Below are 57671 nucleotides of genomic sequence, written 5' to 3'. Positions count from 1 at the left end.
CCCGATCATATCGTAAAATGCACGGGATACGCCACCAGCGCCGACGGCGCGGCCATCGTGTGGCAACATCCCGACAGGCCGGGCATATCCATCATGAATGGGCATACCTCACATATTTCTTGAAAGGAGATCAGGCATTCATTTTTGAAAGAACGTGATGCCCGCAAAAGAACTCACCCCAGATCCTGAAAATATCGTTTTTGGGAGATGCTTTCGCCAGAAATATTGAAAAAACGTCTCGTTTTCAGAAAACGACCCTGTTAGAGATTGTTTCAAATCAAGTTTTGATAAAAATTACGAAAAATTTTGGTGCCGACGTTTTTCATAAATTCGGTATCTTCTGAAGTTTTTCAGGAAAATAATCACCAAAAATCTTTATAATTTCAGGATGTTATTGATCCTGTCTTTTTAAACATCATATTAGGGATCGTTTGAAAATAAACCTTTGATAAACAATGGAAAAATATTTTTTGTTACCTTTCAATCGAAAAGGCGACGGCTTTCGAAGCTTTTTGAAAAAAGCTTCACCAAAAACTTTTATTATTTCATGATTTTATCAGATTTATTCTTTCAAACATCCTCATTAGCAATGCTTGATCCCGGACGCCCCTGATTTACGTTGATACGCCACATGACATGACGATATGGCGGCATAAAACATTCCTAAAATATACAACAAATATTCCTATCGACATATTTTTGACCTGCTCCCATCAATTATTTCCGAAATTTCGTTCAGGTATGACATCAGAAACCCAGAACATATGCGCACGACAGGGATCGGCTTCGCCCCGCACCAATAACGAGTTCAATATTCACCAAGGATATAGAACCTGCATCCGGTAAATTTAATAAATACATATTATTATAAATATTTTTCGAAAAAAGAATTTTATATCAATCTTTAAAAACAAACCTCGCCCCATCCCCATGATGGAACGATGCCTGACAAAGGCAGGGCACAAACATATACGATAGGGCCGGCAATCACACGCACATCCCAAAGATACCATGCCGGACTGATGCACAGGCAGGCAAAGAAGACGTGACATATTGAAACGAAGTGATAAATACCCCCTGAATAAAGTTATTTCAGGGATAAAAATTCAGAATGCTTAAAAATACTTCACTGCTGCTCGCATGCATGGCAGCTGTTTTTTCTCTTCAGGGATGTGAAAGCTTCAAGGTGAAATTCAACCCGCAAGATGCGGCATGGACGAACAAAACCGGTGACACGACACTGGTCCTGCATGGTTACATGCTGGATGCGCACCATAAGGAAATAAGCTGCGATGCATTGGCCAGAAATGCAGTCCTGGCACCAGATACACCATATTATCGCGAATGGATCAGGGTCATTGATTCCCCCTGGCGGTTTAAGTCCAGCGTTGACAAACACTCACAGGAATTCGGCAGGATAGCACCTTATCAGCAAGGATGTGTGTTCACCTTTCCCGACCTGCCTGCGGGTAAATGGCTTATTTTCATGGCCATGCAGCATCATATCGCGTCCTCACCATTGTTCATCAACAATCATTATGCCGGAAGCACAAATATTTCCGATATATACAGCACGTGGGCTGCAATTGAGCTTAAACCAGAAGATGGCATTATCAAGAAAAACGTCGTCCTGAACAAAAACCCGAAGATAAAGGACGTGCCACAGAGTACGGGCCTGAACATGCCGGAATCACACCTGACGGACTGGACGGCAGAGGAACAATCGTCGCTGCATTTTTCAATTATCCCAAGCATTCATGCAAAGGATTACAAGAAAAAATAACGCCCCCTGCACAGGGCCTGCCGTGCCATCATATCGTGGGAGGGAAAATCCCTGCCCCACGACATCCGCCCCATGCCACCCGTCGCGTGCCCACCCATCGCGGCCCCTCGGCTGTTTTCACGCTTTCGTGCAATCACGTTACGGGGTCGCGCACACTTCCACCCCACGATATGCTGTCACCAGGTATTCATCCCCCCATCAGGCACAAAGGGCATTTCATGTTTTCATGCACCGGATACGCCGCCACCGCCGCCGATGCGCGCCTTGGCCCCATCACGCTGGACCGCCGCGATCCCGGCCCCGATGATGTACAGATCGACATCCTGTATTGCGGCGTCTGTCATTCCGACCTGCACCAGGCACGTGACGAATGGCACAACACCATCTTTCCCTGCGTCCCCGGACACGAAATCGTGGGACGCGTGGCACGGGTGGGGGCATCGGTCACACGCTTTCACACCGGTGACCTCGTGGGGGTGGGCTGCATGGTCGATTCCTGCCGTGACTGCAAAAGCTGTCGTGACGGGTTCGAACAATATTGCGAACAGGGCTTTGTCCCCACATATAATGGCGAAGACCGGCAGGGACGCGGCATCACCTTTGGCGGGTATTCACGCGCCATTGTGGTGGACCAGGCCTTCGTCCTGAAAGTCCCTGAAAAACTTGATCCCGCGGCCGTCGCCCCCCTGCTGTGCGCGGGGATCACGACCTATTCCCCGCTGCGCCACTGGAAGGTGGGGCCGGGACAGCGGGTTGGCATCGTCGGGTTGGGCGGACTGGGTCATATGGGGGTGAAATTCGCCCGTGCCTTTGGCGCGGAAGTGGTCCTGTTCACCACTTCCGCCGACAAGGTTGCCGATGGCCTGCGCCTTGGCGCGCATGAAGTCGTGCTGTCAAAGGACCCCGACGCCATGGCCCGCGAACATGGGCGGTTTGATTTCATCCTTGATGCCGTCGCCGCCAATCATGACATCAATGCCTATCTTGAACTGCTCAGGCGTGACGGCACGCTGGTGCAGGTTGGCGCGCCGGAAACGCCGTTACCGGTTTCGGTGTTCAGCCTGCTGATGAAGCGGCGCAGTTTCAGTGGGTCGCTGATTGGTGGCATTCCCGAAACGCAGGAAATGCTGGATTTCTGTGGTGAACACAACATCACCGCCGAAATTGAGATGATCCGCATGGACCAGATCGAGGATGCCTATACCCGTATGTTACGTTCCGACGTGAAATACCGTTTTGTCATTGATATGGCCAGCATGCCGGCAACCGCCTGATCCCTGATGCAATATCGGGGGCATCAGAATGGTGCCCCCACCATGGCCCGATAAAAAACCTCCCCGACCGAACCTTTGGCCGCCCCATATGTTGGATAGGGGCACGCAAGTTCCGCAACGGGCGTCATGCGGTTGCCATAACCGCGTCGATGTCGCGCAGATGGATGCTCGCTCCCCTTTATCAAGGGAGGCACACCATGGCTTACAAAACGATAAACCCCTATATCAACGAACTAGTCGCAACTTTTGCCGCCCTGCGCACCGACGAGCTTGAACATGCTGTCACGCACGCACAGGTCACCTATACCCCATGGGCACGCACCGATTTCGCCGAACGAGGCAACATCTTTCAACATGCAGCGCAACAGTTGCGCGCACAGGCCGACCATTCCGCCGGATTGAAATTTTTATTCATACTACATTGAATAATCAAAGTCCTTGGCAGGTATTTTTCAAAAACTTTTATTATTTAATGGATCAATGCCCATCCCTTTCCAGACAACCTGTTACCGTCGTCAAGTGATATGAAATCATAGAAGGTGTAATGGTGACATTTGTGAAAAATTAAACACTCATTGAACTTCATTATATTTTATTAATATTCTCCGGGAATTACGCCTATATTTTGATGTCATCAAAAATATAATATATTTTCCCAAAAAGCCTATTTGAAATCGTCAGGCGCAATAACATCCTGAAATTATAAAGGTTTTTGGTAAAGATTTTTCCAAAAAGCTTCAGAAGACGCCGCCTTTTTGAAAAAAGGCGGCACCCAAAAACTTTTCTTATTTTTTCAAACACTCTCTTATATGATGGACCCACGCCCAACGGATTGTTCCCTTGCCCTGTGCATGGACAATGCCCAATATGGTCGTTCCCCCTTTCGGGGCCTCCCACCGGGAAAGAGGCATACATGGCACGCTGGTCCTATCCCCATCCCCGCCCCAGCGAAATCACGCCACACGCGGCATGGATGAACCGCCGTCATTTCATGGCTGCTGCCTCGCTGGCCGCCGTTGCCGCGCCGTTCAGCCATACAGGCCCCGCCATGGCGGCGGCCCTGCGGACACAGCCCGGCCCGTTTCAGGCCACCGACAGGCCAACGTCGCTGGAAGACATCACGCATTACAATAATTTCTATGAATTCGGGATGGGAAAGGCCGATCCTTCCGCTTATGGTGCCGGCTTCCAGCCACGCCCATGGACCCTGTCGGTCGAAGGACTGGTGGCGCATCCCCGCATATGGGACATCGACCAGTTAATGGCCACGATGACGCTGGAAGAGCGGTTATACCGCATGCGCTGCGTGGAGGCATGGTCCATGGTCATCCCATGGGACGGCTTTGCGCTGGCGACGTTGCTCAAACAGGCAGAACCATTGGGCAGCGCCCGCTATGTCGCGTTTGAGTCCGTCGTCCGCCCCCAACAGATGCCCGGACAGCGCGCCGTCCTTGATACCCTGCCATGGCCGTATGTGGAGGGATTGCGGCTGGATGAGGCGATGCATCCCCTCACCTTCCTTGCGGTGGGGCTGTATGGGCAGACATTGCCCAACCAGAACGGCGCGCCGGTGCGATTGGTGGTGCCCTGGAAATACGGGTTCAAGGGGATCAAGTCGATCACGCGCATCCGGCTGGTGGAACAGATGCCCCCCACGACATGGAACCGCATGGACCCCACGGAATACGGGTTCTTTGCCAACGTCAATCCCGACGTTGACCACCCCAGATGGAGTCAGGCGACAGAACGCGTCATCGGCGCCAGTGGCTTTTTTGGGGGCGGCCGGAAAAAAACATTGATGTTCAATGGATATGGCGAACAGGTCGCCGGATTGTATGGACAGATGAACCTGCGGGCACAGTTCTGACATGCCCTATATCAGCGGCCCGCCACGCCATCGGACCGTCATGCCATGGCGGTTTGAAACATGGGTTATCACGCTGCTTGGCCTGATGCCGGCGGCCCTGTATTTCTGGTACGGCGCGCATGACCAGTTGGGGGCGGACCCGGTCAACGTCTTTGAACGCTGGCTGGGGCTGTGGGCCGTACGTTTCCTGCTGGTGACACTGTGCATCCCCCCCCTGCGCGAGGTCAGCGGATACAGCCTGCTGCGCTATCGCCGGACGTTCGGGCTGCTGGTTTTCTGGTATGCGTGCATGCATGTGGCGGTCTATGTCGCACTGGACCAGCAATTCGACATGGCCGTGCTGTGGCGCGACATCACGCACCGTCCCTTCCTGATGATCGGGGCAGGCGCGTTCACATTGCTGGTGCCGCTGGCGCTGACATCAAATACATGGTCAATACGCACATTGGGCCGCCGGTGGCGGGGGCTGCATCGCCTGACCTATGGCGTGGCGATCCTTGCAGCTGTGCATTTCCTGATGGCGTTCAAGACCTATACCCCCACCAGTGTCGGTTATGCCGCCGCACTGGGTCTACTGGTGCTGTGGCGCGGCAGGCAGGTTACACGCATGCGCACGGCATCCGGCCGGGGCAATATGACACAACCATAGAAATGTTTTCCCCATATTCATTTTTACGAATACGATGAATGTTCAGGATTCCTGAAATATCTTCCTCTATGAAATTTCCATAAATTTTCAAACATCCTGTGGTTTATTTGTTTTTTACCCAAACCCCATAATAAAACGGGACCCGTTGCGGGTCCCGTCTTTTCAGGTGGCGTTCATGTCTTGTCGTGGCTGTGCAGACCGCCCTTCCTGCCGGCGTCGGCCGCACGCTGCGGGTCATTGGCAAAGTTGCCCGAACTCTGCTGTCCACCCTTATGGCCGGCCTCTGCCGCGCGTCTGGGGGCGCTGGCAAGATGTCCCGGACTGTGCCGCCCTCCTTTATGGCCCGCCCCCGATACCTGTTTGGGATCATTGGCGAAATTACCGGGCATGTCTGGCGTACCACCCCCGCCGTGACGGTCCGCCGGGGCCATGGTGTACATGCCGACATTGGGGCTGTGATATATGTGATGGGTCATGGTCATCTCCTCCTGAGAGTACAGCGACACACGGGAATCCCTGTTTCCCCCATTGCGTGCGCAAACCCGCATGGGGAAGCAATCCCCGAAGGACCGCTGTGGACGACTCAACGATGTTCCATGATAGCGGTTCCTGGGTTCAAAAAATAATCATGTAATAAAAATTATCATTATAAGTTCAAAAATAAATAAATTCCGTATGAATTACAGTGAATATTTTCAATAAAATTCATATTTCATATAAATATTTCTATCATTATGTTCGACGCAGTATCGGCAATATTTTGACATGGAAAACATCCCGCAACACCGTGAAAGATTTTTTGAAAAACCCTTTGTAATATAGTAAAATATCTGGATAATTTTTCCTGAGAGATTGCTTGAAAACAGGCCCTTGATAAACAATAGAAAAAGATTTTTGGCGTTGCCTTTCGATCGGAAAAGGCGACGTCTTTCGAAGATTTTTGAAAAAATCTTCACCAAAAACTTTTATTATTTCACGATCTTATCGGACTTACTTTTTCAAACAGTCTCTAGACAACCTTCCGAAGGCATCGCAGACAAGTTTTTCATTATTACGTCTCAACAGGCTGTCCGCACATTCCTTCTTTTCAAGGATTGGCGCGCCGCTGCGACGCAAAACCTTGGTGCGACCTCCGGCACTTTACTTTCGATTCCGAAACATTGTGCCTGCATCAGCAATCATTCATAAAATCTTCATGCCACCCGACTGCACGAAACCGCCATCATGGGTGGGCGGGACGCCATGGTATGTGTATAGACGGCGCATGCAGCACGTAACCCCGACCACCCGCCCCACTTCATTCCCGCTTTCACGGCAGGAAGCCGCATTGATCGGTGTCACCGTGATCTGGGGCACGACGTTCCTGATCGTGCATCTGGCGATGCGGTCGTGCGGCCCGCTGTTCTTTGTCGCACTCCGCTTCCTTGCCGCCGGGGGGGCAAGCCTGCTGGTTTTCCATAAATGCATGCGTGCCCTCACCATGCGTGAACTGGGCGCGGGGATTGCAATCGGCATCAGCATCTTCCTGGGTTACAGCCTGCAGACCTATGGCCTGCAAAGCATCACCAGCAGCCAGTCCGCATTCATCACCGCAATGTACGTGCCCATGGTGCCGGTGCTGCAATGGGTCGTGCTGCATCGCATGCCGCATCTGATGAACTGGGTCGGCATTGCCCTTGCCTTTGGCGGGCTTCTCCTGCTGGCGGGACCGGATGCCGGTGGCGGGGCCTTCAGCCGGGGCGAGGCGGCAACCCTGCTGGGAACCGTGGCAATCGCAAGCGAGATCATCCTTATCAGCCGGTTTGCAGCCCAGGTGGACAGCAGGCGTGTCACGGTGGTGCAGCTTCTGGTGGCGGGGATACTGGCCTTTGCCACAATGCCCCTGGGGGGTGAGGCAATCCCCGGCTTTTCATGGGTCTGGCTGGTCTGTAGCGGGGGACTGGGTATTGCCAGCGCCCTGATCCAGTTGACGATGAACTGGGCACAGAAGGCCATTTCACCCACACGCGCCACCGTCATCTATGCGGGGGAGCCTGTCTGGGCCGGTATCATTGGGCGTATCGCGGGTGAACGCCTGCCCCCTCTTGCCCTGCTGGGCGCATTGTTCATCATCGCCGGGGTGATCGTGGGCGAACTGCGGCCACGTGGCAGCAAGGCAGTAAACGACGGATAGGCATCCCTGGGATAAAGAACGGCGAAGAGACCCGGGAAAAGCATCCGCGGACATATCTTTCGGCACCATTGGGGAAATGTTGCCATGAACCTTCCATTGATAACCTTCAGTGGCGTTCGTAGGCCGCTTATTCCCCGATATCGGCCAGCATGACATACGCCGCCGTGCTGGCAGTAAGCTTGATCCCCGTGCAGGCCCTGACCGCCGCCGCATCCCCCGCATCAAGTGCGCGCCCATCGACCGCCACCGCCCCCGACACCACCAGAAGATACAGCGCCCGCCCCGGCACGGTCGCATAAACCGCGCTGTCACCCGCACGCACTGTGGCATCCAGCAGCCGCGCACTTGCCCGGATGGTCAACGGGGCGCCATCGGTAATATCGGATTCCGCCTCCGGGTCATCTTCGGGAAAGCCGGAGGCGAGGATACGAAAACCACCATCTTCGCGCATGGGGCAGGCGGTGCGCACGTCCACAACCGGGCTGCCACCTTCATCATCAGGCAGGAACCAGAACTGGATGAACCCGCCACCGCCCGCACCCGCCCGCCATGCAGGGCCATTGACCCCGTCACCGGCGCCAAGTGCCTGCACGCTGCCCGGTGGCAGGGTGGAGGATACGAAACCGGGGCCGGAAAAATACAGCTCCTGCGCACCTGTCCATGTCAGGATCTCGGTATTTTCCTCTGCCCCCAGCGCAAAGGTCGCGCCCGGCGCCATGGTTGCGACATTAACCACGCGCAACCGCCCCCAATGCACCCGCCCCGCATCCCCGCAGGTACGAAAGGCAAAGTGACAGCGTAATGTCACCCCGGCATCATGCAGGCATCCGGCCATCCCGGCCTTGCGCACCTCGATCATCATCATTTCCCCGTGCTGGTGGCCTGTGTCGCATGGCCGTGCCTGACTGGTGGCAAGGGAAAGGCCGTCTCCCACCCGCCACCCAGCGCACGGTAAAGTCGTGCAACCGATGTGGAAACACGCGTCGTCGCCTGCACCAGTTCGCTTTGCGTCGCCAGCAGGGCATTTTGCATCGTCAGCACATTCAGGAAGTCCGACGCCCCCTGCACATACTGCGCCTGCGCCGTATCAACCGCGATCTGGTTTTCCGCCACGGCCTCGGCCAACCGGTCACGCTGGCCCTGGGCTGCGGAAAAATCGGCCATCGCATCGTCAACTTCCTGCCATGCCTTCAGGATGGTCCGCTGCAACATGATGGCCGCTTCCTTCTGCTGCGCCCTGCGCAGGCGCAACTGCCCCGTCAGGCGGCCGCCCTCGAATATAGGGAAGGTCGCGGTCGGGCCAAAACCATATTGCCGCGACGCCCACGACCCCAGCCCACTGAATTGCAACGCCTGTACATCAAGGCTGCCTGACAGGGTGACACGGGGGAAAAAATCCGCCACGGCCACGCCGATATTGGCGGTGGCGGCATGCAGCCGTTCTTCGGCCATGCGGATGTCCGGCCTGCGATCGACCAGTTCCGAAGGCAGGCCCACCGGCACCGAATCAGGCACCGGCGGAATGGCGGCCGGCGCGCCCAACAGTGCCGTCAGTGCGCCCGGTTCGCGCGCGACAAGGAAACTGAGCGCATTCAGCAGATGGATTTCCTGGCTTTTCAACACCGGCAGGTGTGATTCGAACGTGTGAAGCTGTCCCGTGGAATCGGCCACATCCAGCCGCGTCGCTGCACCCTGGGCATAACGCTGCGTCGTCAGGTCCACACTATGTTTCGCGATGTCGATATTATGTTCGACAATCGCGATCCGCGCCTGCACCCCGCGCAATTCGATATAATCCTGCGCCGTTTCCGCCATCAGCGACACCAGCACATCGCGGCGCATATCCTCGGTCGCATGCATGGCGGCGGTCGCGGCCTCCACCTGTCGGCGGACATGGCCCCAGAAATCCACTTCCCACGATGCATTCATGCCATATTGCGGCAGGTTGAACGACGGATTGCCCACACGGCCGGGCAAGGCGGTGGGGCCAAACCCCTGCGTCCCACTGGCAATAGTGCCCGCGCCCTGCTGTTCCATCACACCCAGCAGGCCAAGCACGCCATTCGTGCTGGCACGTTCGCGGGCATAGGATGCGTTGGCCTGCGCATGGGGGAACTGTGCCGCGCTGGCGATCCTGCGTTCGGCCATGCTCTGCGCAAAGCGGTAGGCGGCGGCACGCAGGTCAAGATTGGCCCGCACGACCTCCGCCTCCAGCGCATTCAGGGTGGGATCATGAAAGATCGACCACCACCGCGCATCCATGCCGGTCTCGGCCACCGCGCTTTGCGCGGGGGGCATGCTCTGGTGCCAGTCGTGGGGGGCGATGTTGCGTGGCTTGTGATAATCCGGCCCCACCGCGCATCCCGCAAGCGCCAGCAGCGCAATGCCACCCGACAGGCGCGCACGCACCCTACAAAGACGGGTCATGAGATTCACTGCCATATGTACCGCTCGTCATGCGCATGTATCCCATCGGGGGCGGAGGCTGTGTTGATCCGTGCTTCCACCGACATGCCGACACGGACCATCGCCGCAAGTGGCTGCCCGGGATCAAAGACCAGCTTGACCGGGATACGTTGTACCACCTTGGTAAAATTGCCGGTGGCGTTATCGGGCTGGATCGGGGCGAAGGCGACGCCCGTGGCGGGGGCAAGACTGTCGACATGCGCGTGGAGCGGGCGTCCGGGGAAGGTATCGACCCAGATGGTCGCCGCCTGTCCGGTACGCACATGCGTCAACTGTGTTTCCTGGAAATTGGCCAGAACATAGGCCGCCTGCGTTGGCACCACCGCCAGCAGCCCAGTGCCCGGATGGACATAGGCCCCCACACGCACGCCACGTTCGCCCACCACCCCCTCCACCGGGGCAGGAATGGTGCAGTACGACAGGTTCAGCGTGGCCTGATGCAGCGCCCCATTCGCCCGCAGCAGATTACCCTGCGCGCGCTGCACCTGCGCCTGCAGGACGGACACCTGCCCCACCGCTGCGTCCACCGCCGCCTGATCGCGCGCCACGGTGGCCTCTGACTCACTCTGTCGCGCGTCGGACGACTGGCGCTGTTCCACCGTGCCCGCACCGCCCACCGACAGGTTGCGGTACCGCGCCGCGTTCTGGCGCGCGAATACCAACGCCGCCTGGTCGGCCATGACCGCCGCCCGCGCACCCGCGATGACCGCCTGCTGCCGGCCAAGTTCGGCGTCCAGGTTCGCGACCTCTCCCTGTGCCGCCGCGACATTGCCGCGTGCGACCTCCAGCGCCGCGCGGTAATCGTCATCCTCGATATGGGCCAGTTCCTCGCCAGGGCGGACATGTTCGTTATCCTGCGCCACCACGCGGTCGATACGGCCTGCAACCTTGGGCGCTACGGTCGTGAAATCGGCGGTGACATAGGCATCGTTGGTATATTCATCCACACCGTTGCCATTGACGAGGCGCGTGCCGACATATGCCCCACACGCCAGCACAATGGCCGTCGCAACGGAAATGAGAAGGGGTTTCGTATAGATCATGGCCTGTTCCTGTCATGCCTATCCGGCATGTTGCGATGGAGATGGGGCACGGGGGGGATAGACACGGCGCGGCAGGAGCAGGTTCATCACCGCATAGCCAAGACACGCCCAGACCAGCAGGAAATAGATATCCACCAACGCCAGCACGAGCGCCTGTTCATGGACATAGGTATGGAACACCTGCAATATGTTCGCCGCCACATGCCCGCCATCTGGCGACGTGGCCGAAAGCTGCCCCGCAATCGGGTCGCCCTGCCCCGACAGGGCAGTCGCATGGGCGCCATGATGGTCAAGCAGCATGGTGGAGTGGTACTGTTCACGCCGCCGCGACAATGCGGAAAACAGGGCGAAGGCCACCGCGTTCGCCAGCCCCTTGAGCAGGTTGACCATGCCGGAGATGAACGGCCCGTCCGCAGGCCCCAGCGCCATTGTCGAAAGCATCAGCGTGGGAATGACGGTCATCGGCTGTCCAAAGACCTGAAGGATCTGGATGGGATAGAAATTGTCACGCACCCAGTCCACCGTCAGCCACGTGCCCAGCCAGCTTGCCAGCGCAAGGCACAGCATCCCCCCCGAAAGGATATAGCGGCAGTCCACCTTGCGACTGTTGCAGATCGCGGCAATCAGCGGCAGCATCAGCAGTTGCGGCAGGGCAACCACCAGTGAAATCGGCGCAGCCTGCACCGGACGGTAGCCACGCACCGCCTCCAGATACGTGACCGGCACATCCGTCATCAACGCACAGATCGCAAGGATACCGATCAGCGACAGAAGGGATGCCTGGATATTGCGGCTCTGCCAGTACTGGATCTTGAAATAGGGGCTGGGGTGAAAGGCCTCGTTCACCACAAAGACGACAAAGGCCGCCCCACCCCAGAAAGCAAGGTCCGTAATCACGGGGGAGCGGAACCAGTCCAGCCGGTCCCCCTGGTACAGCACGGTCACAAGCGCGCAGATCGCGGGCAACCCCATCAGCAGGCCGAGCCAGTTGAATTTCTCAAACCGTTCAAGGTGCATGGGATCGCGCGGCAGGCCATAAGCCATCATCACGATCGCCACCGCCGCCATGGGCACGATTTCCCAGTACAGCCACCGCCAACCCATATCCTCGAACCAGAATGCCTCTAGCGGGACACCAAGGTTGGGGCCGAAGGTGGCGCTCATGGCATATCCGGCGATACCAAAGACCCGGATCTGTGGCGGCAGATATTTCAACATGACCGTCATCAGCACCGGCGGCAGGCATCCCCCCGCCAGCCCCTGTGCCGCGCGCAGGATGCACAACGACGTCACATCGGGCATGAACGGTGCGGGGATGGACAGCAGCGCCATCGTCGCGGTCATGAATATGGAAAAGCGATAGATGGAAAACGACATGTAAAACCAGGGCGTAAACGCCATGGCCGCAATATTGAACGCCTCGTAGATGGAGATTACCCACGTGCCTTCATCGTGGCCGATATGCATCGCACCACGGATGTCCGACAGCCCGATTTCGGTTACATGTTCATTAAAACCCGCGACATGCACCGCAAGCAGCATGCCAAGACAGCCCACAACCGTACGCATGCCAAACGGCGGGATATAGGACGGCAGGGGTGGGGCGGCATGCACGACAGGCGTGCCATTGCCCGGCACGGTATCCCCCGATGCGGTATCCCCCGGCATGACAGGTGCGCCAGGCAGGGACACGGCGGGCATGGGCAGCACGGACATCGGCCCATGGCCCGCGCCCTTGGGAAATTGTCCGGCTGGTCCTGCGGATAATTCTTCGGGCGATCCCGTGACGGTGGTGGATGGCATGAAGACCTCGCATTGATCGCGGGGTCAATCTATGGGCGGGACTTGGATAAATAAATTGCAATTGCCTCACTCGTTGAGTGCGTCTGGTGCATCTGACACGGGGTGTCCATTTTTCATTTTCAGGCATAATTCGCGCACCGTGCGCCGCAACCACCGATGCAGCGCATCCTTGTCATTGCGCGGGTGCCACGCCTGCAACCCCGTCAGCGGCGGCGTATGGAACGGCAGTTCGAATGCCCGCAGGCCGATTTCACGGTGGGGCAGGGTCTCGATCACGATATCAGGCATCAGCATGATCAGGTCATAACCACGCAATGTCTCAATCATCGTGAAAAATGTTGGTACAATCAGCACAATCCGACGCGTAAGCCCACGCGCCGCCAGCATCTCGTCGATTGCGCCGCTATAGCGTTCCTGACGCGAAATGCTGATCTGGTCGAACTGCACAAAGCGTTCAAGCGTCACGGGCTGTTGGAAAATCGGATGGGCCTTGCGCGCGAAACCACGAAAACCGGTTGTAAACAGGCTTTGTGTACGGATTTCCGGCTTGAATGGCAGGGGCGCGCCGATAAACAGGTCGGCATGGCGTTCACGCAGGCTGAGGCTGACATCATCATGGCGGTCATGGGAAATGAAACGCAAGGTGACGCCGGGACACTCATTACGTAATCGTTCCAGAAGGGCCGCCCCCAGCGCACCAAGAAACAGATCATCGGCCTGTATGGTAAAAACCGGGCTGATGCGCGACAGGTCCAGATGCGCGTCATTGCGAAACAGGCCGGTCGCCTGCGCCACGACGGCATGCACCTGCTGTTGCAGTTCCAGCGCGCGTGGCGTGGGTGTCATGCGACGCCCGGCCTGCACGAAAATCGGGTCGTCAAACGCCACGCGAATGCGTGACAGGGTGCGGCTCATGGCTGGGGGGCTGAGGTTCATGCGCCGCGCGGCAGCGGCGACGCTGCCTTCCTCAAGCAGCACATCCAGCGCCACAAGCAGGTTCAGGTCACGATGGTGCATGCAATCCCTTCCGCAAAACCGCGGGCCACCCCATCATGGCGGGCGCGACAGCCCGGCGCGCGACGGCCCCTACATCACCGCACGATGCCGCCGCGCGTTAAGCAGGGTCAAGACCAGCACCACCAGCGCCCCCCCACCCACCGTGAACATCAGCGCAGGCGCAAGCCCCGTGCCAAGGAAAGAGGCGATGCCCGTCTGCAACAGCGCATTGCTTGCCGCGATCAGGTTTCCGCATTGATAGGCAAGGCCGGGAAACGTCGCACGCACCGATGGCGGGGACAGTTCGCTGAGGTAGGCGGGCACAACGCCCCACGCGCCCTGGATGCAGAACTGTATGCATACCGCCCCCACCGTCAGCCATGCCACCGATTGCGGCAGCGTCCACAGCGCCAGCAGTGGCAACGTCAGCGCAGCAGCCAGCGCGATGCTGTACTGTCGCCCGATACGTTGCGACAGGATGCCAAAGAACATCCCACCCGCGATGGCGGCAATATTGTACAGCACAACAATCAGCGTAATGGAGGGGTGGGGCAATCCGCGTTCCAGCCCAAGGAAGATTTTGGGATACAGATCCTGTGAACCATGGCTCATGAAATTGAAGGCCGCCATCAGCGTCACGGCAAACACGCACAGCGCGAAATGCCTCCGGATGACAGGCCACAGGCCCTCAGCCTGCGTCGCATCCGCATGGCCCGCGCGCTGCCGTGCCAGCCATTGCGGGCTTTCGGGCACACGCGCCCAGATATACAGCGCGGAAAACAACGCCCCACCGCCCAGCACGAACAGCCCCCGCCACCCCATGACCGGCAGCAAAAGAAACGCAAGCGAGGCCAGCAGATAGCCCGCCGGATAGCCCGCCTGCAGGATGCCCGACGCCATGCCCCGCCATGAGGCCGGGACGCTTTCCATAATCAGAGAAGTACCAACCCCCCATTCCCCACCCAGGGCGATCCCGAAAAGTGCACGCAGGCACAGAAACGTCGCAAGCGTCGGGGCAAAGGCCGACATGACCTCGATCAGGGAATAGACCATGATCGTGGTGATCATCACGGGCTTGCGCCCATACCGATCCGCCGCGCGCCCGCATATGAACGCCCCGATGGGCCGGGTCAGCAGTGTCAGCGTCGGGGCAAGCAGCACACTTTCGAGCGAAACATGAAAGCTGCGTGCAACATCATCAAGTGTGAAAAGGACAATGAAGAAATCACACGCATCAAGCATCCATGCCAAAAGCGAGGCAGCCACCACATGACGGGCCGTGGCGATTCCCCCATCACCCAAGCCCCCCGTGATGGCCGGGCCGTCCATATTATTCTTCGTATCCATACCCTGTACCATCACCTTGTACCATCCATATTTTCTGACCGGGACTGTGCCATGCCCTGAGGGGGGCAACCATGCGTCGGGGTCTTCACGAAGGGGCGACCGCCTGAACGATTGCGTGACCGGCAAACGATACAGTCACGGGATGGAAACCGGCAATTCCACAATAGATATTTTTTCAAAAAAACTTTTTATATTAAAGATTTTTTGAAAATATTCCTAAACCTTCCTTCATGACCGTAAAGCTGTCGCCTGAAAGGTCAGGTCCAGTCATTTTCTGAAAATAAATATTCCCGGTAAATATTTTTCCCAAAAACTTTCGAAAAATACTGAATATTTTCCATGTTTTTTGTCGATTTATTATCGCAGGCAGCCTGCTAAAGGTTGGCAATGACCTTCAGCCCAACCAGCATGGCGTTGGGAATGACCGAGGTTTCGCCAGGACGCATCATATATTCAAACTCCGGCGTCACCACCAGACCGGGCGTGACGGGAATGCCGTAATATGCCTCCAACACAGCGGAATGGGTCTGCGGTCCATTGACATATGCCCCCATCGGCAGGCCCGCTGCCTGACGCAGGCTCTGGCCATAGGTCAGGCGTGAACTCATCTGGTAATAGGAATACATTACGCCAAAACGGTCATAGGGCCTGTGCGGGATCAGCCCCAGCAGGGAAGCGCCAAAATAGAACTCGTCCGAAAAGGTCGAAATACTTGGTGTATTATGAATATATCCCGCCAACAGATAGCCACCAGCCATCTGATGCTCGCCATGCTTGCGATACACCATCTGGTCCGCCTCGATATAGAATGTATCGCGCGGCTTTTCCTTATGCGCGTGAATATACGCCCGATAGGCCGCCGGAATCGCGCCGATCAGGTCGGGATAGGGTGACGTATCATGACCAAAGCCGAATTTGTAATGGCCCGGCAGATTGCGTGCGCCGAAAAATGGCTCCCATGTCAGCTCAACCGGTGTCTGGACCCCGGTGGTGGTTTCACTTCCCCAGGCCCAGCCGGTATTGTCCTGCACCTTTGGCCCGATCTTGTAGATCCCGGTCCGTAATGTCAGGTCGCGCGTCGGGCGAAACCGCACGGTCCCGCCCCATGATGTCTTGGGATAGACACTCCACCCCGGTGGTTCACGGATGGCCATCGGCGCGGAACACTGCATCATGAAGGTACACAACAATACTGATGTGCCATAGGTATGGGTCAGCGCGATGCGACCGACATTGATGTTGATGCGGTGATGCAGGAAGGATTTTTCGACATACAGGTCCGCCAGACGCGCCGCCGCCGGACCATGGATGCTCCAGACCTCGGTCAGCAGGACATTGCGTTCACCGACATGGTCCCACCCCACCTGCCGCCCCTCGCGGTTCATGACGATGCCGTGCAGGAACCAGCCATCAAGCCCGATCAGCCTGCCAAGGTCGAACAACATGCTGACACGCAGGTCATGCACGTAATCAATCCCTTTGGACAGGCCACCGCCCACATTGGCCATGCTCTCGCCCTTGTAGGTCAGTTCGAACGTAAATCCGCGATTGCTCAACCACTCCCGCCATGGCCTGATCTGGGGCACGAGGTTCCCAAAGGACTGTTCCGCAACAAAATACCCCGCACTAAGGTCGCTTTTGCGCAGGGCGTCGTCATTATGGCTCAATAATGCCGAAATACTTTCGGTATTGAACAACGCATCCAGCCGTTCTTCCGCGATGGGCCGCTTGACCTTCCTGGGCGGTGCCGCGGGTGCGGATATATTTGGTATCGTGGGCTGCGTCACGATGGCTGAAGGCGTGACGCGGCGCACGGGTTCCGCCCCATGACCCGCAACGGTCCAGCCATGACAGGCCAGACCCCACGCCACGAGCCAAAAGGGGAATAGCCGCCCGCCGATCCCACGAAAATAAACACGCAACATAGGCATGGTAATATCGCACGCAATACAGGGAGTCCTGTCCATCGCCATGAACGGGCATTACCCCTGACAGGTCAGGGAAACCGGCCATGCGGACCGACAGGACGGGCCGCCTGACATATGCCGCATCCTTTCCCAACAGGAATGGATTCGACTTAAAATTATGATGTAAATTTCATTTTTTACGTTTTCTTTTTATTATTATTTTTGGTGGCCCACCGTATGAAATATGGGCGCCCTTTTCAACTCCCTAAATTTCACAACACTGTATGCGTGGGCAACCGCAGGTAACACCTGTGGAGATGCGCCAAAAGCCCGCAGGGGCACAGCCCATGCCAGATGAGGGGGACCCTGCCCCCCTACATCCACACCCGTGGGTCGATGGTCCCCTTTGCACCGCATCGTCATTACCGCAGCATACACGTGTACGACCCACAGACCCCGACATCTGAACCTGACAGACGGGACAGCAGAGGGGTTACGCGTCCCACCACATCAATGAGGCGTCAGGATGCGGGTTTGATATATTGTCCACGTTTTTTGTTTCAGGAAACTATGGAAGAGCTTGCCGGCTTGTAAAAAACAATACCAGAAATTTTTGTCTCTTTTTCAACGAAGTGGTATTCATCAAATAGGGCTGCTCAGGACAAGATACAGCAGCCCATCCATGATAGTGATGGTTTTTTCCAACCAAGCCATTATCCCTGGTTAAGTCATAACATTAAAAATCAACATTCATATTCAGGAAATAACTGCGCCCAGTCCACACGATCTGCGGGATTTTTTCAGAATTCTTCCCACGGGTCGCATAATAGCTTACATCGCCAAGAAGATTCTGCGCCGAAAAGCCCATGGAAATACGCTTGGTCAGCTTGTAGTTAATCGAATAATCCAGGCGTTGAATTGGCTGATCCCACCAGGATATATTGAACGTTTTTCCGTTCGAATTACTGTATGTGTAATAGGTTTCCAGAAACGCGCCAGAACGACGGAACGAAAGATTGGTATTCAGCCTGCCTGACTGATACCCCAACGAAAGGTTATACATCCAGTTTGGTGCATACTGGATTGGTGTTCCATCGGGGATACCTGCGGTTTTCAGGTTCGCATGAGAACGCTGAAGAGTGACATTCCCTGATATAAAAAGATGTTTCCATAATCCCGGCAAAAACGACATATTTTTGATGCCGGACATTTCCAGGCCATATACAAACGCCGATCCACCATTTCTGGGCGTTTCAAGTATCTCCTGAGGGGATACATTGGTCGTGGCGGTTGAGCTTAGATAATGCGTGCCATCAGTTCTGGTGGAATTCCCTGCATCGAACAGATAGTTCGACAGAAGCTTGTAAAAACCTCCCATGGCAAAGCTTGACCCGTCGCGGCTCATCCACTGCCCGGACAGATCAAAGTTTCTTGACAAAACTGGTTTCAGGTTGGGGTTTCCTTCCTGAATCGTATACACGCCGTTGCCATCATATGTTGATGTCCTGCTGCCCCCCAACAGAAACGTATTGGGCATGACATATGACGTATCAAACGATGCACGATAAACCGAAAAAGGTGTCGGTCGATAGGCGATGAACAGGCTGGGTAAAAATTCATTATAGCTTGTTCTGTTCTTCGCAAAATGCCCTCCGGATATATTACCGGAATCATCATATGACGCATCCCAGAATTTATTCCGGATATCGGCATGTTCATACCTAAGACCCGGTGTAATCTGTACTTTGTCAAAATCAAAGGGTAAGGCAATATATGCAGCCGTCACACTTTCGCTTGACATCTGCGTATTTGCATTTGCGTTATAGGCGGTTTGCGCGGCTGAACCTGTCCAGTTCCCACCATAAGATGCAGATGCATATGATAACGGGACAGAGTGTAAATAATCCCGTATTTCCCCGGCATTCATCAGTGGTGTAACATAATTCCCAATCCTGGTAGAACCATTTATGAACCCACTGCTGGCAAGAGAGTCTGCCATACCTGGCAAATATCCGTCAGAGTTATCATATGTATAATCTCTGTTTGTCGCCGTCCTATAGGTATCATAATATTTTGCACCAAAAAGTATTTTCTTCAGAAATGAAAGGTTTGTATCAGCCGAAAAATCCTGCTTCAGCCCCCAAAGGGACTGATTGTTTTTATACTTTGTTTCTTCGACACCACCAAATCCCCAATTGGAATTGGTCTGTGGTACATAATTCGACAGATTGTTAAATTCCGCCAATTGAGATGCATTCAACGCTATTGTTGGCGTACCAGGACTGCCTATATATGATGGAGAAAGCGTCAGGGAATTTCCTGATGGGTCCAGATTGAAATTCTTGTACGCCAGGTTTACCGAATCTTCGTCATCTTCAGCAAGGCTTCCGAAAGCTGTTGTCTTTGAATGAAGCCAGTCATGATCAAGGGTAAATCCTGCCTGCATGATGCCAAGATTTTGGATTTCAGGATTTGTATCCAGATAATACGATCCAACCACACCAACTTCCTGCACATTATAAGTGCCATTAGGCTGCAAAACCCAATTTTGGTTGGTTGATTGCAAACCACGCTGAACAGTGGTCTGTGACGTGTTCGATGATGCGTAACTTCCCCGCACAAAAATGGTTGCATTTTCTCCATGCCAGTCAAATGCAAGATTCCCGCCATAACGCTGGGAATTACCATAAGAAAGCTGCGGATTGATCTGTGCCGGCGTCAGGTTTTGGGTAATCGGTATATTCGGGGTGGGCGTATGATCTGAACCTGTCAGCGAATTGATAACGTCCCAGTTCCCTTCGTTTTCATTGCTTGTCAGGCTTGTAAAACTGCGTGACTGATAATATCCAACCGCATGTATTCCAAACTGACGGTTTCTGCCGAATATATGGCTATACTCTCCTTGTACGGTCCCGCCCCCATTAAATGGGCTATGCTGCGTTCCATATTGATATCCCTTCCCAATGAACTCACCACGTGTTTTCAGGGAGAGAACATCATGCCCCACGTCAAACGCATTTAGGGTCTGAAAATCAACAAACCCTGATACCCACTCACCACTGTCGGAGGCCTGACCGGTTTTATTAACAACAGCTTGTGAAAATCCAAGTGGAGGCATCAAGGAGAGCTGAAGCTGCCTACTCGCTGGTTTTGCATTTGCGACATTCACCCCGTCGATCAGGCTTTGCGTATAATCCGGTCCAATCCCACGAACGGACAGAAACTGTCCTTCGCCCCGCGATGCATTGTCAATCATCGCAGATGACCCACCGATGCTTCCACCAATGGTGGTAGATAACACATTGACACCCGGAAGCCGAGCCAATGTTTCGGCGATATTATTGTCCGGATGACTTTCGATGAATTTCGCATCCGCAATCGAAACATCATTCTTTGCGTTCAACTGCTGCGTTTCCGGGGATTTTTTCGCAGTCACATGTATCTTCTCAATTTTTGATTGAGAATTGTCCTGATCGCGTGAAGAGGCCTTATCCTTCTGGGCCTTTGTCCCACCTGTCGCAGCAACGGCATGTGATGCCGATGTCCTGTCAGATTTTCGATGCAGGTTCTTTTTAGTCTCCGTGCCTTCGGCAAGGGCAGTCTGCCCCAACTGCACACCGACCATGACAATAGGGAAAAGACAGCTGAAAGCTTTCCATGACGCAGGGCGTCGACTGGGATTGGACACGGGATTTTCTCCGCATTGACGTGCAGACACCGGATTTTTTCAAAATCCCCATGCCTGCACAGACGTTCAATGGATGATTACCGCCCCGGTGGGGCGGCAGGATTTGCTTTGGCTGCGACCATGATTTCACGACAAAGGGCAAGGTCATGGGCGGCATCCGGGAATGCATCGGCAAGGGGTGCGCCATTGAGCACCGCCGCGTGAAACGCAATCAGTTCAGCCTGGAACGGGTCCTGGTAATAGGGGCCGAATTCTGTAACCGTGTTGTCTGTACCAACAGTTTCATGGAAGATGACACGACCGGGCAGGTTGCGGATATATGGCGTATCATAACGCAGTTCCATGCGTTGCGTATCACCAATGACCTCCAGCGAGGAATCGAAACGCGCGACATCGTCAATCAGGCATTCATACGATGCGATAAAAGTTCCGTAATCAAACCAGATATTGATTTCGGTCCCCGACGCGCCGATATGCGCCGCGATGACCCGGTGCGGCCGCCCAAGCAACACACGCATCGCAGAAAACGCATGGATGCCAAGACCCGTCAGAACTTCATATCCCCGCAGCAGGTGCGCAGGCGCATCGGTGCCACAGACCGACATGATCGCGTCATGACGCGCCTGCCGTCCCGATGACAGCAGATCAGGTGGAATGTCACCATCCGGCACGGCAACCTGTGCCCATGAATCAAAGAACCATGGTCCTTCGCAGATGATGTCACGCACCCGCACATGACGTATTTTCCTGAACGTTGGCAGCAGGGACTGCGCTTTTGTGAACGCCGGGGCATAACAGCGCATGTAGCCAACCATGCCCACCCTGTCCGATGCCTCGAAATCCTTTTGCAGGCGCGCAAACTGCGTATCCGTCAGGCAGGCCGGTTTTTCGAGGAAGACATGCAGTCCCGCCGCAAATGCCGCACGTGCATGTTCTTCATGGAACTGATCGGGGCTGAGGATCATGACCGCATCAAGCGCGGGATCAGCCAAGAAAGCTTCCACCGAAGTATACGTACGTGGGATTGACCAATGCGCGGCAACCCGGGCCACCACGGTGGGCGACGGGTCATAAAGCGACACGACGTCAAAACGGTCCGACAATTGATGAAAGATGGGAAGGTGAATGAGCTGCGCCACTTCTCCTGCGCCCAACAATCCCACAGAAAGCCGTCTTGTCATGATGCCTGCCCCTTCGCGGCCACTTAATTTCCTTAAATTGATTTATTTGAAGAGACCGCCATTTCGCAACGGGAGTTTCATGAAACTATGATGACAGTCAGGCCGACATCCCATGGTTGCAGCCCCGCCGGCACCCTGGCCGCCATTGCGCCTTCGTCCCCGTGTCCATACGGACAAACCGGAAAATTTATTGGAACAGTTCTAATAAATTTCATCATATTTTCGCAAAATATTCATTTTACGGCCCATAGGGGAAACAGGCATATTCATTTGGATGAGACCTGACGCAACGGCCTTGTGCATGCCCGCCCGCCCCCGGCGTGGGCATCTATATCGCAATGCCTGCCCGGTCACTGGCACAAGACCATGGGCGCAACAGGAGACGGTCATGAAATCCCGTCTTTCCTCCCTCTCTCCCCCAATATAATCTTAATTATGTACTTAATATCCTTGGGAATCGAGCAATCGGGGCGTGATGACGGGGAAATACACGGTTTTCCGCCCTTCAAACCCCTCAGGATTCGTTTCGTCCCCATTCGAAACCCATATGCAGATTCGTCATATAGGAAAATGAATGCCGCCAATGACGATAAAAACAGTCTTGTCTGATTTATTCCATTGTGAGTATTAAATGCGCACGGGATCAACAGGATATGTGATGCTCTTTCGCCCCTTGCCGACCGCGCCACCCCGGACATACGCCCCCTGTCGCGGCACATCCCCCTTGCATGCCCCTTCGTCCCACGCGTCTGTCCATGTGGGGGGACACCGGGGTCGGGTCGGACGCGCCGTGGCGGCAGGGGCGATACTGGCCGCCATGCTCCTGATGTCACCTGTGGCGCGGGCGCGGGATGGGGAATCGGGGAATGGGGAACTACACCGCGCACGTCAGGCGTTGGGGGAACTCTCAACATCCTATTGGGATGCCGCCCGCGCGGACTGGCATAACATCCATGCCTGGCAAAGATTCGTTATCATCAGCACACTCAGTGACTATGAACACCTCTCCAACGACCGGGGGTTCCACGCCACGGCGATGCAGGCGCTGGCAAACCGGCGGGGGCTGGACGGCAATGATGATGACCTGTGGGTGGCACAGGCGGATCTGGACATGGCGCGCCTTACCCATATGCCGGCCCTGCTGAGCGATGCACGACGCATTTTCGACATGGTGGCGCACCAGTACTGGGACGCACACTGCCGCGGGGGCGTGTGGTGGGACCATGCCCGGACCTACAAGAACGCCATTACCAACGAACTTTTCCTTGCCACCGCCCTGCGGTTGTACCAGCAGACGCATGACACCACCTATCGCGACTGGGCCAGCAAAAGCTGGGCATGGCTGCGTGACAGCGGCCTGATCAATGCCGCAGGCCTTGTCAATGATGGCCTTGATGCGCACTGCGCCAACAATGGTGGCCCGGCCTACAGCTATAATCAGGGCGTGATCCTCGATGCGCTGGCAGACCTTTCGGCGCTGCGCCATGACCCGCAGGACATGGCGATGGCGGCCCGGATCGCCACCGCTGCGATCGCGGCATCACGCGGCCCGGACGACACCTTTCACGAGGCGCGCGAACCCATGGACATGGATGCATGGATTTTCCGGGGGATTTTCGTGCGTGCGCTCGGCCATCTCGTGCCTGCCCTGCCTGATGGGCCGGAACGCACCACGCTTGCGACATGGCTGATGGAGGAAGGCAACCATGTCTGGGCGACGCGCCGGCCATCCGCGCGTTTCAGCGCGACATGGGCGCCGGGCACGCCGTTCGTGCCTGGCGCGCAGGCCCAGCTTACGGCGGCGGCGCTGTTCCTTGCGACGGTGCAGGACCGCAATGGCACGGATGACACGAAAGCCCACACACAGTGAGGGTCCACCACCTTGCCGCCCTGCCGCTGGCATGGATGCTGTTCTGCCCCCCTGCCACCGCGGCGGGCGACAGCCTGACCGTCCTGTGTGCCTCCAGCGGGACGGAACAGGCCCTGTGCCATCATGCGGTTGATGGCTGGTCACGCATGACCGGCACCACGGTCCGTGTCCTCCCCCTTCCCTCGGACTGGGGCGCTGTCCTGCCGCTCTACCGGCAGTTCCTGTCGGCACGGACATCGGTTGCGGATGTGCTTGTGCTGGACGGTACATGGATCGGGGCACTTTCGCCGCTGCTGCTCGATATTCCGCCCGCAGCCGAAGACGCGCGCACACTGCCCCACCCGTTCACCGTGGGGAAACGGCACGTGGCGCTGGCGTGGTATCGCGATATCGGGCTGCTTTTCTACCGTCGCGACCTGCTTGAACACTATGGCCTTGCGGTTCCCACGCGCTGGGATGACCTGCAACGCACCGCCGCCGCGATACAGAATGCGCAACGGCGCGCGGGGAACGCGGCGATGTGGGGGTATGTATGGCAGGGGCGTACGGGCGAAAGCCTTGTCTGCAACGCGCTTGAATGGTTCGGCGCCAATGGGGATGCGCTGGTATCCACCGACGGTACGGTCCATGCTGATACCCCCGCCATGCGCCGGGGCCTTGGCCGCGCCGCCGGATGGGTGGGAACCATCTCCCCCCCTGGCGTGCTGACCTATGACGAGGAAGCCGCGCGTGGCGCCTTTCAGTCCGGGCATGCCGTCTTCATGCGCAACTGGGTCTATGCGTGGGCGCTGCTGAACGACCCGCAAAGCCCGGTTGCGGGCAAGGTGGGCGTGGCGACCCTGCCGCGCGCGGATGGTGCGGGGGATACCCCGGATCATGCCCAGGATAACGCAACGGGCGTGGACGGTACCGTCTATCTCGGCATTGCGCGCAATTCGGCGCATCCCATACAGGCGCTATCCCTGCTGCGTTACCTGACCAGCGAGGAGGTTGAGCGTCATCAGGCCGTGGCGGGGGCTTATATCCCGGCGCGCATGACGCTGCTGGATGATCCCTCCATCATGGGCGCAATCCCGATCCTGCGCACCCTCCGCCCTGCCCTCGACGCGCCGATCCTGCGCCCCATCGCCGCGACAGGCATCGACTATCCCCGCGTTTCATGGATCGCGGCCAACCAGTTCCAGCAGGCCCTGCGTGGCGTCACGACGCCTGCCGACGCACTGGGGGCGCTGGCATCCGCGCTGGGCGGGCTTTCACAACTGGGCCGGTGGGACAGCGCCAACCGACCGCCCCTTCCTTCATCGACCATACAGGACCACACGCCATGACCATCCGGATCGCAACCGCCCCCGACGCATGGGGGGTCTGGTACGCCAACGACCCACGCCAGACACCTTGGGAACGCTACCTTGACGAGGTCGCGGCCGCTGGTTACGCGTGGACGGAACTCGGCCCATGGGGCTACCTCCCGACAGACCGGGCGCACCTGCTTGATGCGCTGTCCACACGCGGGCTTGGCCTGTGTGGCGCGGCGCTGGTCCATCCCCTTCTTGTGCCCAACGCGCTTGAAACACTGCGCGAACGGATGCACCCCATATGCGAGACGATGGCCGCCACCGGCACGCCATGGGTGTTGCTGATGGATGATTCCGATACCTATCCCACGCCGGCGGCACGTATCGCCACGGCGCAGGGATGGGGACACATGATGCATGTCATCACCACGATCGCACGTGAAATCCGCGAAGAATACGGGCTGAACCTGCTGTTTCACCCCCATGTCGGCACCGCCGTGGAAACCGAGGCCGAGATCCTGCGCCTGCTTTCGGACACACCTGCGGAATATGTCGGCCTGTGCTTCGATTTTGGCCACCATGCCTATGCCGGTGCGGATGCGCTGGCCTTCATGCGCCAGCACGCGGCACGCATCCCATATTACCATTTCAAGAACATGGATGGTGAGATCCATACAAAGGCCATGGCTGAAAGCACACCGTTCATGGAAGTTTTCCAAAATGGCGTGATGTGCGAACTTGACCGTGGTATCATGGATTTTTCCAAGGTGGTTGAGTTCCTGCGCGAACGCGGCTTTGACGGTTTCGCCGTGGTGGAACAGGACATGTACCCCTGCCCTCCTGACAAGCCGCTGCCCGTGGCGCGCCACAACCGCGATGTGCTCAGGCGGCTTGGCCTGTGAAAAACCGGGGTCCCCACCGCAGCATCATCGGCATTGATGTCGGGGCGACAAAAATCGCGGCGGGCCTTGTGGATCTCGCCAGCGGCGATGTCCGCTCGCTGATGCGCATCGCGACGCGGCGTCAGGGGGCGCCATGCGAGATTGTCAATGACATCGCAACCATTGCCGCCGCCGTGCTGAAAACAACCCTCGACGATGTGCTTGACCCGCTGGCGGTGGGCATCGCCGTGCCTGAACTGGTCGATATTTCGGGACATATCCGCAGCACATGGAACTTCCCGCTGCCGGATCTTGTCGCGATGGTCACTGAACGCACGCGCTTGCCGGTCCGGGTGGAAAGCGACGTGCGCGCCGCAGCCTTTGCCGAGGCCCGCTTTGGCGCGAGGCGGGCATGTGACAATTTCGCCTATTTCTCGCTTGGCTCTGGCACCAGCTATACGCTGTGCCTCAACGGCCGTCCCTATACGGGGGCGCATGGGTTCGCCATCCATTTCGCCAGTTCCGACCTTGCCATTCCGACGGCGGACCGCAGGGGGCTGAGCATCGCCACACCAGAGGATTTCGCATCAGGCCTGGGGATGGAGCGGCTGTGGATGGAACGGGGCGGCCCCGCGCTGGGGGACGGTGTGCAGGCGCTGGAAACGCTTGCCGCATCAGGCGACCCGCGCGCACGTGGCGTGATCGAGGACGCGGCCAGCATCGCAGGCCGCCTGATCGCACAGAGCGTGAACATGCTCGATCCCGAAAAAATCGTGCTGGGCGGGGGCTTGGGCTGTTCGGAGGGGCTGTACCGCCACAGGCTGGAGGAACATATCCGCGCCAACATCTGGGAACGTTCCTGCGCGGACCTGCCGATTGTCATGGCGGGGCTGGGTGAACATTCGGGCATCATCGGCGCGGCCCTTGCCGCACGCGCGGCGATCTGACGGCCCGATGCACCGTCCCGCCCCCTTTGCGCCGCGCCCCCTCGACTGGCGGCCATGGCTGCTGGTCGCGCCTGCGCTGCTGGTACTGGCGGCGATCATTGTCGTGCCACTGGGCCGGACGGTGTGGCTTGCGCTGCATGCGGACCCGCACGGCTTCGCCAGGGCGCGCACCGGATGGGGAATGGGGAATTTCGTCATGCTGGCGCACGATGCGGCATGGTGGCAGGCCATGCGCACGACGCTGACATTCGCCATCGCCGCCGTGTCGGTGGAAACGGTGCTGGGGCTGCTTGTGGCCCTTGTACTGCTTGACGCCAGCGCACGCATGCGTGGGATCGTCCTGCCGCTTGTGCTGCTGCCATGGGCGATTCCCGCCGTGGTGGCGGCACGGCTGTGGAACTGGATGCTCAATGACCAGTACGGGATCATAAACGCGCTTCTTGTCCATTGCGGGATCATCACGCATGGCATCGCATGGACCGGTTTTCCGGGCGGGATGGTTGCGGTCATGGTCGGGATCGACGCATGGCAGGCAACGCCGTTCATGGCGTTGCTGTGCCTGGCCGGGCTGCTGTCCCTGCCGCCCGAAATCATGGAGGCGGCGCGGGTCGATGGCGCAAGCGCATGGCAGCGCCTGCGTTACATCACACTGCCGCTGTTACGTCCTGTCATCGGGATTGCGGCACTGTTCCGCCTTCTGGATGCGCTGCGCATGTTTGACCTCGCCAGTGTCCTGTACGGCAGCGACATGGCGGGGATGAGCCTGTCGGTTTTCGTGCAGGCACAGATCGTGCAGTTCGGAGCCCCGTGCTATGGCGCCGCAGCGGCCCTGGCGACGCTTGGCGTCATCGGCCTGACGGTGGGGCTGCTGTGGGTCTGCCTGCGCGCGCCAGTGCGGCGGGGGGATGTGGCATGATGGCCCGCCGCGCCATACGGGCGGGCGCGCCCGCCATCGTGGTGGCGCAGGCGCTGTTCCCGCTCTACTGGGCGCTGGTCACATCCTTCCGCCATGGGCCTGCGCTGTTTTCGGCCATACCCTTCGCCATGCCGGATTTCAGCAATTACCGCGTCCTGCTGTCGGATATGGGCGTGTGGCGGGAGGCCGCCAATTCGGCGCTGTGCGCGGGGGCGGTCGCAATGATCTCCATGCTGTTGGGCATCCCGGCGGCCTATGCGCTGGGGCGGCTGCATTTCCATGGGCGACGCGCGGTGCTGGCGATGCTGCTGGGATGTTCCATGCTGCCGCAGATCGCCATCCTGTCCGGCCTGTTCGAGGTCATCTGCGCACTGGGGCTGTATGACCGTCTGGGCAGCGTCATCTTCGCGGACCTCTTTTTCGCACTTCCCTTTACCATCTGGCTGCTGTCGGGATTTTTCCGCGACCTGCCACGCGACCTTGACGATGCCGCGCGCCTGGACGGATGCGGGATGGTGCGGCGCCTGTTCAACATTCACCTGCCCCTGCTGTGGCCGGGACTTATCGCAACGGGACTCCTGACTGTCATGAACTGCTGGAACGAATTTCTTTTTGCCTGCACCTTCACCCTGAGCGATTCCGCCCGTACGCTGCCGGTCGGCATCGGGCTGATTTCCGCGCCGAGCCGTTTTGAACTGCCTTTCGGAACCATCATGGCCGCCTCCCTGCTTGCCACCGTGCCCCCCATTGCCCTCGTACTGCTTTTCCAGTCCCGCATCGCAGCCGGCCTGACGGCCGGAGCCGTCAAATGAGCGCGACATCAGGACCGGACGGTGCGGGGCAGGCCTATTCACGCATCTATAACCGGCGTCTTATCTTTGAACTGCTGCATCAGGCCGGACCGCTAAGCCGCGTGGATATCGCCGAACGCATTGGCCTGAAACCACAGACGATTTCAGGCATCACGCGCGAACTCCTCAACCAGGGCCTGATACAGGAGGTGGGGAAATCCGTCGGGCAGCGCGGGCAGCCCCAGACCTACCTCGCCCCCAACCCGGAGGCAGGATATTCGCTGGGAATGCATGTGGACCGGGGGCACATTTCCATCGTGCTGGGGGATCTGCTGCTTAATGTCACAAAACGCATGGAATGGGACGGGGATACGACCGACCCTGTCCAGACGACGGCGGTTATGGCCGACCTTGTGGAGGCGGCGATCACCGCAGGCGGCATCCCCAAGGACCGGATCTGGGGCATCGGCCTGGTGCTGCCGACCCTGAATGCCGACACGTACGAGGCGGAAATGACGATGCCCGGATGGGACCTGTGGCGTGGTTTCGACGTTGCGGGCACCCTGGGGACACAGGTGGCGTTGCCGGTACTGCTTGAAAACGACGCGACCGCAGCAGCCGTGGGCGAACTGTTTTCCCATCCGGGCACGGCCCCGCGCAATGCCGTGCTGATCTATATCGGCTATGGCACCGGGGCGGGCATCGTCGTTGATGGCATGCCCATGAAGGGCGCACGCGGCAATGCCGGGGAACTCGGCCTGCTGCCTCTGCCCGCGCCATGCGCCGACACGGGGGGCGCGGGCGTGATTGACGACCAGCTCTCCCTCCACGCCATTGCGCGGCTGCTGCAACGCCCAAGCGAGGAACTGACCCCCGACATGCTGGGCACGTTGCATGCGCGACGTGACAGCAACCTGATGCGATGGATGGAAACGGCGGCGCAGACGCTGCGCTTCCTCGTGGCGGTGGTGGAGACCGCGTTCGACCCGGAGACGATCTTCCTTGGCGGGGTACTGCCGCCCTCCATGCTTTCGGCCCTGGTGGAACGTGCCTATCCGCTGCTCCCCTCGCTCAGCGCCGTGCGCGAACGCGACCTGCCCCGCCTGGTGGTGGCAAGCCTGCTGGCGGATGGCCCGGTGGTCGGGGGCATGACTCTGCCGATTTTCGTCAATACGCAACCCGATTTCCGGCACCTGTATATCCGCCAGGTCGGCAGTGACGAACGGCCCTTCGACCATCGCTGAGGGAGGGGCGTCACATGTGGTTCCGCCTCTCTGCCCCGCTGGAAACAAGCCCCGATGACGACACTTACGCTTAAGAACATCCGCAAGTCCTATGGTTCGGGGGAGATCATCAAGGGGGTGTCCCTGACGGTCGGGCATGGTGAATTCACCGTGTTCGTCGGTCCATCTGGCTGTGGCAAGTCGACATTGCTGCGCATGATCGCCGGGCTGGAGGAAATCAGCGGGGGGGACCTGCTGATCGACGGGCAGCGCGTCAACGATGTCGGCCCGGCCGGGCGCGGGCTGGCGATGGTGTTCCAGTCCTATGCGCTCTATCCGCACATGACTGTCTACCAGAACATGGAATTCGCCCTGAAGCTTGCGAAAATACCCAGGGCGGAACGCCATGCAAGGATCGGGGCGGTGGCCCGGACACTTCAGCTTGAACCTTACCTTCAGCACAGGCCCGCGGCACTGTCGGGGGGACAGCGCCAGCGCGTGGCCATCGGGCGGGCGATCGTGCGCAACCCGCGCCTGTTCCTCTTTGACGAACCCCTTTCCAACCTTGACGCGGCCCTGCGGGAACGGATGCGCGTGGAACTGGCGACACTGCACCGTCGCCTGGGGGCCACAACAATCTATGTCACCCATGACCAGGTCGAGGCGATGACGCTGGCCGACCGGATTGTCGTCCTCAACAAGGGCGTGGTCGAACAGGTGGGCGCGCCGCTTGAACTTTATCACCATCCGCGCAACCTGTTCGTCGCACGTTTCATCGGCATGCCGCCGATGAACCTGCTGCCCGCGCATGTCCGTGGCGCGGACGCGCGGGGCATGCACCTGATTCTGCCTGATGGGGGGGAGGCGCGCGCATGTGTCACCACCAGCGGCAGCCTGGATGGCACGGATGTCACGCTGGGTATCCGCCCCGAACATATCTGTCATATCCGTCCCGGCCCCGCAGGTGCTGACGCGGCGGGGGAGAATGTACAGCATGGCAGGATCATGCTGGTCGAACATCTTGGCGCGCTGAGCCATGTGCATGTACGCCTTGCCACGGGGCATGACCTTATCATCCAGACCCATGATGGCGGCGGACTGTCACGCGATGCCCCCATCACGTTTTCCCTGCCGGCACAACATTGCCAGGTTTTTGATTCCCATGGCCGCGCCATGACACGCATGCCCCTGACGGCAGGCGCACATGCAGCAGGGCACGAAACGTAGCAGCCTTTCCCCAATTCCCATCCCCCAACTCCCATCACCCAATTCCCAGTCGAGAAACAGCGATGCAGCCATGCCACCGACGCGCCTTCCTGCTGAGCGGGACCAGCGCACTCCTGACCGCCTGCCATGCGACAGGCGGGAAATCTTCCTTTCCCGTCACGAAAGGGGGGAACGGAAACCTTGGGACATTGGTGGACCCGTTTATCGGAACGGGGGGACACGGACATACCTATCCCGGTGCCAGCGTGCCCTTCGGGATGGTGCAGGTCAGCCCGGACACGGACAATACGCGCTGGGACTCCGTCTCCGGCTATCATATCGACGACCCGACGATGCTGGGATTTTCGCACACACATCTCAGCGGGACAGGCGTGGGGGACATGCTGGATGTCCTGCTGCGTCCGGGGCAGGGCCGGGTGACGCTTGACCCCGGAAGCCTCATGCATCCGCAGGGCAGCTACCGCGCGCGCTTCCGCCACGAGGACGAACAGGCTGAACCCGGATATTACCGTGTGCGCTGGCCCGACGAAGGTATCGTGTCGGAACTGACGGCCACGGGACGGGCCGGCATGCAGCGCTATCACTTCGAAAGGGACGGGGAAGCGTTTGTCCTCCTCGACTTCACGCACGGTATCCGCACGGATAATAACCGCCCGACCAGGGTGCATGATGCGTCCCTGTGCTGGTCGGGCGCTCTGCTCAGCGGATCGCGCATGGTGTCTGAATGGGCGTCAGGACGTGAGATCTGCTTTGCGCTGGAGTTTTCCCCCGCCCCGCACCATGTCGCCTTCTTCGTCGATGACCAGCCCGCCGCCGATGGCACGACGACGGTTTCCGGCACGTCACTCAAGGCCGTATGCCATTTCGGCAGGGTACGTGACATCATCACCCGGACAGGTATTTCCAGCGTCGATGTGAACGGCGCGAAGCACAATCTTGCCACCGAAATCACGGACTGGGATTTTGATGGCGTGCGGGCGCGGGCACGGGCGGAATGGGAAAGTTACCTGCAACGGATCGGGATATCGGGGGCGACATCACACCAGCACCGCATCATGCGTACCGCGATGTATCATGCCCTGCTGGGGCCGACACGGATCAATGACTGCGACGGTCGTTACCGGGGACTGGACCGGCAGGTACATACCCTGCCGCCAGGACGGAAGGATGCCTATTCAACCTATTCCATATGGGACACCTATCGCGCCGAACATCCATTGCTGACGCTGCTGTGTCCTGAACGGGTGCCTGATATTGTCCAGAGCCTTGTCGAGATGATGAAGCAGTCGGGGGGACAGGTTCCGGTATGGCCGCTGCAGGATGTCGATACGCAGTGCATGACCGGCTACCACGCCGCAAGCGTGGTGAGCGAAGCCGCGAACAAGGGGTTTGGGGGCATCGAATATGCCGCCGCATGGCGGGCGATACGCAGGCGCGCATTCGCCAGCACCGATGGCGGGATGGGTGAATATCGCCACAGGGGCTGGATACCGGCGGATCGGGTGGGGGAATCCACATCAAGGACCGTCGAATACAGTTTTGATGATTGGGCCGCCGCACAGCTTGCCACCCGCAATGGCGCACGCGCGGATGCACGTACCCTTTTGGCGCGGTGTCATTCCTATCGGAACCTTTATGATTCCCACACGGGTTTCATCCGCCCGCGCCTTGCCTCCGGCCGCTGGGCGGAACCGTTCAGCGCCAATGAAATGGGCCATTCAGGCCAATGGCGCGATTATACCGAAAGCAACCCATGGCAGGCGACCCTGCTGGCGCAGCATGACGTATATGGTATGATGGACATGATGGGGGGTGAAGGAAAATTCCTGTCCTTCCTCGACGGCATCTTCGCCGCCAACCCCGCGCTTCCACCTGACGCACCGCCAGATATCTCTGGCCAGATGGGGCAATATGCACATGGGAACGAACCCAGCCATCATATTGCCTATCTGTACGCCTATGCTGGGCGACCGTGGCAGACACAGGACCGTGTGCGCATGATCCAGACGCAACTTTACGCGCCCCGACCCGACGGCATGGCGGGCAACGAGGATGTCGGGCAGATGAGCGCCTGGTTCATCCTGTCGGCGCTGGGCTTTTACCCGGTGGATCCGACAACGGGCATTTATGTTTTCGGAAGCCCGCTTTTCACATATATGCATTTACAAACCACCGGCCCGCGCGCCCTGGTCATCGAAGCGCCAGGAGCCAGTGACACGCGACGTTTCATACGCGGGGTTTCATGGAACGGGCAGCCATGGACGAAAAGCTGGATATCCCACCAGCAGCTTGCCAATGGCGGCGTACTGCATTTCGATATGGCCGATGAGCCGGATTACACATTCGGCAAGGAGCACAAGGACCGCCCACCCAGCCTGGGCCGCACATGAGCGCGAGAATTTTCACGAACTGTTTGAAACGAAATACTTCATGGAAACTGACAAAATCATTCAGTTTTTTCATGAGAGAAAATTTTCAGAGATGTTTAAAAAACCTTTGTCAGAACTTTCATGATTCAGGCAGGTTGCCCGTCCTGCCTGTTACAGGATTCTTGAACAATTTTCGCCAGCACTACACTGAAACAATGGAAGTTTTTCTTAAATCATCGCATTTTCAAAATATTAAAGTGAAAATGACATTTCCCATCAATACAACACAGGGAAAGTTTTTGGGTGCCGACTTTTTTCAAAAAGGCGGCGTCTTCTGAAGCTTTTTAGAAAAAGCTTCACCAAAAACTTTTATAATTTCAGGATGTTATTAAGCCTGACTTTTCAGATATCCTCTTATATCCAGGACCATCGGAAAATTCCCTTCATGCCCGGCCCGTTCAGCAGGCGGTCAGGTGACGTCGCCTGATCTTGCCAGATATGGTGGTTGGCAAATGCCTGACGAAACGCACATCACGAAGCCCGACCCACCTGCCGATGACCTGACGGACCTGCGCGATAATTTCTTCAGAAGACGGCGTACAGCCGGTGCCAGCAACCGGCACCACATAAGCAACGGGTCGCTGTCCGCGCAGATCGTCTGGAACCGCGACCACAGCACACGCATGTACGGCCGGATGGGTGGCAATGACCTTTTCAATCTGCACCCCTGAAATCCGCCGTCCCGCGACCTTGATCACGTCATCCGAACGCCCGAGCATATGCACGCCATGTGCATCGTCGATCATGCCTTCGTCAAAAGTCCGGTAATATCTGCCTGTGTCATCAAGATATGTGGACGGGACACGGACGCCCCCGTCCTTCCACATCCCGGCAAGGCAACCAGGTGGCAGTGGCAGGGACAAGACAATTTCGCCACAGGAATGTTGTGCAAAGGCGGGCGCGATGGCCGGACGAAATCCCGGTGCAGGCCGCCCGATCTCGTTCATCAGTGATGTCGGCTCACATTCAGGCAGGCCAAAGAAATGGGCGGTGATACTCCACCCGGTTTCGGTCTGCCACCAGTGGTTGACCACCGGTTTGCGGAAATATGACCGCGCCCAGTCCAGAAGGGTCGGGTCCGCATACTCGCCCGCCACGAAAATACGCGCCAGCGCGGGCAGGATCACCCCTGCCGGATGACGCCCCTCCTGTCGCATCAGGCGCATCTGTGTCGGTGTCGTGAACAGGCACCTGACCCCATATTCATGACACAACGCCTGGATAAGCGAGGCGGACGGCGCACCTTCGACAATCACGCTGCTACACCCGTTAAGGAGTGGCGCATAAACACCATAAGAATGACCGACAACCCAGCCGAGATCCGATGTCGTGAAAAAGGTATCACCGGGTTTGCAGCCATAGATCAGTTCCATGGACAAGGCGAGGGCCACGGCATGCCCGCCATTGTCACGCACGATGCCCTTCGCATGACCTGTCGTGCCGGATGTATGCAGGATATAAAGGGGATCTTCGGAACGCAGTGTGACTGGTCCTACGGGCGTGGAATGTTCCAGCATATGGAAATCATGATCCCGCCCCGGCAGGAGCGGCGCCGTACAGGCCCGGCGCTGCACGATCACACAGGCCTGTGGTCTGTGCATCGCGGTGGCAAGCGCATCATTCAGGACAGGTGCAGCCGGAACCGCCGAATGCCCCTGAAAGCTGCAACTGGCGATCATGATGACTTTGGGCGCCACATCATCAATCCTGCGCGCCAGTTCAGGCCCGGCATAGCCGGAAAAAACCACCACATGCACGGCCCCGATCCGGGCACAGGCCAGCATGGCGATGGCGGTTTCAATCATGGTGGGCATGGCGATCAGGACGCGGTCGCCCTGTCCTACCCCCAGCGACCGCAAACCCCCGGCAAACCCGGCCACCCTCCGCCTCAGGTCGTGATAGGTGATGGCCTGCCGTTCCTTGGTGGCACAGGAATGCCAGATCAGGGCGGCCTGCCCGCCACGCCCGTTCTCCACATGTCGATCCACGGCATTATGACAGGTGTTCAACGTGGCGTCGGGAAACCAGTCATGCCACCCGTCCGCCCGTGTCCGGCATGCAAGCCGGGGCTTTTGTGTCCATGTCACGCGCCGTGCTGCGTCCAGCCAGAATTGTCCTGGCTGGTTCAGGGCCGCGTCATACATTGATTTGTATGTTGTCCATGGCACCATGGCCCTTCCTCCGCTCAGAGACTGTCTGAAAACACATCATTGATAAAAAAGAAAAGTTTTTGGGTGCCGCCTTTCTTTTAAAAAGACGGCGTCTTTCGAAGCTTTTTGTAAAAAGATTCACAAAAAACTTTTATGATTTCAGTATGTTGTCGATCCTGACGTTTCAAAAACTCCCTCAGGCTATGGGAACATCTTTGCCGGCAATCTGGCTTGCCAGCCATGCGGCATCACGTGAAACACCGGAAAACCGCCCCGACCCCCATGTATGCAGCCATGGCAGGCCAAGAAAGTAAAAGCCCGGCATATCGGTCACACCCCGACGCCAGACCGGCTTGTTGGCCCCATTGAAAACCGGCACATCAATCCAGCGATAATTCGGGCGGAAACCAATGCACCAGATGATCGCGGTGATTCCAGCAGCCTTCAGGTCCAAAGGCATGTTGCCGCCATCGGGTTCCCATACAGGGACATAGTCTGTTTCCGTCGGGGCGCTGATACCTTCGCGGGCGATATAGGCGTCAATGGACTTCTTGATGTCGGCATTGGTCCTGTCCGCATCATCAAGGTTTTCCTTCAGATCCGGTGCGAAATGCGCCACCTCGTCCCGGATGGTCGCCAGCGTGCCATGCAGGCCCACGCCTTCGCGGGCGAAACGGCGCAGATCAAGGTCATGACCACCATTGCGCCCAGTCACATAATGATTGGTCTTGTCACGCGCACCATCACGCAAGGGATGATTATCCACCGTCAGGTCGTAAAAATGCATGTCCGCAAGCCAGTCCACAACATCGCGGCCACGATAAAAGCGTGAAACACGCGGGGCGGACCCCACACACAGATGCACCTTGCGGTTTTCAAGGAACAGGTCCTCAGCAATCTGCGCGCCGGACTGCCCACTGCCCACAACCAGCACCGCCCCTTGTGGAAGTTGGGAGGCATTTCGGTAATCCTGCGAGTGGATCTGGAAAATTGATGGGTCAATCGCACTGGCATAGCCGGGGATCACCGCATCCTGATACGCGCCCGATGCGATGACCACATGCCCTGCATGCCAGACTTCATCGCCCACCACCACGCGATACCCCCCCGCTTCATGGCGGGTGATGGAGGTGACGGCACTATGTTCACGCAGGGGTGGATTGAACGAGGCGATAAAACCTCTGACATAATCTATGATTTCGTTCTTTACCATAAATCCATGCGGATCGTTTCCCTGATAGGGATGGCCGGGAAGCGCACATTGCCAGTTGGGCGTCACGAGACAGAAATTATCCCAGCGTTCATCATCCCACGAATGACAGGCGGTTTTTGCCTCAAAGACAATATGCTCCACCTTCTCGCGGCAGAGGTACCAGCTCATGGAAAGGCCGGCCTGGCCCGCACCCACGATCACGACGGGGATGGTTTTTTCCTGCTGTGTCATAAGAATATTCTGCCTTATGGTCTGAAGGACAGGACGCGCACCTGCGCATCGGGTCGCGTGAGGAAGGGCGTGCAGGTCTGGCGGATGGCCTGAAGCTGACCAAGGGCACGGCTGCACGGGACGCCATAACGCGCCCGCACCCGCGCGCTGGCCTCTGTCAGGGCTATGTCTGCCTTTTCAAGAAATTCATGCACCGGATAGTCCTGACCGGCCGTGAAATGGTCCCTGATGACCAGTGAGGGAGAGTAGCACTCAGCCTCCTTCCCATCAGGCCAGCGCACACGAAAAATCATTTCGGGCATAATGATACCCTCCTTGGAACAGGGCGTCCGGCGGGCTGCAATGCCGCCAGACGCCGATATGCGCGAAGATGCCGTCCGGCGACGCGGCGCCAGTCGAAACGGGCCGCCGTTACAGGCCCACTGACCCGAAAGCGGCGCGCGCTTTCGATACTGAGGGCCGTGCATAACGCATCACCAAGTGTCCGGGGACATTCTGGCTGGCACCACACAACCTCCGGCGTATGGAAATGTTCGCTAAAGGGCGGCGCAGCAGGCACCACCACCGGAATTCCGCAGGCCAGAGCCTCAAGCGGGCACAGGCCGAAACCTTCCGTCCGTGAAGGATAGGCCAGTACGCAGGACTGCCGATATAATGCGGGCATATCGTCATCGGCAATCGTGCCCGTCACACTTACCGCACCGGCCAGATCCCCTGCCTGAAGCTCTTGATCGAAAAGGCGGCGATAATCGGAATGGTCCAGCAGGGACGCCCCCCCGGCGATTACGAAATGCAGGTCAGGCTGTTCGCGGTGCAGTTCCTTAAATGCCCTGAGCAGCACAAGCGTATTCTTGCGGCGCTCTATCCCGCCAACCGACAGCACAAGACGTGCCGTACGCGAAAGCCCATAGCGGGCGCGCAACGCATGATCGCGCGGCCCCGCCCCCGGAAAGAACCTTGTCAGGTCAACGCCATTTCCCACGACAGGCGCAGGCCGCCCATAATCGGCAAGGAGGGCATCCTCCCAGACGCGGCTGACCGTGAAAAGCTCGCTTGCACTGGTAATCCCTCTTGCCTGACGGGCTGCGACACCACGATGCGGGAAATGGTCCAGATGATGGACCGTGCGGGCAAAACCCGGTATCCGCCCTTCCGCCACCAGATCCGCCAACGCGTTGGCGCTGATCGGGTCCTGGGCATGCAGCACATCGAAATTCGCATCCTCTCTGACTGCATCACGGATTTCCATAATGCGTCGTTCCACCAGTGCCGGCAGGTCGTCCCCTGCCATGGCCGCGATGCAGCGGGTGGCGCAACGGGGCCTGCGAAAGAAACCCGCCCCCGTCACATCCGGAGCGATCAGCATCGCGTCATGCCCGGCGTCACACAGGGCTTCCGCCAGCGCCATGCCATGCACCACACCGCCGCGCGGATTGGTCGAATGGGTCAGGATACCGATACGAAGGGTCATGGCACCACCCCCATGAGCGGCCTGTGCGCAAGATCCCAGAAGGTTTCCCGCGCATCCGCCCACAGGACATCGACCCGATGCGTGCTGTCACACCGACCGATGACGGACGCCGCAATGTCACGTCCGCGAAACCGGTCCATGATCGCCCCGGCATCCTCGGGGCGGGCCGTCAGCAGATAGCCATAGCTGGGAAATGCGGACAGCCAGCGTTCCATTGGCGCATCCCCCGGACGCGGGATGTCATCAAGCATGATGGTCATGCCCACGCCAGAACATTCAGCCAGCATGAGGGCCGTGCCGAGCAGCCCGGCCATGCTGATATCCTTGGCGGCGCGGCTCAGGCCATCTTCGGCAATCATGGGCAGGAGTTCGATATCCCCGCGCAGCCGCGCAGCCCCGCCGGTACCGCACAGGGCGGAACTGGCATCCCAGAACGGGTGCGGATCATGCCAGCGCCCGCGCAGGTCGATGGCGGCGATCAGGACCTCGCCTGGTCGCGCATCGAAACTGCTCAGCAGATGCCGGGCACGGCCAAGGATCGCAACCGACAGCGAATTATGGGGGCTGCGCATGTTGGTATGCCCGCCCACGACAGGCACGCCATAGGTGCGCGCGCCATCATGCAGGCCGGTCAGGATCGGGGCTGCAACCTCTGGCGTGTCACTCCACAACGCATCGACCACCGCAAGCGGGCGCCCCCCCATCGCCGCGATGTCGCTGACATTGACCATCACGCCGCAATAGCCAGAAAACCATGGCATGGACCGGACGAAACTGTCCTGGAACCCTTCGCTGGCCAGCAGGAGGTAACCATCGCCATCGGGTATGGCGGCACAGTCATCCCCAAGGCGGATGGCCTGTCGCGCCCCCTTACCCAGAATGGCGACGGCCTGTGTAATGTCCTGCTTTGCCACAAGCGCACGCCCCGTGCGCAGGCGCGAAAGCATGTCGCACAATATATCGGCCATCACGCCACCTGCCGGTTGCGAAGCTGTTGACGGGAATATTGACGGGGCTGTGGCCGCAGCAGCCATGTCTGGTCCTGCCTATGGGCGGGATACCGCGACAGGTCGGCCTGCATGTCATGATGCGGCAGGCCGTGCAGGGTGATGGTGCCAAGGCTTTTCCAATGCAGGCGGCGAAAGAACGGTACATTCTGTTCCTGCACCTGTGCCATAAACCGCGTGGCCCCAAGCCCGTGCGCGGTACTGACCGCCATTCGGATCAGTTCCGCCCCGATCCGCCCCAGTTTGCGGTGATCCGCATGAACAGCCAGGCGGGAACCACGCCAGATGCCGGGTTCGGCTTCATGGATGCGCACGGCACCCACAATCCGGTCCGGCATGCCCGCCATGCAGCACGCTGCGATGATGGGAATGGCAACCGCATCGGTCGCATCGCGATCATCATCGGCGAACACGTGCTGTTCAGTGCAGAACACCTCGCGGCGCAACGCATGATAACCAGCGCATTCCCATGGCGTACGGGCAAGGCGCACGACATATTCCGTGGGAATGAACGGCCGGTCTTCCATCCCTTCAACCCGCATATTCATCGTTCATATGCCGAAAGCGAGGAACAGGCGCCACAACGGCCGCATCCGGCCCGGATATCGGTGGATTTCATGCCTGCTTCCCGCAGCATCCGCCCGAGTGGCGCCAGAACGGACTTCATGAAATCTGACGAAGGGGGCGCGTGATTTTCCAGGGGCGTGCCGGAAATAGGCACAAACGGCACCACAAAGGGGTAGACCCCAAGTGCGATCAGACGCCCGGCCAGGGCCAGAATATCTTCGGCACTGTCACCAAGCCCTGCAAGAATGTAGGTATTGACCTGCCCACGCCCGAAAATGGGCACGGCGCTGGCGAACGCCTCCATATAGCGGTCGATGCTGACGGTGGCCTTGCCGGGCATGATCTTCTCACGCACGGCCTGCGTGGCCGCTTCGAGATGCATGCCAAGGCTATCCGCCCCCGCGTCACGCAGGCGATGGAACCAGTCATGATCGCGCGGCGGTTCGCACTGCACCTGAAGCGGCAGGTCCACCGCCGCCTTGATGGCGCGGGCGGACTCCGCCAGGACCGCCGCCCCCCGATCCACCACATTGGGCGTGCCGGTCGTCAGCACCATGTCGCGCACACCATCCAGCTCCACGGCAGCCCTTGCGACCTCCGCCAGTTGCGCGGGCGTCTTGTGGGCAATGGTGCGCCCGGCCTCCAGCGACTGGCCAATGGCGCAGAACTGACAGGCGGTGCGCCGGTCGACATAACGGATGCAGGTCTGGTGTACCGTGGTCGCCAGCGTGTCACGCCCATGCAGCAGGGCAATTTTCCAGTAAGGGACGCCATCTGCCGTGCGCAGCCCATAAAAACGGGGGGCAGCGGGAAAATGGATCGTGCCCAGAACCCGTCCATCACGCAGCAGCGTACTCGCGCCCTGCGGGTTGGGCGGGCTTGCCTGAAACGGGGAACGCCGGGCACCGGATGTATAGACCGGGACCATGACGGTCTGGCCCGCGATGGTGATGGTCTTGTGGTCCGAAGGGCCGGCCCCGCCCTTGCGGGCGATGCCAGCATTGTCGCTGCCGATCTGCAGCCCGAAGGATTGCAGATCCGTGACGAGCTGGCGGCCCGAAAGCGTGCCGAGGGTCGGTACGGTCATGGCGCGGCCTCATCCGTAAATGGGAAAGACGGATCCGCCTCACCCGCGTAATGCACCATGCGCGCGGGCCGTCGGTCATGCAGCAGGCTGAGCAGTTCGGGACGTGCGTAATGCCCGACGGAATCCATCATCCGCTTGCGCTTGGTAATCAGGGCAAAGTCGAGATCGGCAATGACCATGCCCTCCCCTTCCGTCAGCGGCGTGCCAAGCAGCCTGCCTTCGGGTGAGACGATGGCGGTAAAACAGCCCCCTCGCATCGGTCCTTCCAACGCGGGATCACGCGCGATTTCCTTGATCTGTTCGTCCGTCAGCCAGCCTGTGGCATTCACGACAAAGCAGCCGGATTCCAGCGCATGGTGGCGGATGGTGACTTCCATCTGATCGGCGAAAATCTGCCCCACCAGTGAACCGGGAAACTGCGCGCAGTGTATTTCTTCATGCTGGGTCATCAGCGCATAGCGGGCAAGCGGGTTATAATGCTCCCAGCATGCCAGCGCCCCGATGCGCCCGGCGGCACTGTCCACCACTTTCAGCCCGGCGCCATCGCCCTGCCCCCATACCATGCGTTCATGGTAAGTGGGCGTGATCTTGCGCCGTTTCAGCAGGATTTCACCTGTTGCGTCAAAAATGACCTGTGTGTTGTAAAGCGTGCCGAAATCACGTTCATTCACACCCAGCACCACGACCATGCCGGTCTGGCGCGCAGCCTCGGCCACCATCCTGGTCACGGGGCCGGGAATGACGACGGCACGTTCGTAAAGTGCCAGATGCTCGTTCCCAAAACGGAAGGCAGGCTGGATAAACGAAAAATAGGGATAATAAGGCACGAAGGTTTCGGGAAAGACCGCAAGCGCAACACCTTTTTCGGCGGCATCACGGATGGCCTGGCAGACTTTCCGGGCAGTTCCAAGACCATCATCCCCCAGAACAGGGCTGATCTGGATGGCTGCGGCGCGAACGATACGGGACATGGCGTGCGGTCCTCCCTTCGACCTTCAGAGAGTCCAGGTATTGAGGATGAAGGCGTTGTCGCGCCGCGCCAGCAGGATGATGTCAAGCACGTCCTGCGGATTGATCGGCGTAATGCCGGGGATCAGGTTCTGCTCGCCATAACCATAAAGGGCCTGAAGCGCAAAGCGGCAGGCATAGACTTTTCCGCCTTCTTCAAGGATTTTTGCAACCTGCCTGTTGCAGTTCATGTGCCCCGGAAAAGCTTCATCACCCAGGCGGGGGAAGCCGCGCTGCACACCAAGGGTCACACCCGGCCCATACAGCAGCACCGACGTCTCGAACCCCTTGCGGATCAGGCGTGTGGCCTGCAGCAGATTTACAAATCCGACCGATCCTTCATTGGCGACGGTATGAAAGGTGATGAGGGCTTTCTCGCCGGGCCGGGCTTTGACGTCCTCGAAAACCTTGTTTTCATAATTGACGAAGCAATCACCATCTTTATGCGGGGTGTGTTCGACTTTCGGCATGATATATCTCCCGTATGCTACGATCATCGGCGAGACGCCGGGACTGATCGTGTTGCCACAGCGAACGTGGCACGGGATGACGGAAGGCCAAAATATTGTATACCTGTGTTCAGGGGTACAAATGGTTCAAAGAAAAGCCTATGCCCCTCTCTGCGTAAGACAGAGCCATACAAAAAATATTACATTGCCATACAATCAAGGAATAATTCTCTAACGCATTGTTTTAAAACGCTTTTAAAATCACTTATTCGTGAATGAAGGGGCTGTTTGTTTTTCGGGATTCCCGCATCCCTCCCTCTGGAAGCAGGAAATTTTGTCGATTCGAAGCATGACAGCCCGGTCACACAAAGCCCGGTCACACAATATCGGCGAAACCGGGGGAGCGTTTGTGCTGGAGCACCGACAGCACCCCGTGCAGGGAGTCCTCAAGGCTTGCGGCATCCGGCGCACTGCCCAATGCGATTCTTGCACGTTGCGGGGGCTCCCCACTGATGGTGAAAACGGTGCTGGGCACCAATGCAAGGCCACGCCTGCGTGCATACGCGACAAAATCCGCACTGCCCCACCAGGCGGGCAGTTTCAGCCAGACATGTGGCCCGTCAGGATTCATGCAGTGTCCCGCCCCCAGCACCTTGCGGGCAATGGACTGGCGCAGGCGCAGTTCCGTGCGGATGGCATGCAGGATCGTATGTGCCTGCCCGGTCAGCATCCACCGTGCCGTCAGCGCGCTGAGCAGGCCGGCATTGGTCAGGGCGATGGCCCGTATGGCCGCCGCAACCCGCCGGGTCATGTCCGCATTGGGCAGGGCGACATAGGCGGTGCGCAGGCCCGGACTGAGTGTCTTGGCAAGGGTGGCCACATAGCTGACACGGCTATGGTCAAGGGCCGCCAGCGCGGGGGGCGGGCTGTCCATCAGCAGGCTGTAGGGGTCATCTTCCGCGATATGCAGGTGATGGCGTTGGGCAACCGCAAGAATATCCCTGCGCCTTTGCAGGGACATCGTGGCCGTGGTGGGGTTGTGAATGGTCGGAATACAGTAAAGCAGCCGGGGGTGATGTTCGGCACAGACCCGAGCAAGCTGTTCTGGCATCATCCCTTCCATGTCACTATCCACACCGACCAGAATAAGGTCGAACTGTGCCGCTATGGTTCGGATGCCGGGATAGGCGATGCGATCGGTGACAATCACGTCGCCCGGCTGTGTATGGGTGCTGACGATTGCCGCAAGCGCACTCTGGGCCCCCGGTGCGACAAGGATTTCATCCGTACGACGCTGTCCGATGACAGGGGCGATCCATTTCGCGCCAAGCTGGCGTTCCTCGATCGTCCCCCCTGTTACCCGATAGGACATCAGGCTGTTCAGGTCCTGCTGCTTCAGAATGGCTGTAATATCGGTTTGGATAATACGCTGTAACGATGGGTCCTGCGGGATGGGCGGCAGGTTCATGGTCAGGTCCACCACGGCAGGCCCGGTGTGGCGCCAATGGCTTTCGCCCGCGCCGACACGGACAAAGGTGCCGCGCCCCACGGTGGCGTCAATCAGACCACGCCGCCGACCTTCGGTAAACGCCCGGGTTACGGTCGTCAGATTGGCGCCAAGATAGTCTGCGATCATGCGTTGGGGTGGCAACCTGTCCCCTTCCCGCAGGTCGCCCTTGCGGATGGAAAGTGCCAGAGCATCCACAATCGTCAGGTACATGGCGTTCGGGCTGCGGCTGATCGCATCTTTCCACTGTGCAAGATAGGCGTATTGCGGCACAGAATATCTCCCTACATTTTTGTCATAATTTTCTATATTACAGTCATACAATGATAGCCTAAAAACATTCGGGCCATTATGCTTTTTCATACAGACCCCTGCCAGAATGCCAGGCCGGGGAGTATCAGGCGTCCCCAATATTCCGATATAAGACGAAGGTTGTATCTCATGACGATCTTATTGCGCGCCGCCATCGGGGCATTGCTGGGGATTGCAGCAACCTATCTCATTGGCGACGCCTTATCAGATTTCGATCATATCGCGATCATCGCCCCCATGGGGGCCTCGGCAGTGCTGGCATTCGCCGTCCCGGCCAGCCCACTTGCAACACCACGGGCAATTATTCTTGGGAATACTTTGTCCGCCATGATTGGCGTTGGTATCTCCCTCCTTTGCGGCCTGCCCCTTGCGCTTGCCTGCGGGCTTTCGGTCTGCCTGGCCATCATGGCGATGTCCATGACGCGGTCACTGCACCCACCAGGAGGGGCGACCGCGTTGATGGCAACGCTGATCCATCCGGCCAGCCATGACCTGATGACGGGACTTGCCTTCCCCTTCCTGCCTGTTGCGCTCAATTCAGCCATATTGACGTGTGTTGCGGTCCTGTACCATCGCAGCACCGGTCATGATTACCCACACAGGCCCGGACCAGCCGCGCTGACCGCCCTGCCCATGGGCCATTTCACACGGGATGATATCCATGTTGCCCTTCAGAAAATGCCTGATCCGCTTGATGTCGATGAACGGGACCTGACGGCACTTATCACCCTGGCAGAAGAAATCTCTGCAACCAGAAGGAAGAAATCATGATGCAGGTACTGAAGGTGGATAAGTGACACAACCATCATCACCGATCACAGCCTCTGGCGTCATCTGTGCCGCGACGATCTTTGTAATGGAAAGGATATGGAAAACCTGCCGGTGGTTTTCCAGAAGATAGTCGGTGATGATACGCCGATGACATCGCCACCACAGGATTTCGGCACACATGATGGCAACAGTGAAATGTTCCCCCAATTCCATGAGGGTTTTCAATCCCTGCTGGAATTCCCCTCCCAATGCATAATCAGCATAATTGTGAAAACTCTGCACATGCCAGAATGCATTGGTGTGTGTGCCAACCGTTTTCGAGCGCGGACGTCGCCCCCCAAGCTCCCGAACATGACGGTAGCCAATCCCATATGGCGCCAGTTCGGTTATAAGGCGTGAACCGTCAAACTCCCGATTACGTCTGGAATATGGAAAAGCCCGGACATCGACAACCATCGTAATATTATAACGACGCAAGATCGCGATAAAATCAGAGACTGAATGCGTTGAATGGCCAACCGTATAAAAAGCGTTCGAAACAGGATCAAAGGCCCCGTCGCCCTTTAATATGTTGAGAGAGGAAACCGTCATGCAGTCAAAGACTTTCGAAATCGGTGATATCGTATCGTGGAATTCCGAGGCCGGTTACGTCAGCGGCCGTATCCGCAACATACATACCGCACCTTTTATGGTGAATGGATACCAGCATCATGCAACGGCCATAAACCCGCAATATGAAATTGAAAGCCTTAAGACCGGACATATTGCGTTTCACAAAGGTACGGCCTTGACCCGTATAACGTCATAGGAAACCTGTTGGAAACAAGGCATTCATCAGGAATGATAAAGGTTCTGGGACAGTCCATTTTTCATAAAGACACCATATCCCACAGGCTTTACGCATCGTGGGCAATAATTTCAGTAATCCGTCGCGATTATACGCATTTTTTGGATCAGTATAACACAGAACACGCGTCAGGGCCTCTGTATGGCATCCTGACATCAACGCACAGGAACATGTGAATACGGCCACAGCATCCATACCGGGTCATAACGCTGCACAGCAGCACCGCCCTGAGCGAGCCAGACGGTCACAACATTCCCGTGCTGTTGCGCCGCCGGGGTCACGTGGCGACACAGCACCTTCCCGGCGGAACGCAAGAGGGATCAAGGTGCATAACGCGTCATCGGTTCGCAACATAAGCTTCATGGTCGATTAAAGGTATCTGATATTGACATGATTTCCAATGCGGATAAATTAAGGTGTATGGATCATAAACCTTAAAAGGAAACGACCATGTCCGCCCCCTTGGACGACCAGACACGCTCCATCATCCTTGCCACCGTTCCGGCGCTCAAGGCACATGGCCTGGCGATTACGACAGAGATGTACAAACGTCTTCTTGAGACACCAGCCATTCGCGACCTGTTCAATCTCTCCCACCAGCAGGATGGCGAACAGCCCAAGGCCCTGGCTTTGGCCGTGCTGTGCTATGCCGAACATATCAATGACCTTGGCGCACTCGGCGGCATGGTGGAACGGATCGCGGAAAAACATGTTGGCCTCAACATCCTGCCCGAACATTATCCTTATGTAGCAACCGCGCTCCTTGGTGCGATTGGCCATGTTCTTGGTGATGCCGCGACACCGGAAATTCTGGATGCATGGGGAAAAGCTTACTGGTTCCTTGCTGATATCCTGATCGGGCGTGAAAAACAGATTTACGAAGGCAACGAATCCACGCCCGGTGGCTGGACGGGCTGGCGTGCATTCCGCGTGCGTTCGCGCCGTCGTGAAACATCCACGATTACCTCCTTCGAACTGGTCCCAGCGGACGGGGGCACGATCTTCCGCCACAAAGCGGGACAATATCTCAGTTTCAAGCTGGATGTACCCGAACACGGATCACAGCGCAGGAATTACAGTATTTCTTCCGCACCGGGGGAGGATCATTATCGCATCAGTGTACGGCGACAGGACGGGGGCATCGCGTCCACCTGGTTGCATGACAGTGTGAAGGAAGGCGATATCTTGCAGGTTGCCAATCCTGCAGGTGATTTTTTCCTTAATGAAACAGACAGAAACCCTCTTGTTTTTCTGACGGCAGGTGTCGGGCTGACCCCGGTCATGTCCATGCTCGGTGAACTTGCACAGGCACATACGGACAGAAGCATCCGTTACGTTCACGGTGCCGATACACAGGCATTGGCGGCTTTTGTCACGCAGATTGAAGATTTTGCAAAAATCGATGTCTTAAAGGCTGATTTCTTTTATTCACAGGAATCATCACCAACAAAGGAAAGTGTGTCAGGCATAACCACCCATGCAGGACGGATCAGCCCGGACTGGTTGCGGCAAACACTTGATCGCTCTGCCACCTATTATATCTGCGGCCCGGATTCCTTCATGCGGGATATGGTGGATACACTGAGGGACGAAAAACTGCCGGCAACGCAGATCCGATATGAGTTCTTTGGCTCTGCCGCTGACCCGGACCTCGTTCTTTCCGCAGCCTGAGATCAGCAGACCGGTTCTTAAAACGTGGGAGGCACGCTGCCTCCCACGCACCATGACGTCAGGGGAGCCATGCCATGTGCGGTACCATCAGATGCCGGACATAAAAATCAAGCGTGTGTATGACACGCCTGACCCACATGACGGCGTTCGCATCCTTGTCGACCGGCTATGGCCACGTGGGCTGCATAAAAGCGATGTACACATGGAGTACTGGTTAAAGGATGTCGCACCCAGCCCGGAACTGCGGCGCTGGTTCGGTCATGACCCTGCCAACTGGAACATGTTCCAGATCCGTTACCGTCAGGAACTGATGCACGGGAACGCCGATCTGTCACGCCTCATTCATCTGGCAGGGCAGCAGAACGTCACACTCCTTTATGCAGCCCACAATACTCAATGTAACCATGCACTTATATTGCAGGATTTCCTTCGCAAAACCGTCGCAGAGCAGAAAATGCACGGGTAAAGCATGGTATGTTGAGTCCATGCCTGTCATATGCTGTGTGCCATACCGACTTTGCTGCACATCAAGCCCCATGATTTCAGAACTGTCCTGAATTCAGGGCTGAATATCAGGACATACGCACCACAACACGCCCACGTATCTTTCCATCAAGAAGCGCGGCTGATGCCTCTATGGCGTCAGCCAGCGCAATCTCAGACGTCATTTCCACCAGTTTTACCGGATCGATCAATTCCGCCAGACGCGACCATGCGGCAAGTCGCCTGTCGCGGGGGCACATAACGCTATCCACTCCGACCAATGTCACCCCACGCAGGATAAACGGCGCAACGGTCGAGGGAAATGACATATCCGCCGCAAGTCCGCACGCTGTCACAACACCACCATACGCCATGGACGCACAGACATTCGCCAGAACCGTGCCCCCAGCCACGTCAACCGCCCCAGCCCACCGTGCCTTCTCCAACGCCTTACCTGGCGTGGTGAATGCCTGTCGTGGAAGTATTTCCTTCGCGCCGAGAGCAGTTAGATAGGCTTCCTCCTCTGGACGACCTGTCACGGCCACAACGTGATAGCCAAGCCTGCTCAACAGCATGATTGCCACACTTCCCACACCACCAGTGGCCCCCGTGATCAGGATCGGCCCCTTGTCAGGGGTCACACCTTCACGCTGCAGGGCCTGTATACACAGCATCGCCGTATAGCCAGCCGTGCCGATTTCCATGGCCTGCCTGCTTGTCAAACGGTCGGGAAGCGGCACCAGCCAGTCACCAGAGACCGTCGCTTTTTCTGCAAGCCCGCCCCAATGTTTTTCACCAACACCCCAGCCGTTGAGAATGACCCGCGCACCGGGCCTGATGTCTTCTCGTTGCGAGGACTCGACAATGCCTGCGAAATCTATGCCCGGTATCATCGGAAAGGAACGTACGATCGGGCCACGCCCGGTAATGGCCAGTGCATCCTTATAGTTCAGGGTTGACCATTCCACCCGAACCGTCACGTCCCCTTTGGGAAGCTGGTTATCCGCCACATCCCTGACGGACACGGACTGTACACCGTCCGCAGATTTTTCAATCATGACAGCCTTGAACATGGCATTTCCTCCCGGCGATATTACCGATTATATATAAAACAATAACTGTGCCCCAGAAACATCATGCGGCATACAAGAATTTACACTTTCCCGGCAACACCAGAAAGCTGCTCTCAAAAACGTGCGGTCTACAAGTATGTCACTTTCGCAGAATAATATTTTCCTACTTGATCCATGAAAAGAAAGTAATTTTCTGAAATGCCCATATTATCATCATTGACCAGTCATAATGCCACATGCGCGTTCATTGCCGCATGATTTCTGTATCGTCAGTTTTTCCGCAGAAACAACATCAGGGCCTCCGGCACAGTACGGCGATGTTTATTAGAGGCTGCTTGAAAAGTCAGGCGCGATAACATCCTGAAATTATAAAGGTTTTTTGTGAAGATTTTTCTAAAAAGCTTCGAAAGACGCCGCCTTTTTGAAAAAAGGCGGCACCCAAAAACTTTTCTTGTTTTTTATCAATGATTTGTTTTCAAACAATCTCTTAGATAATCCCTATATATTTCCAAGAATCTCTATATAAGATGAATTGATAAAAAAACATGCTGATGTTCAGATATTAAACATCTGCGGGAGAGATGACGTGAATAGCGGCGATCTTCAATTCTTTATGGCTGTTGCCACAACAGGTGGCATTGGAAAGGCAGCAGAGCAGCTCAATACCGTTCAATCAAACGTTACATCACGGATTCAGCGGCTGGAAGTCGAACTGGGTGTGCAACTGTTCACCCGCCACACACGCGGCGTGGAACTGACATCGGCAGGCCGCAAGCTGATACCCATTGCGGAACAGGTTAATACCCTGCTTGGGAGCATCCGGACCGTCGTACATGATGATGGTACGCCCCAGGGCAAGCTTATCATTGGTGCAATGGAAACCACCACGGCACTCTACCTTCCTGATATCCTCAGTAACTATGCCAAAGATTTTCCCAAAGTGGATCTGGCACTCCGCACCGGCACGACGACGGAACTGACCCGGGATGTGCTGGAACAGAAACTGGATGGTGCGTTCGTCTGTGGCCCGATCGCCCATCCCCGCCTGCACACCGAACGGATCCATGCGGAAGAACTGGTTCTTTTGAGCGGCCCGCACATCAAGGATCTGGCGCAAATCGTCGCATTGGGCGAAACATCCATTTTCGTGCTGCGTCTGGGATGTTCCTATCGCCAAAAACTGGAAGATATTTTAATAAATAAGGGAATTTCCATCACAAGAATAAATGAGTTCGGAACCTTTGAAGCTATTTTCAGCTGTGTGGCGGCGGGTCTTGGCATAAGTATCGTGCCCCGATCAATGCTGCCCATGATCACCGCACGATGGATGCTGACGGCACATACCCTTCCTGCCAGTATGGCATCCGTGGAAACGGTTTTCATTCGCCGTACCAGTACCTATATATCAAATGCCTTGTCCCGGTTCATCGACCATGTTCAGGACGCCAATCACCTACGTTCCAATGATGGGTGATTTTTTTCATTCCTCTTGATAAATAATTGGCTTTTAACCAGTGGCCAGTTCCAGTTCGTTGACAAGGGTACGCATCAACTCACCCGCAGGCATGCGGCGGGCCAACGGTGCCCCCTGTCCGGCCCATTGCGCCCCATAATCTGTCCGGTTATTCCGCTTCGCCGCCGCGTTAAGCGCCTTTGCAAGGTCGTACGCCACAGGATATGCCGGCACTTCATCAATATGGATTGTGCGGCCGACCTCAGTATAACGATTTGCCAGACAACGTGCGGGGCGACCGGAAATAACCGATGTCATCACCGTATGATACCCTGCATTACCGACCAGCGCGGCACGATAAGCATCATCAGCCAGCGATTCATCACAGGCGATAAAAGCTGTTCCCAGTTGAGCAGCCGCCGCCCCCAGTTTCATAATCGCAGCGATTCCTTCCCCATTCATGATCCCGCCTGCCGCGATAACAGGAACATCAAGAGACCGGGTGAGAATTTGGGTTAGGGCTGCTGTAGTCAGTTGATCATCAGGGTGTGAGGGATCAAAAATTCCGCGATGTCCACCAGCCTCGTAACCCTGTGCAATCAGGGCATGCACACCCGCCGCCACGGCAGTCTGTGCTTCGGCAAGATCCGTCACGGAACAGAGCAATATAATCCCGGAAGCGCGCAGGGCCTGAATCACATCCACTGCAGGCAAGCCGAAATGGAAGCTGACAACCCTGGGCCGTACAGCCAGAAGAAGTCGCATCATTTCTTCATTGGCAACGAAACTTCGATAAATCTCCCGTAACATGGAAGGTGACGTACCGCCCTCCATCATAAAATGTTCCTGGAAGCGTTCGATCCATTTTTCTTCGACCTCCAAAGATCGGGTCGATGGCTGATGGCAGAAAACATTTAAATTAAACGGACAGTTGGTACGTTCCTTTAATTCAGAGATCATATGCGCTGCCGCTTCGACATTCGATGCCCCCAATCCCAGGGCACCCAACCCTCCGGCCCCGGATACGGCAGCCGCCAGTGCGGGGGAAGAAACACCCGCCATAGGTGCCTGGAAAATCGGCAACCGGATACCGATCGCCGTCAGGAGTTCCTGTCTTTTTATTCCTGTCATGGGATGCACCCGTATTATCGCAAAACTTTTTCGCCATCATGATAGGCAATCATGAGCGGAATAATGCATTATTTTTTATGATACCAAACATCATGAAACCAGAATTCGATCAGATATAAATTCCATTAAAATTATCAATAACGCACAGGTATTTATCCGGGATATATTTACATATGGGATCTGGAAAATAATGTTGCCTTTCGATCGAAAAAGGCGACGTCTTTCGAAGCTTTTTGAAAAAATCTTCACAAAAAACTTTCATTATTCCAATATCTTGTCGGACTTACCATTCCAAACAGTCTCTGAATTCAATACAACCAAATATATCTGTATTTATTGGACTCAAGAATACTCCAGCGCAAAGCTGGCAGCCTCTTTCACAGCCGCCGCACCTTTCCCCGCGATGTCCCGCACGCCGGCATAGACGCACTATCCGGCGGCTGCGAGCCTTCGGGCCGTCATGGCGCCAAATCCGCTCGACGCCCCGGTAATCAGGATCACCTGCCTGTCCATGATCGTCTTCCTTCCCGGATGGTCTTCTCAGACCATGCCGCCATTGGCGCGCAGGGTCTGACCGTTGATCCACGCGCCATCCGGCCCGACGAGGAAAGCGACAGCCGCCGCGATATCCTCCGGCGTTCCCAGACGCTCAAGCGGGTTCATTTTCGACAGCTTCTCGATCAGTTCCGGGCTTTTCCCTTCAAGGAAAAGCTCTGTGCCCGTCGGGCCGGGGGCTACGGCGTTCACCGTCGTGTTCCGGCCACGCAGTTCCTTGGCCAGAATAGCCGTCAGGGTTTCGACTGCTGCCTTCGTGGCGGCATACACCCCGTACGTCTCGAATTTCAGCCCCACAACGCTTGTGGAGAGGTTGACGATACGTCCGCCGTCCCGCAGCCGTTTCGCCGCTTCACGCAGCGTATTGAAGGCGCCTCGAAAATTGATATCCACCTGTCGTGTGAAAGCCGCATCATCCACATCGGCAACACGTCCCAGCGCCATGACCCCGGCATTGTTGACGAGAACATCGACGCCACCGAAGGCTTTCTCAGTCTCATCGAACAGGGCCACAACATCAGCGGCAACAGAAACATCAGCCTTCACAGCAATGGCCTCGCCCCCCGCCTGACGGATCTTTGTAACAAGCACGTCCGCCGCAGCCGTGTTCCCCGCATAATTGATGACAATGGCCAGACCGTCATGCGCCAGCCGTGTGGCAATGGCTGCACCAATGCCACGCGATGACCCCGTGACGATCGCGACTTTTCTATTCTGTGTCATGTCCATTTTCCTTTTGCGTGTGACCCTATCTGGCCTTGGCGTGACAGTGCCCCTTTTCATCGCCCGGATAATCCCGCACAATCCGGATAGATTATCCGGAAATAGGGAATAGTGCTGGACCGGCTGGATATCATGCGACTGTTCATGCGCATCGTGGAGCGCGAAAGCTTCACGCAGGCCGCCCAAGACATGAACCTGCCGCGCTCGACGGCAACCGACGTCATCAAAGCTCTGGAAAAGCGACTGGGCGCGCGCCTTCTGCACCGCACGACACGTCAGGTCAGTCCGACCCCCGAAGGCGAAGTCTATTATCGTCGCTGCCATCATATCGTCGCGGAAATCGAAGAGTCAGAGAGGGGTTTTAGCGCTGTCAAACCCAGAGGAACATTGCGGATCGACGTTCACGGCACTCTGGCCCGTCACTTCATCCTGCCCGCCCTGCCGACATTTTTCGCGACCTACCCTGATATCGTGCTGCACATGAGCGAAGGCGACCGTCTGGTCGATCCAGTGCGTGAGGGCATGGACTGCGTTCTGCGGGTTGGGGAATTGCGGAACAGTGACATGATGGTCCGGCATCTGACCACCCTGCATGAAGTGACGCTTGCATCCCCGGCCTATCTGGAATCCCACGGCATCCCGACACATCCGGACGATCTGCCCGAAGGTCATGTCATGGTCGGTTTCCAGTCAAGCCTGCGCGGCAGGATCCTGCCGCTGGAGTTCGTGATTGATGGAACGTCCCGGAACGTCACACTGCCGTTTCCTATCGCCGTCAACGCAGCGGAGAGCTATATTGCAGCCGCACGGATGGGGTTAGGTCTCATCCAGATTCCGCACTATCATGCGGAGCATGCCATCCGGTCCGGTGCCCTGGTGGAGGTACTGAGCAGGTTTCCACCGCTCCCCTCCCCGGTCTCGCTGCTTTATCCTCATAACCGGCAAATGTCTCCGCGCGTTCGCGTCTTCATCGACTGGCTGGCAGAACTGTTCAAACCTGCCAGCACATCATCCTCTCAGCATTATGACCAATGAGGCCACCATGTGGAGCACATTCCCCTTGAAATGCCTTACTGTCCTGCTGGCTCCGGCATTTTTGCTCACACCAGCCTTCGCGCGTGACCACCATCGCCAGGACATCCCCGCCATTTCCGAGCAAAGCCAGGCGGCACGGAGTGTCGACCTGTCTCTCGGCGATGGAAGTCGGCTGAGAGTGCTCATCTCCGCTCCGTCCACCCCACGGGGAACCCTCATCATGCTCCCCGGAGGCGCTGGTGACATCGGCCTTGAAAAGGACGGTAATCTTGAACATGGGCACAATTTTGTCGTCCGGACACGCGGTCTCTGGAACAGGCAGGGCTATACGGTTCTCATCCCGGACACGATCAATCGCACCAATCTTCGGGGAGCACGGAGTTCCCCCGCCTATGCCCGTCTTGTCGAGGATCTGATCACTTACGCGCACCAGCAGGAAACAGGCCCTGTTTTCCTGCTAGGCACGAGCCAGGGATCAATCGCGGCCGTGAATGGTGCAGTTCATGCACGTCCCGGTAGCATCGCCGGTATCGTGCTTACTGAATCCGTTTCCGTCATGGGTGGCAGCGGCGAAACAGTTTTCAGCGCTGACCCGCAACAGGTCCGTGTTCCCGTGCTTGTTGTCGCCAATCGAGATGACGCATGCACTGTCGCGCCACCACAGAATGCACAAAGAATCGCAGCGTCCATGACAGCCAGCAAAGATGTGCATGTTCTCATGATCTCAGGTGGGATCACCAGATCCCGGAAGGACTGCGGCTCCCTGACACCACATGGCTATTTCGGCATAGAAGATCAGGTCGTGGCCAAAATCAGCGCATGGCTGAATGCCCATTCCTGAACAGTCAGCTCAAGGCAGCGTACGCATCCGCGATGTTCGTCGCTAACGGATGATGTAACCACAAACCACCGGACGAAATAAAAAACTGGATCGGCTCCATCATGTGAACGTGAACTCCAACAAAAATGCGCCGGATTACCTTTCCGTCTGTTTCCTATGTGTTTCCTGCGGTGTGATTCAGGCACAAAAAAAGCCACCCTTATGGGTGGCTTTTCTCGTGTCTTTTCAGACGTTTATGCGTGGTTGCGGGGGCAGGATTTGAACCTGCGGCCTTCAGGTTATGAGCCTGACGAGCTACCGGGCTGCTCCACCCCGCGGTGGTTTTTTCATTCAGGGCTGACTGGAAGATCTGGCGGCGACCGACTTTCCCGTGCCTTAAGGCACAGTATCATAGGCGCTGGGTTTTTTCACGTCCGAGTTCGGGATGGGATCGGGTGGAGCACGTCCCGCCATGGCCACCAGATCATCCAGTCAGTCCTGAGGGACTGTGTGGGAGGTTGGTGCTGAGAGGATAGAGTGGGTGGATGACTGCTGTGCATGTATGTTTTCCACGTTGAGTGGCTGTGTGAATGAGCCTATTGGGCGATTAGGACCAGTCAGCTGCACGCATTACTGCGCTTCCACACCTGGCCTATTGACGTGATGGTCTATCACGGCCCTTGGGGAGACCTTGTTTTGAGGTGGGTTTCCCGCTTAGATGCTTTCAGCGGTTATCCCTTCCATACTTAGCTACCCGGCTGTGCCGCTGGCGCGACAACCGGTGCACCAGAGGTATGTTCATCCCGGTCCTCTCGTACTAGGGACAAATCCTCTCAAGTCTCCAACACCCACGGCAGATAGGGACCGAACTGTCTCACGACGTTCTAAACCCAGCTCACGTACCACTTTAATCGGCGAACAGCCGAACCCTTGGGACCTGCTCCAGCCCCAGGATGTGATGAGCCGACATCGAGGTGCCAAACCTCCCCGTCGATGTGGACTCTTGGGGGAGATCAGCCTGTTATCCCTAGAGTACCTTTTATCCGTTGAGCGATGGCCCTTCCACGCGGGACCACCGGATCACTATGGCCGACTTTCGTCTCTGATCGAGCTGTCACTCTCACAGTCAGGCGGGCTTATGCCATTGCACTCAACAGTCGATGTCCGACCGACCTGAGCCCACCATCGCGCGCCTCCGTTACACTTTGGGAGGCGACCGCCCCAGTCAAACTGCCCACCATGCAGGGTCCCGGACCAGGCTTACTGGTCTCGGTTAGACATCAGAAACAGTCAGGGTGGTATTTCAAGGATGGCTCCACCGGAACTGGCGCCCCGGTTTCAAAGCCTCCCACCTATCCTACACAGAATGTCTCTGATGCCACTGCAAAGCTGCAGTAAAGGTTCATAGGGTCTTTCCGTCTGACCGCGGGTACCCCGCATCTTCACGGGGAATTCAATTTCGCTGAGCCGATGCTGGAGACAGCGGGGAAGTCGTTACGCCATTCGTGCAGGTCGGAACTTACCCGACAAGGAATTTCGCTACCTTAGGACCGTTATAGTTACGGCCGCCGTTTACCGGGGCTTCAATTCGGTGCTTGCACACCTCCTCTTAACCTTCCGGCACCGGGCAGGCGTCAGGCCGTATACGTCGTCTCTCGACTTCGCACAGCCCTGTGTTTTTACTAAACAGTCGCTACCCCCTGGTTTGTGCCACCCGCCTGTGGTTGCCCACGGACGGGTCTTGCTTATCCCGAAGTTACGCAAGTAATTTGCCTAGTTCCTTCAGCATCGTTCTCTCAAGCGCCTTGGTATTCTCTACCAGTCCACCTGTGTCGGTTTCGGGTACGGTCTATATGCCAGAGCTATTTCCTGGAATGCTCCAAAAGCCGGGTCAATCCGATAAGACCCGACAACATATTGCATTCGTCACTTCTGGCAGGCCCGGGAATATTCACCCGGTTTCCATCGACTACGGCTTTCGCCCTCGCCTTAGGGGCCGGCTCACCCTGCGCGGATTAACCTTGCGCAGGAACCCTTGGACTTTCGGCGACAGTGTTTCTCGCACTGTTTATCGCTACTCATGTCAGCATTCGCACTTCCGATATCTCCAGGGAGGGTCACCCCGTCCCCTTCACAGACTTACGGAACGCTCCGCTACCGCGCATACAAAGTATGCACCCACAGCTTCGGCACGTGGCTTGAGCCCCGTTACATTTTCGGCGCAGGGTTTCTATTAGACCAGTGAGCTATTACGCTTTCTTTAAAGGATGGCTGCTTCTAAGCCAACCTCCTGGTTGTTTTGGAATCCCCACATCCTTTCCCACTTAGCCACGATTTAGGGGCCTTAGCTG

46 protein-coding genes, 1 tRNA gene and 2 rRNA genes (1 of these 49 running past the window's edge) are annotated in these 57671 nt (G+C 57.3%); 22 read left to right on the top strand and 27 right to left on the bottom strand.

The window, feature by feature from the left end; translation table 11 throughout:
• Positions 1–1111 precede the first annotated feature (1111 nt).
• The 5 genes from FYB92_RS02700 to msrQ all read left to right on the top strand — a co-directional run bounded on the left by FYB92_RS02700 (position 1112) and on the right by msrQ (position 5573).
• Positions 1112–1783, top strand: coding sequence for a hypothetical protein (locus FYB92_RS02700; protein WP_003621396.1), 672 nt, complete (start codon positions 1112–1114; stop codon positions 1781–1783).
• Between the two features lie 218 nt (positions 1784–2001).
• Positions 2002–3057 carry an NAD(P)-dependent alcohol dehydrogenase gene (locus FYB92_RS02695; RefSeq protein ID WP_040512616.1) on the top strand — a complete coding sequence of 352 codons (1056 nt, stop codon included), beginning with the start codon at positions 2002–2004 and terminating at the stop codon, positions 3055–3057.
• A gap of 197 nt (positions 3058–3254) precedes the next feature.
• A complete protein-coding gene (locus tag FYB92_RS02690; RefSeq protein WP_332828130.1) occupies positions 3255–3482 on the top strand; it encodes an aldehyde dehydrogenase family protein in 228 nt (75 codons plus the stop codon).
• A gap of 488 nt (positions 3483–3970) precedes the next feature.
• Entirely contained in the window at positions 3971–4924 is a 954-nt protein-coding gene (gene msrP / locus FYB92_RS02685; protein ID WP_003621393.1) for a protein-methionine-sulfoxide reductase catalytic subunit MsrP, read from the top strand.
• 1 nt (position 4925) lies between these two features.
• Positions 4926–5573, top strand: a complete 648-nt coding sequence (gene msrQ / locus FYB92_RS02680; RefSeq protein ID WP_332828129.1) for a protein-methionine-sulfoxide reductase heme-binding subunit MsrQ — start codon at positions 4926–4928, stop codon at positions 5571–5573.
• A 173-nt stretch (positions 5574–5746) separates the two neighbouring features.
• On the opposite strand, the gene FYB92_RS02675 is transcribed toward msrQ, so the two are convergent.
• Positions 5747–6049, bottom strand: coding sequence for a general stress protein (locus tag FYB92_RS02675; RefSeq protein ID WP_408902331.1), 303 nt, complete (start codon positions 6047–6049; stop codon positions 5747–5749).
• A 788-nt stretch (positions 6050–6837) separates the two neighbouring features.
• On the opposite strand from FYB92_RS02675, the gene FYB92_RS02670 reads away from it, so the two are divergent.
• Complete coding sequence (locus tag FYB92_RS02670; RefSeq protein WP_003621390.1) at positions 6838–7746, top strand: DMT family transporter; 909 nt, start codon at positions 6838–6840, stop codon at positions 7744–7746.
• Between the two features lie 127 nt (positions 7747–7873).
• Here the strand turns inward: FYB92_RS02670 and FYB92_RS02665 are convergent, their stop codons facing one another.
• From FYB92_RS02665 to FYB92_RS02625, 9 genes are all read right to left on the bottom strand, one after another.
• Positions 7874–8611, bottom strand: coding sequence for a hypothetical protein (locus FYB92_RS02665; RefSeq protein WP_062809599.1), 738 nt, complete (start codon positions 8609–8611; stop codon positions 7874–7876).
• Positions 8608–10173 carry a TolC family protein gene (locus FYB92_RS02660; RefSeq protein WP_332828128.1) on the bottom strand — a complete coding sequence of 522 codons (1566 nt, stop codon included), beginning with the start codon at positions 10171–10173 and terminating at the stop codon, positions 8608–8610. The genes FYB92_RS02665 and FYB92_RS02660 overlap by 4 nt, the downstream gene beginning before the upstream one ends.
• Before the next feature lie 5 nt (positions 10174–10178).
• Positions 10179–11255, bottom strand: coding sequence for an HlyD family secretion protein (locus FYB92_RS02655; RefSeq protein WP_332828127.1), 1077 nt, complete (start codon positions 11253–11255; stop codon positions 10179–10181).
• An 18-nt stretch (positions 11256–11273) separates the two neighbouring features.
• On the bottom strand, positions 11274–12923 hold the full coding sequence (locus FYB92_RS02650) for an MFS transporter (protein WP_062810053.1): 1650 nt from the start codon (positions 12921–12923) through the stop codon (positions 11274–11276).
• Positions 12924–13124: 201 nt separating this feature from the next.
• Complete coding sequence (locus FYB92_RS02645; RefSeq protein ID WP_003621380.1) at positions 13125–14075, bottom strand: LysR family transcriptional regulator; 951 nt, start codon at positions 14073–14075, stop codon at positions 13125–13127.
• Between the two features lie 69 nt (positions 14076–14144).
• Positions 14145–15383, bottom strand: a complete 1239-nt coding sequence (locus FYB92_RS02640) for an MFS transporter (RefSeq protein ID WP_332828960.1) — start codon at positions 15381–15383, stop codon at positions 14145–14147.
• 392 nt (positions 15384–15775) lie between these two features.
• Entirely contained in the window at positions 15776–17326 is a 1551-nt protein-coding gene (locus FYB92_RS02635; RefSeq protein ID WP_003621376.1) for a carbohydrate porin, read from the bottom strand.
• Positions 17327–18044: 718 nt separating this feature from the next.
• The gene (locus FYB92_RS02630) at positions 18045–20996 is read right to left on the bottom strand and encodes a TonB-dependent receptor (protein ID WP_143455959.1); all 2952 of its coding nucleotides are present in this window, start codon (positions 20994–20996) and stop codon (positions 18045–18047) included.
• A 77-nt stretch (positions 20997–21073) separates the two neighbouring features.
• Complete coding sequence (locus FYB92_RS02625) at positions 21074–22177, bottom strand: Gfo/Idh/MocA family protein (RefSeq protein ID WP_040510980.1); 1104 nt, start codon at positions 22175–22177, stop codon at positions 21074–21076.
• A 658-nt stretch (positions 22178–22835) separates the two neighbouring features.
• On the opposite strand from FYB92_RS02625, the gene FYB92_RS02620 reads away from it, so the two are divergent.
• The 9 genes from FYB92_RS02620 (at position 22836) to FYB92_RS02580 (ending at position 33717) form a co-directional block, all read left to right on the top strand.
• On the top strand, positions 22836–24047 hold the full coding sequence (locus FYB92_RS02620; RefSeq protein ID WP_247066281.1) for a glycoside hydrolase family 76 protein: 1212 nt from the start codon (positions 22836–22838) through the stop codon (positions 24045–24047).
• A complete protein-coding gene (locus tag FYB92_RS02615; RefSeq protein WP_247066280.1) occupies positions 24044–25375 on the top strand; it encodes an extracellular solute-binding protein in 1332 nt (443 codons plus the stop codon). Before FYB92_RS02620 ends, FYB92_RS02615 begins: the two co-directional genes overlap by 4 nt.
• Positions 25372–26244 (top strand): sugar phosphate isomerase/epimerase, encoded by an 873-nt coding sequence (locus FYB92_RS02610; RefSeq protein ID WP_332828126.1) that lies wholly within the window; start codon positions 25372–25374, stop codon positions 26242–26244. Before FYB92_RS02615 ends, FYB92_RS02610 begins: the two co-directional genes overlap by 4 nt.
• Positions 26241–27170 carry an ROK family protein gene (locus FYB92_RS02605; protein ID WP_332828125.1) on the top strand — a complete coding sequence of 310 codons (930 nt, stop codon included), beginning with the start codon at positions 26241–26243 and terminating at the stop codon, positions 27168–27170. The genes FYB92_RS02610 and FYB92_RS02605 overlap by 4 nt, the downstream gene beginning before the upstream one ends.
• A gap of 7 nt (positions 27171–27177) precedes the next feature.
• Entirely contained in the window at positions 27178–28086 is a 909-nt protein-coding gene (locus tag FYB92_RS02600) for a sugar ABC transporter permease (RefSeq protein WP_332828124.1), read from the top strand.
• Positions 28041–28898, top strand: a complete 858-nt coding sequence (locus tag FYB92_RS02595) for a carbohydrate ABC transporter permease (RefSeq protein WP_143456022.1) — start codon at positions 28041–28043, stop codon at positions 28896–28898. Before FYB92_RS02600 ends, FYB92_RS02595 begins: the two co-directional genes overlap by 46 nt.
• Positions 28895–30121 (top strand): ROK family transcriptional regulator, encoded by a 1227-nt coding sequence (locus tag FYB92_RS02590; protein ID WP_062809605.1) that lies wholly within the window; start codon positions 28895–28897, stop codon positions 30119–30121. Before FYB92_RS02595 ends, FYB92_RS02590 begins: the two co-directional genes overlap by 4 nt.
• Before the next feature lie 54 nt (positions 30122–30175).
• On the top strand, positions 30176–31327 hold the full coding sequence (locus FYB92_RS02585) for a sn-glycerol-3-phosphate ABC transporter ATP-binding protein UgpC (RefSeq protein ID WP_332828123.1): 1152 nt from the start codon (positions 30176–30178) through the stop codon (positions 31325–31327).
• 62 nt (positions 31328–31389) lie between these two features.
• Positions 31390–33717 carry a GH92 family glycosyl hydrolase gene (locus FYB92_RS02580; RefSeq protein ID WP_281649717.1) on the top strand — a complete coding sequence of 776 codons (2328 nt, stop codon included), beginning with the start codon at positions 31390–31392 and terminating at the stop codon, positions 33715–33717.
• Between the two features lie 437 nt (positions 33718–34154).
• On the opposite strand, the gene FYB92_RS02575 is transcribed toward FYB92_RS02580, so the two are convergent.
• The 10 genes from FYB92_RS02575 to FYB92_RS02530 form a co-directional block, all read right to left on the bottom strand.
• Positions 34155–35927, bottom strand: a complete 1773-nt coding sequence (locus FYB92_RS02575) for an AMP-binding protein (protein ID WP_332828122.1) — start codon at positions 35925–35927, stop codon at positions 34155–34157.
• Between the two features lie 175 nt (positions 35928–36102).
• A complete protein-coding gene (locus tag FYB92_RS02570) occupies positions 36103–37350 on the bottom strand; it encodes an MSMEG_0569 family flavin-dependent oxidoreductase (protein ID WP_332828121.1) in 1248 nt (415 codons plus the stop codon).
• A gap of 14 nt (positions 37351–37364) precedes the next feature.
• Positions 37365–37652: an MSMEG_0570 family nitrogen starvation response protein gene (locus FYB92_RS02565; RefSeq protein WP_062809611.1), complete on the bottom strand. Its 288-nt coding sequence runs from the start codon at positions 37650–37652 to the stop codon at positions 37365–37367.
• Complete coding sequence (locus FYB92_RS02560; protein WP_332828120.1) at positions 37640–38821, bottom strand: MSMEG_0565 family glycosyltransferase; 1182 nt, start codon at positions 38819–38821, stop codon at positions 37640–37642. Before FYB92_RS02560 ends, FYB92_RS02565 begins: the two co-directional genes overlap by 13 nt.
• Positions 38818–39789, bottom strand: coding sequence for a sll0787 family AIR synthase-like protein (locus FYB92_RS02555; RefSeq protein ID WP_332828119.1), 972 nt, complete (start codon positions 39787–39789; stop codon positions 38818–38820). The genes FYB92_RS02560 and FYB92_RS02555 overlap by 4 nt, the downstream gene beginning before the upstream one ends.
• Positions 39789–40376, bottom strand: coding sequence for an MSMEG_0567/Sll0786 family nitrogen starvation N-acetyltransferase (locus tag FYB92_RS02550; RefSeq protein ID WP_332828118.1), 588 nt, complete (start codon positions 40374–40376; stop codon positions 39789–39791). The genes FYB92_RS02555 and FYB92_RS02550 overlap by 1 nt, the downstream gene beginning before the upstream one ends.
• Entirely contained in the window at positions 40373–41482 is a 1110-nt protein-coding gene (locus tag FYB92_RS02545) for an MSMEG_0568 family radical SAM protein (protein WP_332828117.1), read from the bottom strand. Before FYB92_RS02545 ends, FYB92_RS02550 begins: the two co-directional genes overlap by 4 nt.
• On the bottom strand, positions 41479–42453 hold the full coding sequence (locus FYB92_RS02540; RefSeq protein ID WP_075624650.1) for a Nit6803 family nitrilase: 975 nt from the start codon (positions 42451–42453) through the stop codon (positions 41479–41481). Before FYB92_RS02540 ends, FYB92_RS02545 begins: the two co-directional genes overlap by 4 nt.
• Positions 42454–42477: 24 nt before the next feature.
• Complete coding sequence (locus FYB92_RS02535; RefSeq protein WP_003621328.1) at positions 42478–42960, bottom strand: MSMEG_0572/Sll0783 family nitrogen starvation response protein; 483 nt, start codon at positions 42958–42960, stop codon at positions 42478–42480.
• 355 nt (positions 42961–43315) lie between these two features.
• A complete protein-coding gene (locus FYB92_RS02530) occupies positions 43316–44719 on the bottom strand; it encodes a PLP-dependent aminotransferase family protein (protein WP_003621326.1) in 1404 nt (467 codons plus the stop codon).
• Positions 44720–44887: 168 nt separating this feature from the next.
• Here FYB92_RS02530 and FYB92_RS02525 point away from each other — a divergent pair, with 168 nt between their 5' ends.
• A complete protein-coding gene (locus tag FYB92_RS02525) occupies positions 44888–45529 on the top strand; it encodes an HPP family protein (RefSeq protein ID WP_332828116.1) in 642 nt (213 codons plus the stop codon).
• On the opposite strand, the gene FYB92_RS02520 is transcribed toward FYB92_RS02525, so the two are convergent.
• Positions 45524–46120 (bottom strand): DUF488 domain-containing protein, encoded by a 597-nt coding sequence (locus FYB92_RS02520; protein WP_332828115.1) that lies wholly within the window; start codon positions 46118–46120, stop codon positions 45524–45526. The genes FYB92_RS02525 and FYB92_RS02520 overlap by 6 nt on opposite strands.
• On the opposite strand from FYB92_RS02520, the gene FYB92_RS02515 reads away from it, so the two are divergent.
• From FYB92_RS02515 to FYB92_RS02505, 3 genes are all read left to right on the top strand, one after another.
• A complete protein-coding gene (locus FYB92_RS02515; protein WP_332828114.1) occupies positions 46098–46337 on the top strand; it encodes a DUF2945 domain-containing protein in 240 nt (79 codons plus the stop codon). The two genes, FYB92_RS02520 and FYB92_RS02515, sit on opposite strands and share 23 nt — an antisense overlap.
• Positions 46338–46826: 489 nt before the next feature.
• The gene (gene hmpA, locus FYB92_RS02510) at positions 46827–48047 is read left to right on the top strand and encodes an NO-inducible flavohemoprotein (RefSeq protein WP_062809619.1); all 1221 of its coding nucleotides are present in this window, start codon (positions 46827–46829) and stop codon (positions 48045–48047) included.
• Between the two features lie 91 nt (positions 48048–48138).
• The gene (locus FYB92_RS02505; protein WP_062809620.1) at positions 48139–48513 is read left to right on the top strand and encodes a DUF488 domain-containing protein; all 375 of its coding nucleotides are present in this window, start codon (positions 48139–48141) and stop codon (positions 48511–48513) included.
• A gap of 106 nt (positions 48514–48619) precedes the next feature.
• Here FYB92_RS02505 and FYB92_RS02500 read toward each other — a convergent pair whose 3' ends face one another.
• Positions 48620–49603 (bottom strand): MDR family oxidoreductase, encoded by a 984-nt coding sequence (locus FYB92_RS02500; protein ID WP_332828113.1) that lies wholly within the window; start codon positions 49601–49603, stop codon positions 48620–48622.
• A gap of 586 nt (positions 49604–50189) precedes the next feature.
• Between FYB92_RS02500 and FYB92_RS02495 the strand changes: the two genes are divergently transcribed.
• The gene (locus FYB92_RS02495) at positions 50190–51077 is read left to right on the top strand and encodes a LysR family transcriptional regulator (protein ID WP_332828112.1); all 888 of its coding nucleotides are present in this window, start codon (positions 50190–50192) and stop codon (positions 51075–51077) included.
• A 33-nt stretch (positions 51078–51110) separates the two neighbouring features.
• On the opposite strand, the gene FYB92_RS02490 is transcribed toward FYB92_RS02495, so the two are convergent.
• Both FYB92_RS02490 and FYB92_RS02485 read right to left on the bottom strand, forming a co-directional pair.
• Positions 51111–52187: a nitronate monooxygenase gene (locus FYB92_RS02490; protein ID WP_332828111.1), complete on the bottom strand. Its 1077-nt coding sequence runs from the start codon at positions 52185–52187 to the stop codon at positions 51111–51113.
• 540 nt (positions 52188–52727) lie between these two features.
• On the bottom strand, positions 52728–53465 hold the full coding sequence (locus tag FYB92_RS02485) for an SDR family oxidoreductase (protein WP_075632162.1): 738 nt from the start codon (positions 53463–53465) through the stop codon (positions 52728–52730).
• 114 nt (positions 53466–53579) lie between these two features.
• On the opposite strand from FYB92_RS02485, the gene FYB92_RS02480 reads away from it, so the two are divergent.
• Both FYB92_RS02480 and FYB92_RS02475 read left to right on the top strand, forming a co-directional pair.
• On the top strand, positions 53580–54500 hold the full coding sequence (locus FYB92_RS02480) for a LysR family transcriptional regulator (protein WP_075632163.1): 921 nt from the start codon (positions 53580–53582) through the stop codon (positions 54498–54500).
• 7 nt (positions 54501–54507) lie between these two features.
• On the top strand, positions 54508–55341 hold the full coding sequence (locus FYB92_RS02475) for an alpha/beta hydrolase (protein ID WP_332828110.1): 834 nt from the start codon (positions 54508–54510) through the stop codon (positions 55339–55341).
• 240 nt (positions 55342–55581) lie between these two features.
• Here FYB92_RS02475 and FYB92_RS02470 read toward each other — a convergent pair.
• The 3 genes from FYB92_RS02470 to FYB92_RS02460 form a co-directional block, all read right to left on the bottom strand.
• Positions 55582–55658: transfer RNA gene (locus tag FYB92_RS02470), tRNA-Met, on the bottom strand.
• A gap of 30 nt (positions 55659–55688) precedes the next feature.
• Positions 55689–55804: ribosomal RNA gene (rrf, locus tag FYB92_RS02465) — 5S ribosomal RNA — on the bottom strand.
• 102 nt (positions 55805–55906) lie between these two features.
• Positions 55907–57671: ribosomal RNA gene (locus tag FYB92_RS02460) — 23S ribosomal RNA — on the bottom strand; it runs 976 nt beyond the window's last position.

Origin of the sequence: Novacetimonas sp. GS1 (genome assembly GCF_036686925.1) — a bacterium.
Lineage (GTDB): Bacteria > Pseudomonadota > Alphaproteobacteria > Acetobacterales > Acetobacteraceae > Novacetimonas > Novacetimonas hansenii.
The sequence above is the reverse complement of the archived record's forward strand: the minus strand, read 5'-3'. Positions and strand labels throughout refer to the sequence as shown.

What these genes read in the sequence shown, in the direction of transcription:
- FYB92_RS02700 (WP_003621396.1), top strand. Translation starts at nt 1,112, where the DNA reads ATGCTTAAAAATACTTCACTGCTGCTCGCATGCATGGCAGCTGTTTTT.
- FYB92_RS02695 (WP_040512616.1), top strand. Translation starts at nt 2,002, where the DNA reads ATGTTTTCATGCACCGGATACGCCGCCACCGCCGCCGATGCGCGCCTT.
- FYB92_RS02690 (WP_332828130.1), top strand. Translation starts at nt 3,255, where the DNA reads ATGGCTTACAAAACGATAAACCCCTATATCAACGAACTAGTCGCAACT.
- msrP (WP_003621393.1), top strand. Translation starts at nt 3,971, where the DNA reads ATGGCACGCTGGTCCTATCCCCATCCCCGCCCCAGCGAAATCACGCCA.
- msrQ (WP_332828129.1), top strand. Translation starts at nt 4,926, where the DNA reads ATGCCCTATATCAGCGGCCCGCCACGCCATCGGACCGTCATGCCATGG.
- FYB92_RS02675 (WP_408902331.1), bottom strand. Translation starts at nt 6,049, where the DNA reads ATGACCCATCACATATATCACAGCCCCAATGTCGGCATGTACACCATG.
- FYB92_RS02670 (WP_003621390.1), top strand. Translation starts at nt 6,838, where the DNA reads ATGCAGCACGTAACCCCGACCACCCGCCCCACTTCATTCCCGCTTTCA.
- FYB92_RS02665 (WP_062809599.1), bottom strand. Translation starts at nt 8,611, where the DNA reads ATGATGATGATCGAGGTGCGCAAGGCCGGGATGGCCGGATGCCTGCAT.
- FYB92_RS02660 (WP_332828128.1), bottom strand. Translation starts at nt 10,173, where the DNA reads ATGACCCGTCTTTGTAGGGTGCGTGCGCGCCTGTCGGGTGGCATTGCG.
- FYB92_RS02655 (WP_332828127.1), bottom strand. Translation starts at nt 11,255, where the DNA reads ATGATCTATACGAAACCCCTTCTCATTTCCGTTGCGACGGCCATTGTG.
- FYB92_RS02650 (WP_062810053.1), bottom strand. Translation starts at nt 12,923, where the DNA reads ATGCCGGGGGATACCGCATCGGGGGATACCGTGCCGGGCAATGGCACG.
- FYB92_RS02645 (WP_003621380.1), bottom strand. Translation starts at nt 14,075, where the DNA reads ATGCACCATCGTGACCTGAACCTGCTTGTGGCGCTGGATGTGCTGCTT.
- FYB92_RS02640 (WP_332828960.1), bottom strand. Translation starts at nt 15,383, where the DNA reads ATGGACGGCCCGGCCATCACGGGGGGCTTGGGTGATGGGGGAATCGCC.
- FYB92_RS02635 (WP_003621376.1), bottom strand. Translation starts at nt 17,326, where the DNA reads ATGTTGCGTGTTTATTTTCGTGGGATCGGCGGGCGGCTATTCCCCTTT.
- FYB92_RS02625 (WP_040510980.1), bottom strand. Translation starts at nt 22,177, where the DNA reads ATGACAAGACGGCTTTCTGTGGGATTGTTGGGCGCAGGAGAAGTGGCG.
- FYB92_RS02620 (WP_247066281.1), top strand. Translation starts at nt 22,836, where the DNA reads ATGCTCTTTCGCCCCTTGCCGACCGCGCCACCCCGGACATACGCCCCC.
- FYB92_RS02610 (WP_332828126.1), top strand. Translation starts at nt 25,372, where the DNA reads ATGACCATCCGGATCGCAACCGCCCCCGACGCATGGGGGGTCTGGTAC.
- FYB92_RS02600 (WP_332828124.1), top strand. Translation starts at nt 27,178, where the DNA reads ATGCACCGTCCCGCCCCCTTTGCGCCGCGCCCCCTCGACTGGCGGCCA.
- FYB92_RS02590 (WP_062809605.1), top strand. Translation starts at nt 28,895, where the DNA reads ATGAGCGCGACATCAGGACCGGACGGTGCGGGGCAGGCCTATTCACGC.
- FYB92_RS02585 (WP_332828123.1), top strand. Translation starts at nt 30,176, where the DNA reads ATGACGACACTTACGCTTAAGAACATCCGCAAGTCCTATGGTTCGGGG.
- FYB92_RS02580 (WP_281649717.1), top strand. Translation starts at nt 31,390, where the DNA reads ATGCAGCCATGCCACCGACGCGCCTTCCTGCTGAGCGGGACCAGCGCA.
- FYB92_RS02575 (WP_332828122.1), bottom strand. Translation starts at nt 35,927, where the DNA reads ATGGTGCCATGGACAACATACAAATCAATGTATGACGCGGCCCTGAAC.
- FYB92_RS02570 (WP_332828121.1), bottom strand. Translation starts at nt 37,350, where the DNA reads ATGACACAGCAGGAAAAAACCATCCCCGTCGTGATCGTGGGTGCGGGC.
- FYB92_RS02565 (WP_062809611.1), bottom strand. Translation starts at nt 37,652, where the DNA reads ATGCCCGAAATGATTTTTCGTGTGCGCTGGCCTGATGGGAAGGAGGCT.
- FYB92_RS02560 (WP_332828120.1), bottom strand. Translation starts at nt 38,821, where the DNA reads ATGACCCTTCGTATCGGTATCCTGACCCATTCGACCAATCCGCGCGGC.
- FYB92_RS02555 (WP_332828119.1), bottom strand. Translation starts at nt 39,789, where the DNA reads ATGGCCGATATATTGTGCGACATGCTTTCGCGCCTGCGCACGGGGCGT.
- FYB92_RS02550 (WP_332828118.1), bottom strand. Translation starts at nt 40,376, where the DNA reads ATGAATATGCGGGTTGAAGGGATGGAAGACCGGCCGTTCATTCCCACG.
- FYB92_RS02545 (WP_332828117.1), bottom strand. Translation starts at nt 41,482, where the DNA reads ATGACCGTACCGACCCTCGGCACGCTTTCGGGCCGCCAGCTCGTCACG.
- FYB92_RS02540 (WP_075624650.1), bottom strand. Translation starts at nt 42,453, where the DNA reads ATGTCCCGTATCGTTCGCGCCGCAGCCATCCAGATCAGCCCTGTTCTG.
- FYB92_RS02535 (WP_003621328.1), bottom strand. Translation starts at nt 42,960, where the DNA reads ATGCCGAAAGTCGAACACACCCCGCATAAAGATGGTGATTGCTTCGTC.
- FYB92_RS02525 (WP_332828116.1), top strand. Translation starts at nt 44,888, where the DNA reads ATGACGATCTTATTGCGCGCCGCCATCGGGGCATTGCTGGGGATTGCA.
- FYB92_RS02515 (WP_332828114.1), top strand. Translation starts at nt 46,098, where the DNA reads ATGTTGAGAGAGGAAACCGTCATGCAGTCAAAGACTTTCGAAATCGGT.
- FYB92_RS02520 (WP_332828115.1), bottom strand. Translation starts at nt 46,120, where the DNA reads ATGACGGTTTCCTCTCTCAACATATTAAAGGGCGACGGGGCCTTTGAT.
- hmpA (WP_062809619.1), top strand. Translation starts at nt 46,827, where the DNA reads ATGTCCGCCCCCTTGGACGACCAGACACGCTCCATCATCCTTGCCACC.
- FYB92_RS02505 (WP_062809620.1), top strand. Translation starts at nt 48,139, where the DNA reads ATGCCGGACATAAAAATCAAGCGTGTGTATGACACGCCTGACCCACAT.
- FYB92_RS02500 (WP_332828113.1), bottom strand. Translation starts at nt 49,603, where the DNA reads ATGTTCAAGGCTGTCATGATTGAAAAATCTGCGGACGGTGTACAGTCC.
- FYB92_RS02490 (WP_332828111.1), bottom strand. Translation starts at nt 52,187, where the DNA reads ATGACAGGAATAAAAAGACAGGAACTCCTGACGGCGATCGGTATCCGG.
- FYB92_RS02485 (WP_075632162.1), bottom strand. Translation starts at nt 53,465, where the DNA reads ATGACACAGAATAGAAAAGTCGCGATCGTCACGGGGTCATCGCGTGGC.
- FYB92_RS02475 (WP_332828110.1), top strand. Translation starts at nt 54,508, where the DNA reads ATGTGGAGCACATTCCCCTTGAAATGCCTTACTGTCCTGCTGGCTCCG.